62 protein-coding genes and 1 tRNA gene (2 of these 63 running past the window's edge) are annotated in these 56736 nt (G+C 58.4%); 33 read left to right on the forward strand and 30 right to left on the reverse strand.

The features are described 5' to 3' along the window. Positions 1–1143, reverse strand: partial view of a PAS domain-containing hybrid sensor histidine kinase/response regulator gene (locus ACZ47E_RS00800; RefSeq protein ID WP_278067491.1) — the start only. It extends 2367 nt beyond the left edge of the window; the window shows 1143 of its 3510 coding nt (coding positions 1–1143); its start codon is at positions 1141–1143; the stop codon falls past the left edge of the window. A gap of 217 nt (positions 1144–1360) precedes the next feature. Here ACZ47E_RS00800 and mscL point away from each other — a divergent pair, with 217 nt between their 5' ends. The 3 genes from mscL (at position 1361) to galE (ending at position 4470) form a co-directional block, all read left to right on the forward strand. Then, positions 1361–1789, forward strand: a complete 429-nt coding sequence (gene mscL, locus ACZ47E_RS00805; protein WP_004439896.1) for a large conductance mechanosensitive channel protein MscL — start codon at positions 1361–1363, stop codon at positions 1787–1789. 148 nt (positions 1790–1937) lie between these two features. Further along, positions 1938–3104, forward strand: a complete 1167-nt coding sequence (locus ACZ47E_RS00810; RefSeq protein ID WP_278067213.1) for a pyridoxal phosphate-dependent aminotransferase — start codon at positions 1938–1940, stop codon at positions 3102–3104. Between the two features lie 334 nt (positions 3105–3438). Beyond that, a complete protein-coding gene (galE, locus tag ACZ47E_RS00815) occupies positions 3439–4470 on the forward strand; it encodes a UDP-glucose 4-epimerase GalE (RefSeq protein WP_006697664.1) in 1032 nt (343 codons plus the stop codon). 12 nt (positions 4471–4482) lie between these two features. Here the strand turns inward: galE and ACZ47E_RS00820 are convergent, their stop codons facing one another. The 10 genes from ACZ47E_RS00820 to ACZ47E_RS00865 all read right to left on the reverse strand — a co-directional run bounded on the left by ACZ47E_RS00820 (position 4483) and on the right by ACZ47E_RS00865 (position 11310). Further along, positions 4483–5319, reverse strand: coding sequence for a DUF6030 family protein (locus tag ACZ47E_RS00820; RefSeq protein WP_278067492.1), 837 nt, complete (start codon positions 5317–5319; stop codon positions 4483–4485). A gap of 138 nt (positions 5320–5457) precedes the next feature. After that, entirely contained in the window at positions 5458–5685 is a 228-nt protein-coding gene (gene yacG / locus ACZ47E_RS00825) for a DNA gyrase inhibitor YacG (RefSeq protein ID WP_004439907.1), read from the reverse strand. Between the two features lie 3 nt (positions 5686–5688). Continuing rightward, entirely contained in the window at positions 5689–6312 is a 624-nt protein-coding gene (locus ACZ47E_RS00830) for a Maf-like protein (protein WP_331656012.1), read from the reverse strand. 31 nt (positions 6313–6343) lie between these two features. Then, positions 6344–6562 carry a translation initiation factor IF-1 gene (gene infA / locus ACZ47E_RS00835; RefSeq protein WP_003503453.1) on the reverse strand — a complete coding sequence of 73 codons (219 nt, stop codon included), beginning with the start codon at positions 6560–6562 and terminating at the stop codon, positions 6344–6346. A 144-nt stretch (positions 6563–6706) separates the two neighbouring features. Further along, the gene (locus tag ACZ47E_RS00840) at positions 6707–7195 is read right to left on the reverse strand and encodes an arsenate-mycothiol transferase ArsC (protein ID WP_077986634.1); all 489 of its coding nucleotides are present in this window, start codon (positions 7193–7195) and stop codon (positions 6707–6709) included. Between the two features lie 2 nt (positions 7196–7197). Continuing rightward, positions 7198–7671 (reverse strand): UPF0262 family protein, encoded by a 474-nt coding sequence (locus tag ACZ47E_RS00845; protein WP_004439916.1) that lies wholly within the window; start codon positions 7669–7671, stop codon positions 7198–7200. Positions 7672–7674: 3 nt separating this feature from the next. Beyond that, the gene (gene hisD, locus ACZ47E_RS00850; RefSeq protein ID WP_278067215.1) at positions 7675–8973 is read right to left on the reverse strand and encodes a histidinol dehydrogenase; all 1299 of its coding nucleotides are present in this window, start codon (positions 8971–8973) and stop codon (positions 7675–7677) included. 120 nt (positions 8974–9093) lie between these two features. Continuing rightward, the gene (locus ACZ47E_RS00855; RefSeq protein WP_004439923.1) at positions 9094–9534 is read right to left on the reverse strand and encodes a DUF2948 family protein; all 441 of its coding nucleotides are present in this window, start codon (positions 9532–9534) and stop codon (positions 9094–9096) included. A gap of 114 nt (positions 9535–9648) precedes the next feature. Next, complete coding sequence (gene murA / locus ACZ47E_RS00860) at positions 9649–10941, reverse strand: UDP-N-acetylglucosamine 1-carboxyvinyltransferase (protein ID WP_278067216.1); 1293 nt, start codon at positions 10939–10941, stop codon at positions 9649–9651. A gap of 102 nt (positions 10942–11043) precedes the next feature. Beyond that, positions 11044–11310, reverse strand: coding sequence for a hypothetical protein (locus ACZ47E_RS00865; RefSeq protein WP_045532828.1), 267 nt, complete (start codon positions 11308–11310; stop codon positions 11044–11046). Between the two features lie 155 nt (positions 11311–11465). Between ACZ47E_RS00865 and ACZ47E_RS00870 the strand changes: the two genes are divergently transcribed. Then, positions 11466–11540 (forward strand) — tRNA-Thr (locus ACZ47E_RS00870). Between the two features lie 201 nt (positions 11541–11741). On the opposite strand, the gene ACZ47E_RS00875 is transcribed toward ACZ47E_RS00870, so the two are convergent. From ACZ47E_RS00875 to ACZ47E_RS00965, 19 genes are all read right to left on the reverse strand, one after another. Further along, a complete protein-coding gene (locus tag ACZ47E_RS00875) occupies positions 11742–13079 on the reverse strand; it encodes a flagellin N-terminal helical domain-containing protein (protein ID WP_004439930.1) in 1338 nt (445 codons plus the stop codon). A gap of 257 nt (positions 13080–13336) precedes the next feature. Further along, complete coding sequence (locus ACZ47E_RS00880) at positions 13337–14686, reverse strand: flagellin N-terminal helical domain-containing protein (protein ID WP_464016883.1); 1350 nt, start codon at positions 14684–14686, stop codon at positions 13337–13339. Between the two features lie 344 nt (positions 14687–15030). Beyond that, a complete protein-coding gene (locus tag ACZ47E_RS00885; RefSeq protein WP_464016884.1) occupies positions 15031–16380 on the reverse strand; it encodes a flagellin N-terminal helical domain-containing protein in 1350 nt (449 codons plus the stop codon). A gap of 347 nt (positions 16381–16727) precedes the next feature. Next, complete coding sequence (locus tag ACZ47E_RS00890) at positions 16728–18071, reverse strand: flagellin N-terminal helical domain-containing protein (protein WP_037090919.1); 1344 nt, start codon at positions 18069–18071, stop codon at positions 16728–16730. A 586-nt stretch (positions 18072–18657) separates the two neighbouring features. Next, positions 18658–19668, reverse strand: coding sequence for a flagellin N-terminal helical domain-containing protein (locus ACZ47E_RS00895; RefSeq protein WP_006698203.1), 1011 nt, complete (start codon positions 19666–19668; stop codon positions 18658–18660). A gap of 372 nt (positions 19669–20040) precedes the next feature. Next, on the reverse strand, positions 20041–20778 hold the full coding sequence (gene fliP / locus ACZ47E_RS00900; protein ID WP_004439940.1) for a flagellar type III secretion system pore protein FliP: 738 nt from the start codon (positions 20776–20778) through the stop codon (positions 20041–20043). After that, positions 20775–21275, reverse strand: a complete 501-nt coding sequence (locus tag ACZ47E_RS00905; RefSeq protein ID WP_004439944.1) for a flagellar basal body-associated FliL family protein — start codon at positions 21273–21275, stop codon at positions 20775–20777. The genes fliP and ACZ47E_RS00905 overlap by 4 nt, the downstream gene beginning before the upstream one ends. Before the next feature lie 27 nt (positions 21276–21302). Then, positions 21303–22022, reverse strand: a complete 720-nt coding sequence (gene flgH, locus ACZ47E_RS00910) for a flagellar basal body L-ring protein FlgH (RefSeq protein ID WP_004439948.1) — start codon at positions 22020–22022, stop codon at positions 21303–21305. After that, positions 22019–22555, reverse strand: coding sequence for a MotE family protein (locus tag ACZ47E_RS00915; protein ID WP_004439951.1), 537 nt, complete (start codon positions 22553–22555; stop codon positions 22019–22021). Before ACZ47E_RS00915 ends, flgH begins: the two co-directional genes overlap by 4 nt. Beyond that, entirely contained in the window at positions 22552–23673 is a 1122-nt protein-coding gene (locus tag ACZ47E_RS00920) for a flagellar basal body P-ring protein FlgI (protein ID WP_022555612.1), read from the reverse strand. The genes ACZ47E_RS00915 and ACZ47E_RS00920 overlap by 4 nt, the downstream gene beginning before the upstream one ends. After that, positions 23670–24158, reverse strand: coding sequence for a flagellar basal body P-ring formation chaperone FlgA (flgA, locus tag ACZ47E_RS00925; RefSeq protein WP_004439958.1), 489 nt, complete (start codon positions 24156–24158; stop codon positions 23670–23672). The genes ACZ47E_RS00920 and flgA overlap by 4 nt, the downstream gene beginning before the upstream one ends. A 20-nt stretch (positions 24159–24178) precedes the next feature. Then, positions 24179–24967 carry a flagellar basal-body rod protein FlgG gene (gene flgG, locus ACZ47E_RS00930; RefSeq protein WP_003503427.1) on the reverse strand — a complete coding sequence of 263 codons (789 nt, stop codon included), beginning with the start codon at positions 24965–24967 and terminating at the stop codon, positions 24179–24181. An 18-nt stretch (positions 24968–24985) separates the two neighbouring features. Continuing rightward, the gene (locus ACZ47E_RS00935; RefSeq protein ID WP_278067218.1) at positions 24986–25321 is read right to left on the reverse strand and encodes a flagellar hook-basal body complex protein FliE; all 336 of its coding nucleotides are present in this window, start codon (positions 25319–25321) and stop codon (positions 24986–24988) included. After that, a complete protein-coding gene (gene flgC, locus ACZ47E_RS00940) occupies positions 25318–25737 on the reverse strand; it encodes a flagellar basal body rod protein FlgC (RefSeq protein WP_004439964.1) in 420 nt (139 codons plus the stop codon). The genes ACZ47E_RS00935 and flgC overlap by 4 nt, the downstream gene beginning before the upstream one ends. 3 nt (positions 25738–25740) lie before the next feature. Further along, positions 25741–26133, reverse strand: a complete 393-nt coding sequence (gene flgB, locus ACZ47E_RS00945; RefSeq protein ID WP_004439967.1) for a flagellar basal body rod protein FlgB — start codon at positions 26131–26133, stop codon at positions 25741–25743. 160 nt (positions 26134–26293) lie between these two features. Beyond that, positions 26294–26818 (reverse strand): hypothetical protein, encoded by a 525-nt coding sequence (locus tag ACZ47E_RS00950; RefSeq protein ID WP_373969202.1) that lies wholly within the window; start codon positions 26816–26818, stop codon positions 26294–26296. 41 nt (positions 26819–26859) lie between these two features. Continuing rightward, on the reverse strand, positions 26860–28266 hold the full coding sequence (fliI, locus tag ACZ47E_RS00955; protein WP_278067219.1) for a flagellar protein export ATPase FliI: 1407 nt from the start codon (positions 28264–28266) through the stop codon (positions 26860–26862). An 11-nt stretch (positions 28267–28277) separates the two neighbouring features. Beyond that, the gene (gene flgF, locus ACZ47E_RS00960; RefSeq protein ID WP_004439975.1) at positions 28278–29012 is read right to left on the reverse strand and encodes a flagellar basal-body rod protein FlgF; all 735 of its coding nucleotides are present in this window, start codon (positions 29010–29012) and stop codon (positions 28278–28280) included. Between the two features lies 1 nt (position 29013). After that, positions 29014–29793, reverse strand: a complete 780-nt coding sequence (locus ACZ47E_RS00965; protein ID WP_278067493.1) for a DUF1217 domain-containing protein — start codon at positions 29791–29793, stop codon at positions 29014–29016. A gap of 185 nt (positions 29794–29978) precedes the next feature. Between ACZ47E_RS00965 and motA the strand changes: the two genes are divergently transcribed. The 29 genes from motA to ACZ47E_RS01110 all read left to right on the forward strand — a co-directional run. After that, the gene (motA, locus tag ACZ47E_RS00970) at positions 29979–30851 is read left to right on the forward strand and encodes a flagellar motor stator protein MotA (protein WP_004439982.1); all 873 of its coding nucleotides are present in this window, start codon (positions 29979–29981) and stop codon (positions 30849–30851) included. Beyond that, entirely contained in the window at positions 30848–31807 is a 960-nt protein-coding gene (locus ACZ47E_RS00975; protein ID WP_464016885.1) for a FliM/FliN family flagellar motor switch protein, read from the forward strand. Before motA ends, ACZ47E_RS00975 begins: the two co-directional genes overlap by 4 nt. 64 nt (positions 31808–31871) lie before the next feature. Then, complete coding sequence (gene fliN / locus ACZ47E_RS00980) at positions 31872–32411, forward strand: flagellar motor switch protein FliN (RefSeq protein WP_022555619.1); 540 nt, start codon at positions 31872–31874, stop codon at positions 32409–32411. Between the two features lie 27 nt (positions 32412–32438). Then, positions 32439–33482 (forward strand): flagellar motor switch protein FliG, encoded by a 1044-nt coding sequence (fliG, locus tag ACZ47E_RS00985; RefSeq protein ID WP_004439994.1) that lies wholly within the window; start codon positions 32439–32441, stop codon positions 33480–33482. Between the two features lie 126 nt (positions 33483–33608). Beyond that, positions 33609–34691: a flagellar biosynthesis protein FlhB gene (flhB, locus tag ACZ47E_RS00990; RefSeq protein WP_004439997.1), complete on the forward strand. Its 1083-nt coding sequence runs from the start codon at positions 33609–33611 to the stop codon at positions 34689–34691. 5 nt (positions 34692–34696) lie between these two features. Continuing rightward, complete coding sequence (locus tag ACZ47E_RS00995) at positions 34697–35134, forward strand: hypothetical protein (RefSeq protein ID WP_004439999.1); 438 nt, start codon at positions 34697–34699, stop codon at positions 35132–35134. A gap of 305 nt (positions 35135–35439) precedes the next feature. Then, positions 35440–36756, forward strand: coding sequence for a flagellin N-terminal helical domain-containing protein (locus ACZ47E_RS01000; protein WP_037090909.1), 1317 nt, complete (start codon positions 35440–35442; stop codon positions 36754–36756). 302 nt (positions 36757–37058) lie between these two features. After that, positions 37059–37709 carry a hypothetical protein gene (locus tag ACZ47E_RS01005; protein ID WP_077986640.1) on the forward strand — a complete coding sequence of 217 codons (651 nt, stop codon included), beginning with the start codon at positions 37059–37061 and terminating at the stop codon, positions 37707–37709. Then, entirely contained in the window at positions 37706–39010 is a 1305-nt protein-coding gene (locus tag ACZ47E_RS01010; protein ID WP_278067221.1) for a MotB family protein, read from the forward strand. Before ACZ47E_RS01005 ends, ACZ47E_RS01010 begins: the two co-directional genes overlap by 4 nt. Continuing rightward, positions 39007–40278 carry a chemotaxis protein MotC gene (gene motC / locus ACZ47E_RS01015; protein WP_278067222.1) on the forward strand — a complete coding sequence of 424 codons (1272 nt, stop codon included), beginning with the start codon at positions 39007–39009 and terminating at the stop codon, positions 40276–40278. The genes ACZ47E_RS01010 and motC overlap by 4 nt, the downstream gene beginning before the upstream one ends. After that, entirely contained in the window at positions 40275–41633 is a 1359-nt protein-coding gene (gene fliK / locus ACZ47E_RS01020) for a flagellar hook-length control protein FliK (protein WP_112636817.1), read from the forward strand. The genes motC and fliK overlap by 4 nt, the downstream gene beginning before the upstream one ends. Beyond that, positions 41617–42147 carry a lytic transglycosylase domain-containing protein gene (locus ACZ47E_RS01025; RefSeq protein WP_244405497.1) on the forward strand — a complete coding sequence of 177 codons (531 nt, stop codon included), beginning with the start codon at positions 41617–41619 and terminating at the stop codon, positions 42145–42147. Before fliK ends, ACZ47E_RS01025 begins: the two co-directional genes overlap by 17 nt. A 282-nt stretch (positions 42148–42429) precedes the next feature. Beyond that, positions 42430–43101 carry a response regulator transcription factor gene (locus tag ACZ47E_RS01030; protein ID WP_006698188.1) on the forward strand — a complete coding sequence of 224 codons (672 nt, stop codon included), beginning with the start codon at positions 42430–42432 and terminating at the stop codon, positions 43099–43101. Between the two features lie 105 nt (positions 43102–43206). After that, positions 43207–44487, forward strand: coding sequence for a flagellar hook protein FlgE (locus ACZ47E_RS01035; protein ID WP_004440014.1), 1281 nt, complete (start codon positions 43207–43209; stop codon positions 44485–44487). Positions 44488–44509: 22 nt separating this feature from the next. Next, on the forward strand, positions 44510–46003 hold the full coding sequence (gene flgK / locus ACZ47E_RS01040) for a flagellar hook-associated protein FlgK (protein ID WP_278067224.1): 1494 nt from the start codon (positions 44510–44512) through the stop codon (positions 46001–46003). A 3-nt stretch (positions 46004–46006) separates the two neighbouring features. Beyond that, complete coding sequence (locus tag ACZ47E_RS01045) at positions 46007–47110, forward strand: flagellar hook-associated family protein (RefSeq protein ID WP_006698186.1); 1104 nt, start codon at positions 46007–46009, stop codon at positions 47108–47110. Positions 47111–47144: 34 nt separating this feature from the next. Further along, positions 47145–47489: a flagellar biosynthesis regulator FlaF gene (gene flaF / locus ACZ47E_RS01050; protein ID WP_004440020.1), complete on the forward strand. Its 345-nt coding sequence runs from the start codon at positions 47145–47147 to the stop codon at positions 47487–47489. Next, positions 47486–47935 (forward strand): flagellar biosynthesis repressor FlbT, encoded by a 450-nt coding sequence (gene flbT, locus ACZ47E_RS01055; RefSeq protein WP_004432543.1) that lies wholly within the window; start codon positions 47486–47488, stop codon positions 47933–47935. Before flaF ends, flbT begins: the two co-directional genes overlap by 4 nt. Beyond that, positions 47926–48396, forward strand: coding sequence for a flagellar hook assembly protein FlgD (gene flgD, locus ACZ47E_RS01060; protein ID WP_004440022.1), 471 nt, complete (start codon positions 47926–47928; stop codon positions 48394–48396). The genes flbT and flgD overlap by 10 nt, the downstream gene beginning before the upstream one ends. Positions 48397–48445: 49 nt before the next feature. Next, on the forward strand, positions 48446–48712 hold the full coding sequence (locus ACZ47E_RS01065) for a flagellar biosynthetic protein FliQ (RefSeq protein ID WP_003515115.1): 267 nt from the start codon (positions 48446–48448) through the stop codon (positions 48710–48712). Positions 48713–48871: 159 nt separating this feature from the next. Beyond that, positions 48872–50959 carry a flagellar biosynthesis protein FlhA gene (flhA, locus tag ACZ47E_RS01070; RefSeq protein ID WP_004440025.1) on the forward strand — a complete coding sequence of 696 codons (2088 nt, stop codon included), beginning with the start codon at positions 48872–48874 and terminating at the stop codon, positions 50957–50959. Further along, positions 50956–51711 carry a flagellar biosynthetic protein FliR gene (gene fliR, locus ACZ47E_RS01075; RefSeq protein WP_004440028.1) on the forward strand — a complete coding sequence of 252 codons (756 nt, stop codon included), beginning with the start codon at positions 50956–50958 and terminating at the stop codon, positions 51709–51711. The genes flhA and fliR overlap by 4 nt, the downstream gene beginning before the upstream one ends. A gap of 14 nt (positions 51712–51725) precedes the next feature. Next, positions 51726–52145, forward strand: coding sequence for a hypothetical protein (locus tag ACZ47E_RS01080; protein WP_004440029.1), 420 nt, complete (start codon positions 51726–51728; stop codon positions 52143–52145). A 115-nt stretch (positions 52146–52260) separates the two neighbouring features. Continuing rightward, complete coding sequence (locus ACZ47E_RS01085) at positions 52261–52818, forward strand: rod-binding protein (RefSeq protein ID WP_006698183.1); 558 nt, start codon at positions 52261–52263, stop codon at positions 52816–52818. A gap of 29 nt (positions 52819–52847) precedes the next feature. Then, a complete protein-coding gene (locus ACZ47E_RS01090) occupies positions 52848–53216 on the forward strand; it encodes a hypothetical protein (RefSeq protein ID WP_006698182.1) in 369 nt (122 codons plus the stop codon). Next, a complete protein-coding gene (locus tag ACZ47E_RS01095) occupies positions 53216–53755 on the forward strand; it encodes a hypothetical protein (protein ID WP_278067225.1) in 540 nt (179 codons plus the stop codon). Before ACZ47E_RS01090 ends, ACZ47E_RS01095 begins: the two co-directional genes overlap by 1 nt. A 208-nt stretch (positions 53756–53963) precedes the next feature. Then, positions 53964–54638, forward strand: coding sequence for a WecB/TagA/CpsF family glycosyltransferase (locus ACZ47E_RS01100; protein ID WP_278067226.1), 675 nt, complete (start codon positions 53964–53966; stop codon positions 54636–54638). Positions 54639–54752: 114 nt separating this feature from the next. Then, positions 54753–56525 (forward strand): GumC domain-containing protein, encoded by a 1773-nt coding sequence (locus ACZ47E_RS01105; protein WP_464016886.1) that lies wholly within the window; start codon positions 54753–54755, stop codon positions 56523–56525. A 77-nt stretch (positions 56526–56602) separates the two neighbouring features. After that, positions 56603–56736, forward strand: the beginning of a protein-coding gene (locus ACZ47E_RS01110) for a bifunctional methylenetetrahydrofolate dehydrogenase/methenyltetrahydrofolate cyclohydrolase (RefSeq protein WP_153776645.1). 766 nt of this gene lie beyond the right edge of the window; only the first 134 of its 900 coding nucleotides appear in the window; the start codon lies at positions 56603–56605; the stop codon falls past the right edge of the window.

Here is a 56736-nt window from a genome sequence, read left to right on the forward strand (position 1 = left end):
GTCCCGGTGCGGTGAGCGATTCAACAGCTTCTGTCGCAGGAAGATCGGCATGACAATGTCATTGGAAATCATGATCGACAGCGCGACCGACGCGACGATCACCATCGCGGTCGCGGCCGAAAAACCGCCGATGAAGGTGATCAGGGACACGACCGGCATCTGATGGTTGAGCGGCAGTTGCAGCACGTAGAGATCGGCGTCGCCATTGGCGCCGAGCGTCAGAATGCCGGCAAGAGCGATCGGCAGTACGAAGATGTTGATGGCGATGAGATAGAGCGGTAGCAGGAACCCCGCCATGCGCAACTCTTCCGGCGTCCGGTTTTCCACGACTGTGACATGGAACTGACGCGGCAGCAGGATGATGGCGAAGCCGGAAAGCAGGGTCATGACGATCCAGCGGCTGACGGGCGTGTGATAGGAGATGGCCTGCATCGCCTGTTCATTGGCGGAGGCGAGCTGCCATAGATGCGCGGGACCATCGAAGAGCACGAAGAGCACATAGAAGCCGACGGTGCACATGGCGACGAGCTTGACCAGCGATTCCATCGAGATCGCCAGTATGAGCCCGTCCTGATGTTCGGTTGCATCCGTGTGGCGGGTGCCGAACATGACGGCGAAGCCCGCCATGACAATGGTGACAACAAGCGGCAGATCGAGGAAATAGAGGTTGCCGCTGCCGATGCCGTAATCACCGGGGTCGACCATCGTCGCCACCGAGCTGGAAACCGCTTTCAGCTGCAGCGCGATATAGGGAATGGCGCCGACGAGCGCGATGATGGCGACAATCATCGCCACGGTGGAATTCTTGCCATAACGGGCGGCAATGAAGTCTGCAACCGAGGTCAGTTTTTCCGTTTTGGCAAGCTCAACGATGCGTCGGATGATTGGCATGCCAAGGGTGAAGGCAAGGATAGGCCCGGTATAGATGCCAAGAAATTCCAGTCCCTTGTCGGCTGCAAGCCCAACACCACCGAAATAGGTCCAGGAGGTGCAATAGATCGCAAGGCTGAGCGCATAGACGAACGGACGCCCCTTTTTCGGCGCGTTTCTCTTACGGCTCTTCCTGTCCCCGTAGCTCGCAACAGCAAACAGCAGAAGGATATAGGCGAAAGCCGAACCGAATATGATCCACCCAGGAAGCACGCATCCTCCCATGCAAGAGTTTCCTGATATCAAGCATAGGCGAAATCCGCGCCATTGAGAATGAGCGTGGTCTGATCATAAAGTTCAAGATCAGCGCGCAAAAAACCCGATAAATGCAATCTTGACGAATTCCAAAAGTGTAAGGGAATCTGTATGGTTGAAGGTGTAGGGACAGTCACATAGCTTCAGCTCGCAAAGCACGAGAGGGACAATCTGAATGCTTAACGAATTTAAAACCTTCATTGCCCGCGGCAATGTCATGGACCTTGCCGTGGGTGTTATTATCGGTGCCGCTTTCAGCAAGATCGTCGACTCCGTCGTCAACGATCTTATCATGCCTATCGTCGGCGCAATCTTCGGCGGGTTCGACTTCTCGAACTACTTCCTGCCACTGAGCTCTAACGTCAATGCCACCTCGCTCGCCGCAGCCCGCGAGCAGGGCGCCGTTTTCGCTTACGGTAACTTTCTGACCGTTCTCATCAACTTCCTCATCCTCGCCTGGATCATTTTCTTGATGGTGAAGGGCGTCAATAAGCTTCGCGATTCCGTCGAACGCAAGAAGGTCGAGGAAAAGCCGGCAGCTGCCCCGCCGCCGGAGGACGTGAGGCTGCTTACCGAAATTCGCGATCTGCTGAAGACGCGCTGAGCCAGATATATCTGGTTTAACCGCCGGCCCATGCGGCCGGCGATCTCCTGCCGGGATGATCCATAAAGAAAATCCATGGCCGCCTCACGGATTATCATGCACATGGCGGGTGCGATGCGATAAGAAGGCACCAAACGGAGTGTCTTTAATGTCCATTTTGAACAGTCTGAGTGCGCGCTCTCTGGCGGCTCCCGAGAGCGGTATTGTCGAAGTCGTGAATTATGCCCGGGGGCGGGACAACCTCCTGCCGCTGTGGGTCGGCGAAGGCGATCTGCCAAGCCCCGACTTCATCAATCAGGCCGCCATCGATGGTCTGAACAATGGCGAGACCTTCTATACCTGGCAGCGCGGTATTCCAGAACTGCGCCAGGCGCTGAGCCGTTATTACGAACGCCATTTCGCGGCATCGCTGCCGCCGGAGCATTTTTATGCGACCGGTTCAGGTATGCAGGCGATTGTGCTTGCTGTTCAGGCATTGACGTCACCGGGCGACGAGATGGTGTATCTTTCACCCACATGGCCGAATATCGTTGCCGCCATCGGTGTGGCAGGGGCGAAGGCGGTTCCGGTCGGCATCGATTTTCGTGATGGCCGCTGGGATATCGATATCGACAGGCTGGAAAGCGCGATTACCCGCAAGACGAAGGCGCTTTTCATCAATACGCCTTCCAACCCGACTGGATGGACAGCGACGGCAGACAATCTCCGTGATGTTCTGGCGCTTGCCCGCAAACATGATCTTTGGATCGTCGCCGACGAGATTTATGCGCTTTATCATTATTCCGGCAGCCGTGCGCCGTCCTTCCTCGATGTGATGGAGCCGGACGACAAGATCGTCTTCGCCAATTCCTTCTCGAAGAACTGGTCGATGACCGGCTGGCGGGTCGGCTGGCTTGTCGCTCCGCCAGTCATCGGCCAGGTGATCGAAAACCTTATCCAATATTCCACGTCAGGCGTGGCGCAATTCATGCAGCGCGGCGCGGTCGCGGCCCTCGACAAGGGCGATGGTTTCATTCGCGAGAATTACGAGCGCGCTTTGACCTCACGCGATATTCTCTGTGACGCCTTGATTGCAACGAACCGTGTCGAAACTCTGAAACCGGATGGCGCTCTTTATGCCTTCCTCAAGATCGATGGAGTGACGGACAGCCGCGCAACCGCGATTGATATCGTCGATAAGACCGGCGTCGGCCTTGCGCCCGGAACTGCCTTCGGCCCAGGGGGAGAATTGTTCCTCCGCGCCTGCTTCCTGCGCAACCCCAGGCAGATAGAAGACGCGGCCGACAGGCTGGCCTCTTACATCCTTAGTCGGTAAGCCTCGCTCGCCGGCATCTCTGCCCTTTCGCGGCGCCTACATAGCATCGGCACGCCTCTGTCCGGCTCGCCTTTGGGCATCACGCCGAAGCGCGAAAATTACAACCCCACGGCGTAGCCATCGACGTGCGGGTTTTTTTGTGCTAATGCGCCCTCGTTCCGTCTATGAGAACATTTTCATACAATAAATAAAATGCCTTGCATCGCACTAACCAATCGTAAGCCACCTTTTCACAGAGGCGGAAGATTGGCTGGGTATTCGCTGTGCAAGTAATCAATGATGAAGAATTATTGGCTTTGATGAGCTCAAGAAAAGCAAACAGGGAAGTAGTGTCATGGCTGTTCTGGTCACGGGTGGGGCCGGTTATATAGGAAGCCACATGGTGTGGGCTTTGCTCGATGCCGGGGAAGAAGTCGTCGTTGTCGATCGGCTTTCGACCGGATCGCGCTGGGCCGTCGCGCCAGCGGCGCGTTTTTATCTCGGCGATGCGGCGGATCCCGCGTTGCTCGACCAGATTTTCGAAGAAAATCAGATCGAGACCATTTTCCATTTCGCCGGCTCCGTCAGCGTTCCCGAATCCATCAGCCGGCCGCTCGAATATTACGAAAACAACACCGGCACCACCCGCGCGCTTGTCGCTGCCGCGGTGCGGAATGATATCCGCAATTTCATCTTCTCCTCCACAGCCGCTGTGTATGGAAACCAGCCTTTCGAAGGCCCGGTGCCGGAAACGGCGGTCCTCAGCCCCGAAAATCCCTACGGTCTGTCGAAACTCGCTTCTGAAATCATGCTGCGCGATGTCGTGCGCGCACATGACTTCAACTACGTGGCGTTGCGTTACTTCAATGTGGCCGGAGCCGACCCCCAGGGTCGCGCCGGACCTTCGCCAACAGGCGTCGCTAATCTCATAAAGGTGGCATGCGAAGCTGCAACCGGGCGCCGGGATCACGTGGAGGTTTACGGGACGGATTATCCGACAGCCGATGGCACCGGCGTTCGCGACTATATCCATGTCAGCGACCTCATCGAAGCGCACATGCTGGCCATGGCCCATTTGCGCGCCGGCGGCGGCACAAGAACGCTCAACTGCGGTTATGGCGTCGGTTATTCGGTGCTTGACGTCCTGCATGCCGTGCAGCGGGAATCCGGACATGATTTTCCGATCATCCACTGTCCGCGCCGGGCCGGCGACATCGCCACCATGGTGGCGGATTCGGGACGCATCCAGTCAGAATTTGGTTGGCGTCCGCGCTTCAACGATCTTTCGACCATCGTCCGCACCGCGTTGCAATGGGAGGCCAAGCGCCAGGCCCAGAAAAACGAGATGATTCCTCCAATACGGCGTAAACTGGCGGCGATAGGATGAACCGGCTGCGCATCACCTTGCCCTGTTTTTCTTGACTGAACGATAGTCAGTCGGGCGGTCTGACGCGCTGGCGGGGCGAAGCCATCGATCACGATCGAAGAAGCTGCGTGTCAGCTTCAGTCCGGCCGAAGTTTCGGTCGCGAGCAAAATCACATTCACGCGGTGCGGCGCGGTGGGTTCCGGCTTCACGGAAGCCGAAATGCCGAAGTGTCGCGCCTGATACTGTTGCATCTTCTGCGCCGGTTCAAGCACCGAGCCAATATCTCTCCAACGGGTCTGCTCGATAATCATGGCAAGTGCTGCCGCAAGCTTCGCGTTGACAGCGCGTCCGGCCGATGTCTGCGGTGCAACTGCCTTCAGCCTGACGGACCGGATTTCCCCGGAAACCTCGCCGCGGATTTCCAGGAAAAGCGATGCCGCGTCAGCCGGGTCTGCCGTCGTTGCCTCGCCCAGATCGGCCATACATTCGAAGCTGCGGTTATTCACCGGACTAGGGTGCCAGCCTCGCGGGCTGATGAAGCCTTCGGCCGTGAACCGGTCGCAAAGGTCTTTGCCGGAGATGATGAAATCGCGGGCGAAAGACCCTCTGGCGCCATTGCGCTCGAATTTCAGCAGGTGAGGTGGCAGATAAATGGTTCTCGCGGCAGGCTTCTGCCGTTTGACGGGTTTTGCCCTGGCAGATGGTACGGCGGAAAGAGGAGCGGGCGCCAGATTGAGATAGGTGAGCAGGCTTCTCAGATGCTTTTTGTCATTGGCGAGCAGAACCGTGGCCGATATGGCGAAACAGACGACGAGCACCGCAACAAGCAGCGCGCGGAGACTGACTCTCTTTTGCGGGCCTGCGTCCATCATGGGACCTTGCTGGCTGTCTGTTATAGGCATCAGCCGGTTTGGAGCGAATTATCGGACCATTGGCGGTCCGGCGAATATCAATTGCGAGTAAAAGTTCTAAAATATCTGGTCCGCCGGAATGTCCGGCGGATGTCCTCAGTCGGAGGAATTCTTGTCACCATCCCGTCCGCCGGCGCTGCTCTCATCATCCGCTACGGGAATGGCGTAGGACCCGTTCAGCCAGCGGGCGAGATCGAGCGAGCGGCAGCGATCCGAGCAGAACGGGTAGTCTTCCCGCGTCGATGGTCGGCCGCATTCCGGGCACGGTTGGGATTTGCGGAGCGGCGTTACGTTTCCAGCGCCTTCGGTGGAGGATTTTGCCATAGCCTATCCCTCCAGCCAGCCAGACGTCACCTCGAACCCTTCACCGGCAAGAAGCGACATGGTCTCATAGAGCGGCAGACCGACGACATTGGTGTAAGAGCCCGTCAATTTCTGCACGAACGCACCGGCGATGCCCTGAATGCCATAAGCGCCCGCTTTGCCGCGCCATTGCCCGGAAGCGATATAGGCATTGATCTCACGGGTCGACAGGCGTTTGAAGCGTACCTTGGTCTCCGCCACCTTCTGCCGGATCTTGCCGCCCGGGGTTACGAGGCAGATGCCGGTATAGACCCAATGGCTGCGCCCGGAAAGAAGATGCAGCGCCGCTGAAGCCTCTTCCGTATATTCCGCCTTGCCCACGATACGTCGACCGACAGCAACGACCGTGTCGGACCCCAGAACATAGGCGTCCTTCCAGGCCTGCTCGTTTTTCAGCGCCGCCTGTGCCGCTTCCGCTTTCTGCAAGGAAAGACGGCGGCAGAGCGTTCGCGGATGCTCGAGCTTGACGGGCGTCTCGTCAATATCCATCGGCATCAGGCGAGCCGGCTCGATGCCGATCTGATGCAGCAGCTCCAGACGCCGCGGCGATCCAGAAGCCAGAACGAGCTTTTGTTTTGAATTCGTCATTGCGCTGCCGGGCGTAGGATGCGGAAACGGATTACTTGAAGCGATAGGTGATGCGGCCCTTGGTCAGGTCGTAAGGCGTCATTTCGACCAGAACCTTGTCGCCTGCGAGAACGCGGATGCGGTTCTTGCGCATGCGGCCCGCCGTATGGGCGATGATTTCATGGTCGTTCTCAAGCTTCACGCGGAATGTTGCGTTCGGCAGCAATTCGGTTACGATGCCCGGGAATTCAAGGACTTCTTCTTTTGTCATGTAAGGGTTTTCTTCCTGTTGATAGTGCCGGACCGTGTCCTGTCCGGGAAAATTGCGCGGAAACTACACAATCCCGGCACATTTGTGAACCTCTAAAGCATCGGCTTGAAAATCGCGATCGATTTTAACAGGCCGAGGCAGTTTTCAGTCTTTTGAAAGCGTATCCGCCACCGGCTGTTGCCGCTTCGGCAGGCGTTCGGCAATCAGTTTTGCAAGATGGTCCCGCACCTCACGATAGGCGTCGAGTATCTGCTCCCGCGTGCCAGTGACCACCGTCGGATCCATGGTGGGCCAATAGACCACATCGAGAGAGTTCGAGCGCGTCAGTTCCAGTGCGGCGTGATGAGCTTCTGGTGTTAATGTAATGATCAGATCGAAAAAATCATCCTCGATCTCTTCCAGAGTACGCGGTTTGTGCTTGCCGAGCGAAAAACCCTGCTCCTCCAGCACCGCATCCACGAAGGGGTCGCGCTCGCCCGCCCGCACACCTGCCGACTGGATGTAGATGCCGGGCGCGACCAATCGTTTGGCGATCACCTCGGCCATGGGGGATCGGATGGAATTCATGCCGCACATGAAGAGAACCGATTTCGGCGCTCGTCCTTCATTCGGCGCTGCGGCAGGATCGCTCATCTCTAACCCCGCCAATAAAGCACACAGACAAGGGTGAAGAGCCGGCGCGCCGTATCGAAATCCACCTTTATCTTACCGGAGAGCCGGTCCATCAGTGTCTGCGAGCCGTCATTGTGAATACCGCGCCTGCCCATGTCGATCGCCTCGATCTGGCTCGGCGTAGACGAGCGGATCGCCTCGTAATAGCTTTCGCAGATCAGGAAATAATCCTTGATGATGCGGCGGAACGGCGTCAGCGACAGGATATGGGTGGAGACATCCCTGTCGTCCTCGGTCTTGATGGAGAAAACCAGTTTGGAATCGACGAGCGATATATAAAGCCGGTACGGCCCGCCGTCATGTCCGGCAGGCTCAAAGGTATTTTCTTCGATCAGGTCGAAAATAGCGACGGCGCGTTCATGCTCCACGTCGGGCGTGGACCGGCCGATGCTGTCGTCCAGTACCACGTCGCAGAGCCGGAAGTCGCCTGACGCCATCGTTTAACTTTCCGGGTTGAGGCGGATGGACACGGAGCGCGCATGCGCGTCCAGCCCCTCGGAACGGGCAAGGGTGATGGCTGCCGGCGCAAGCTGGCGCAGCTGCTCGGGACCAAGCCGCAGGATGGACGTGCGCTTGACGAAGTCCAGCACCGAAAGGCCTGAGGAAAAACGGGCCGAGCGCGCCGTCGGCAGAACATGGTTGGAACCGCCCACATAATCGCCGATCACTTCGGGGGTGTGGCGCCCGACAAAAATCGCCCCGGCATTGCGGATGTGGGCCATTAGCGCATCCGGGTCATCGATGGCAAGTTCCAGGTGTTCGGCGGCGATCCGATTGGCCAACGGAATGGCATCGGTGAGCTTTTCGACCAGAATGATCGCGCCGAAATCCGCCCAGCTCGCCGCTGCTGTTTCGGAACGCGAGAGACGCTTCAGCTGCCGCTCGACGGCTGCTTCCACCGCCTTGCCGAGCTCGGCATCATCGGTGATCAGGATGGATTGTGCACCACGATCATGCTCCGCCTGCGCAAGAAGATCGGCAGCAAGCCAGTCGGGGTCGTTGTCCCTGTCGGCGATGACAAGCACTTCGGAAGGGCCGGCGATCATGTCGATGCCGACAGTGCCGAAGACCTGACGCTTGGCGGCCGCCACATAAGCATTGCCCGGGCCGACGATCTTGGCGACCGGCGCGATGGTTTCAGTGCCATAAGCCAGTGCCGCCACGGCCTGCGCGCCACCGATGCGATAGATTTCCTCGACGCCCGCAATACGCGCGGCAGCCAGAACGGCCGGATTGACCGCGCCGCCATTCGCGGGCACGACCATGACGATGCGCTCCACACCGGCAACCTTGGCGGGCACGGCATTCATCAGCACTGAGCTTGGATAGCTGGCCGTGCCGCCTGGCACATAAAGGCCCACGGCCTCGATTGCGGTCCAGCGCGAGCCGAGGCCGACGCCGATATCGTCTTCGTAAATATCGTCCTTCGGCATCTGTCGCGCATGGTGTTTTTCGATACGCCGGGCTGCGAATTCAAGCGCTTCGATCACGCTCGTGTCGACGGCGGCAATCGCCGCATCGATTTCATCAGTCGTTACCCGCATCGGCACCGCGGCAAAATCGATGCCGTCGAATTTCCGGGAGTAATGGGCTAGGGCCGCATCGCCGCGATGTCGGACATCATTGATGATGTCGCGAACGGTCGCATTGACGTCTTCGGAAACTTCTCTCTTGGTTGTCAGGAAGGCAGCGAATTTCTGTTCGAAATCAGCCGATGCCTGCTCCAGCCGGATTGCCACGCCATTACCCTTTCATTGTCCCCACGGGGTGCACGACTTACCGCAGAACGATTGCGGCTCTGGTATGTGGCATAAATCGAAACGGGACGGAAAGGCAACCGTCCCGACAGTCCGGAAAGCTTATTCGCTGTCGGGATGATGCGGTTTGGTGGCGGTTTCCCACGCACCGCTCACATCAGTCAACTGCGCCTCGATGCATTCGACATCAAGCGCGATGGTGCCGCCGCCGGAAAGGGCCAGTTCTACAAGGCCATCCGGGCCTTCGCCATTCGGTGTGAAACGTATCGCCAGAAGCGAAAGAACCTGCTCCCTGTCGGCCAGGTTGATGGACTGCGAACGAACGGCGGAGACACGCTTCAGGAAAACAACTGTGCGGCAGCGTTCCGGCGGCAGGTGCTTTTTATCGGCGCTTTCCCAGACGAAACGGTTGGCGGAAAAGGTGAACTGGCCGTGTTTCGGCTCGAAGGCAACATCCTTCAGCTTGAAGACACTGTCCTGCATATGGGTCGAGATGACGGAGAGATCTTCAGTATCCAGCGCGAGCAATTTCAGGCCGCTCATCTTTTTCTTCCTTCTTGTGCGGTGCGGACCGCTATTTCCATGACTTACAATGGAAATAGGCAGTCCCGGCCCGCTGTGCAACGGGTAGAAAACGGATGAGCGGCGATGAATGGATCAATCGCTGACGCGCTCGACCAACGCGCCGCAGCGGGTGAGCTTTTCCTCGAGGCGTTCGAAGCCGCGGTCTAGATGATAGACGCGCGACACCATGGTCTCGCCCTCGGCCACGAGGCCGGCAATGACCAGCGACACGGAAGCGCGCAGATCGGTCGCCATCACAGGCGCACCCTTGAGGCGGGAAACGCCTTCGATGCGAGCCATCTGACCGGAAAGCGAAATCTTCGCACCGAGCCGGGCAAGCTCCTGCACATGCATGAAGCGGTTTTCGAAGATCGTTTCGGTAATGTGGGAAACGCCCTGGGAACGGGTCATCAGCGCCATGAACTGCGCCTGCAGGTCTGTCGGGAATCCGGGGAACGGTTCAGTGACGACATCGACCGGCTGAATGCCATTGCCGTTGCGCACCACGCGCAGACCGGTTTCCGTCTCGCTGATCGTGGCGCCCGCGAGCCTGAGCGTATCAAGTGCATTGTCGAGCAGCGATGCGTGCGTGCCTTCCAGCACCACATCACCGCCGGTCATGGCCACTGCCATGGCATAGGTGCCGGTTTCAATACGATCGGGCAAAACCCGGTGGCGCGCGCCGGAAAGCGAGGTGACGCCTTCGATGGTGATGGTGGAGGTGCCGGCGCCTTCGATCTTCGCGCCCATTGCGATCAGGCAGTGCGCCAGATCGACAACCTCGGGCTCGCGGGCGGCGTTGTGGATGACGGTTGTGCCACGGGCAAGGCTTGCAGCCATCAGCATCACATGCGTCGCGCCAACCGAAACCTTGGGGAAGGTATAGACCGCGCCGATGAGGCCGCCCTTGGGGGCCGAGGCGTTGATATAGCCGCCATCGATCTCCATCGTTGCGCCGAGCGCCTGTAGGCCCTCGATGAACAGGTCAACGGGACGCGTGCCGATGGCGCAGCCGCCAGGCAGGGAGACGCGGGCGCGGCCCTCACGTGCCAGAAGCGGGCCGATGACCCAGAAGCTTGCACGCATCTTGGAGACCAGCTCGTACGGAGCGGTGGTATCGACAATGGTGCGGCAGGTGAAATGCACGGTACGGGAATAAGCTTCGCCCTGGCTTTCGCGGCGGCCATTCACGGAAATATCCACGCCATGATTGCCGAGGATACGGATCAGCTGCTCCACGTCAGCCAGATGCGGCACGTTTTCGAGCGTCAGCGTATCGCTGGTCAGCAGCGATGCGATCATCAGCGGCAAGGCGGCGTTTTTGGCGCCGGAGATGGGGATGATGCCGTTGAGCTTGTTGCCACCCGTAATTCTGATGCGATCCATGCGTCCCTACGGGCCTGTGCCCGCCTTTCTTTATCGTGCCTTGCGGAAAGGCGCGTCCTTAGACGAATTTCCGCGGCGTTTCAATTTTATGCTGTGAATTCTCTATGAGGATGATTCGTCCGTTTTTGCGGCAGGCAGGCCAATGGTGTCGTCTGCGTCGCCAGCACGGCGCGCGCGAACCTGTTGTTTGCGCTTCAAAAGATTTTCGCGAAGTTTCTTCGCGGCACGCGCCTTCCGTTCCGCCTCGCGCTGGCGCGCCTTTTCGCCGGGCCCCGCCTGCGGCTTGCCGCTGGGCGCCGCGTCGGATGCGCCCGCGGAAAAGTCCCCGCAGAACGCTGTCTTCACCTGTTTGTCGTGATGTTCGGTCATAGATTCAGCAATATCTGAAAAATGCTGTTTTCAACAGGGGGGGCGCTTTTTTGCGCCGCTTGATGAAGAATATCGTTTTGCGACTTGCGCTCGTCAAAAACCTGTGGCAATAGGCCGCCACGCTTGATGCTGAAGCGATCGCTTCGGCACCGGATGCTGCTATAGCTCAGGGGTAGAGCACTCCCTTGGTAAGGGAGAGGCCGAGAGTTCAAATCTCTCTAGCAGCACCATTTTACCTCAACAATTCAAGAAGTTGCGCGCTTACTCAAGCCCTACACCCTGCATGTTGCTCACCGCATTCCGGAGTGTTGTCGCTTCGTGAAAGCTTCGCAAACGGGAAAACCGCGCCCCTTGCGAAGCGCGGTTTCCACATCCGAATATTCTGTTGCTGCCAGAGCGGGACGAAACCGCCCGTAGCCAACGGGCGCCGCTTACTGACGGAATAGCGACAGGATATTTTCGGAACTGGTATTGGCGATGGAGAGCGACTGGATCGCCAGCTGCTGCTGCGTCTGGAGAGCCTTGAGCTTCGTGGATTCCTCGTTCATGTCCGCATCGACGAGGCGGCCGATGCCCTTGTCGATGGAGTCTGTCAGCTTGGAGACGAAGTCTTCCTGCAGATCGAGGCGCATCTTGATCGAGCCGAGATCGGCGCTTGCGCTGATGAGCGATTCCAGCTGGGTGTTGACGAACTGGATCATGTTATCGAGACCTTCGTTTTCGGTCAGCGGCTGTCCCTTTGAATTGGTCAGGCCGGCCAGGTCCTTCGTGATGTCGAGGTCGATCAGCGAGTAGTCGAGCTTCTGCGCCATCTGCGAATCCGCTGCGGCGGTTTCCAGATAGATATTGTTGCCGGACGTTCCGCCGGTGCCGATCGCGGTTACCGTGGTGCCGGCAGGTGTCGGCGCCGTGTTGTTGGCCTTCACGTAAAGCGCTTCGCCGGCGGCGTTTTCACCGATCTTGAAGTAGGTGCCGTTGTTTCGTGCAGTGGTGGCGGCAGCGACTGTAACGAGGCCGGTTACCGGGTCTGCGGCGGAAACCGTGGTTGTCGTGCCCGAGGGGAAACCGAGAAGCTGCGCTTCGGTAAACACCTTTGCGGTATAGGGTGTTGTTGTGGGGACACCTGCGGGCGTCGTTGTCGTGATCTCGAAATCGCGAAGAGCGCCGGTATCGGAGTAATAGGCGGCGCTGTCGAGAATGCCGTTTTTCGTCGCGCCGGTGGTCGTATCGAAAAGCGCGGTCTTGTTGTCGACCTGGATGTTGATGGTCTTGACGGCGACATTACCTGCACCGTCACGGATGAAGGAGCCGACGACCTGCTTGGTGATGGGCGTCAGATTGCCGGAGGCGTCGCTGATCTTGCCCTTCAGCCAGTTTTCACCGGAGAAGGAGGCGGATTCGCCAATGCTCTTCAACTGGTCCTGAAGCTGGCGGATTTCTTCCTGGATCTTGGCCTTGTCAACGCCTGCTTCGCGGGCGGCAACCAGCTTCTTGCTGATTTCCTTGACGACATCGACGGTGGTTTCCATGGCGGAGTAGGCGGTATCAACCTTTGCGGCGCCGAGGCCGAGAGCGTCCTGTACGGCGGAGAGGGCGCCATTATCAGAGCGCATGGTGGTCGCGATCGACCAGTAGGCGGCATTGTCGGATGCGGTCTTGACGCGCATGCCGGAGGAAACGCGCGACTGGGTTTCTTCCATGTTGCTGCCGATGGCGCGAAGAGTCTGGAGGGCGGCCATGGCCGCAACGTTGGTCAAAATGCTGGTCATAATGATTTGCCCCTTGATTGGCTGAAATGAAAAGGGACATTCCGGATTGCCGCCGGGAACGATCGAGCGGCTTGATGCCTGTTAACCTCTTTTTCGTCTTGGTTAACCAATCGTTTCGATGACCAGTTTTTAGGGCGCGAATGGTTAACAAAGCCTAAACCTGTATTAATAAAATTAGGAAATAATAATTTCTATTAACGATAACGAAAAACCGCGCCGTTTCGGGCGCGGTTTGCATTTGGCGATCGGTGTCGGAATTAACGGAAGAGCGAGAGAATGCTCTGGGAGTCGTTGTTGGCGATCGACAGGGCCTGCACAGCAAGCTGCTGCTGGGTCTGAAGGGCCTTCAGCTTGGTGGATTCTTCGTTCATTTCCGCGTCGACGAGGCGGCCGATGCCCTTGTCGAGAGAGTCAGTCAGCTTGTTGACGAAGTTTTCCTGCAATTCGATGCGCATCTTGACCGAGCCGAGGTCGGCGGCGGCGGATGTCATGCTCTGGAGCTGCTTGTCGACGAAGGAAACCATGGCGTCGAGCGCCTGCTCGGGCGTCAGGGTCACGGTGGCGGGACCAACGAGATCCTTGGTGATGTCCAGCGAGGTCAGGGAGTAGGACAGTGACTTTGCGAGCTGATTGTTGGCGCCGGTTTGAAGGTAGACGTTTTGGCCATCTTTCGTGGTGCCGATTGCGGAGGTGCCGAGCACTTTCTGAGCTGTGTCGATGGCGGCGGTACCCGTCGAGGCAGTCGCTGCGGTGCCGTCGCCCATGACCTTAACATACTGATCGTCACCGATTTTCAGGTATGCGCCGTTCTCTGCGGCCGAAGCGTTGGCGACAACGACCAAGCCGGTAGTCGCATCCGCAATCGCAGTGACCGGGGTTGCAGCCGCGGCAGGGGTCAGGCCCTTAAGCTGTGCTTCGGTGAAGACCGCCGCTGCCTTAACCGTGGTGGCCTTTGCGGCGCCGACGCCTGTCGTGATTTCGAAGTTCTTGTATGAACCCGTCGAGGAATAGACGGCGTAGGCATCGAGAATACCCTGCTTGTCTTTTGCCGCGCCGGACGAGGTGTCGAACAGAACCGTCTCGTTGCTCAATGCGACATTGATGGTCTTGACGGAAACGTTGCCGCTGTTATCGCGGATGAAGGAGCCGACGACCGCCTTGGTGATGTCGGAGAGGTTGCCCGTGCCATCGCTGATCTTGGCCTGCAGCCAGTTCTCACCGGAGAAGGAGGAGGAGCTGGAGATGGACTTCAGCTGGTCCTGCAGCTGGGAGATCTCTTCCTGGATCTTGGTCCGGTCGACGCCTGCTTCGCGGGCGGCCACCAGCTTGTTCTTGATCTGCTTGACGACCTCGATCGAGGATTCCATGCCGGCATAGGCGGTGTCGACCTTGGCGGCGCCGAGGCCGAGGGCGTCCTGGACGGCGGAAAGGGCGCCATTATCCGAACGCATCGTGGTCGCGATGGACCAGTAAGCGGCATTGTCGGAAGCTTCCCGGACGCGCTGGCCGGAGGATACGCGGTCCTGCGTGGCTTCCATGTTCTGGCCGATGGAGCGCAGGGTCTGGAGTGCAGTCATCGCTGCGATGTTTGTCAAAATACTCGTCATGTAAATTGCCCCTGTAATGGCTGATTAGAAAAGGGACATTCCGGCTCACCGGGAGCGGCGTACAGCATCATGCCTGCTGACCGGCTACTTTCTTGAAGGTCAGCCCGCCGCTTCGATGGCTTCAGCTAAACGCTGTCGAATTAAAAAATACTTAAAGTAGAAAATAGTTGAGAATAAAATTTATACGTGCATACCATCTAAAAAACTGAAACGTAATATTTGCCATCGGTGTCCGGACGGGCTGCCTTGAGCGGCCTTCACGATCATCGCTTTGAAACGAGGGCGATAAAACGAAAAACCGCGCCCTTTCGGGCGCGGTTCGTATTTGACGATCGGTGTCGGAATTAACGGAAGAGCGAGAGAATGCTCTGGGAGTCGTTGTTGGCGATCGACAGGGCCTGCACAGCGAGCTGCTGCTGGGTCTGAAGGGCCTTCAGCTTGGTGGATTCTTCGTTCATTTCCGCGTCGACGAGGCGGCCGATGCCCTTGTCGAGAGAGTCAGTCAGCTTGTTGACGAAGTTTTCCTGCAATTCGATGCGCATCTTGACCGAGCCGAGGTCGGCGGCGGCGGATGTCATGCTCTGGAGCTGCTTGTCGACGAAGGAAACCATGGCGTCGAGCGCCTGCTCGGGCGTCAGGGTCACGGTGGCGGGACCAACGAGATCCTTGGTGATGTCCAGCGAGGTCAGGGAGTAGGACAGTGACTTTGCGAGCTGATTGTTGGCGCCGGTTTGAAGGTAGACGTTTTGGCCATCTTTCGTGGTGCCGATTGCGGAGGTGCCGAGCGCTTTCTGAGCTGTGTCGATGGCGGCGGTACCCGTCGAGGCAGTCGCTGCGGTGCCGTCGCCCATGACCTTAACATACTGATCGTCACCGATTTTCAGGTATGCGCCGTTCTCTGCGGCCGAAGCGTTGGCGACAACGACCAAGCCGGTAGTCGCATCCGCAATCGCAGTGACCGGGGTTGCAGCCGCGGCAGGGGTCAAGCCCTTAAGCTGTGCTTCGGTGAAGACGACGGCTGCCTTAACCGTGGTGGCCTTTGCGGCGCCGACGCCTGTCGTGATTTCGAAGTTCTTGTATGAACCCGTCGAGGAATAGACGGCGTAGGCATCGAGAATACCCTGCTTGTCTTTTGCCGCGCCGGACGAGGTGTCGAACAGAACCGTCTCGTTGCTCAATGCGACATTGATGGTCTTGACGGAAACGTTGCCGCTGTTATCGCGGATGAAGGAGCCGACGACCGCCTTGGTGATGTCGGAGAGGTTGCCCGTGCCATCGCTGATCTTGGCCTGCAGCCAGTTCTCACCGGAGAAGGAGGAGGAGCTGGAGATGGACTTCAGCTGATCCTGCAGCTGGGAGATTTCTTCCTGGATCTTGGTCCGGTCGACGCCTGCTTCGCGGGCGGCCACCAGCTTGTTCTTGATCTGCTTGACGACCTCGATCGAGGATTCCATGCCGGAATAGGCGGTGTCGACCTTGGCGGCGCCGAGGCCGAGGGCGTCCTGGACGGCGGAAAGGGCGCCATTATCCGAACGCATCGTGGTCGCGATGGACCAGTAAGCGGCATTGTTGGAAGCTTCCCGGACGCGCTGGCCGGAGGACACGCGGTCCTGCGTGGCTTCCATGCTTTGGCCGATGGAGCGCAGGGTCTGGAGTGCAGACATGGCTGCGACGTTTGTCAAAATGCTCGTCATAATAAATTGCCCCTTGAATGGCTGATTAGAAAAGGGACATTCCGGCTCACCGGGAGCGGCGCACAGCATCATGCCTGCTAACTGGCTGATTTTAAAAGGTTAGCTCACCGCTTCGATGGCTCTAGCTAACTGCCTTATGGTTAACAAATACTTAAAGTAGTAAAAATCTCGAGATAAAATTTATACGTGCATACCATCTAAAAAACTGAAACGTAATATTTGCCATCGGTGTCCGGACGGGCTGCCTTGAGCGGCCTTCACGATCATCGCTTTGAAACGAGGGCGATAAAACGAAAAAAACCGCGCCCTTTCGGGCGCGGTTCGCATTTGACGATCGAGTGTCGGAATTAACGGAAGAGCGAGAGAATGCTCTGGGAGTCGTTGTTGGCGATCGACAGGGCCTGCACAGCGAGCTGCTGCTGGGTCTGAAGAGCCTTGAGGCGAGTCGATTCTTCGTTCATTTCCGCGTCCACCAGACGGCCAACGCCCTTGTCGAGCGAGTCGGTCAGCTTGTTGACGAAGTTTTCCTGCAGTTCGATGCGCATCTTGACCGAGCCGAGGTCGGCGGCGGCGGATGTCATGCTCTGGAGCTGCTTGTCGACGAAGGAAACCATCGCGTCGAGATACTGGTTTTCCGAGACTGCCGAGCCGTCACTGTTCTTGAACGTGCCGGTCAGGTCCTTGGTGATGTCCAGCGACGTCAGCGAGTAGGTGAGCTGCGTTGCGAGCTGGGCGTCAGCGCCTTCTTCCAGGTAGATCTTGGTGGTGCCGTCGAGGCCCACGGCAATGCTGGTCTTGGTTGCCGGAGCTGTCGGCGCAGTCGTGTTGATTTTCACGTACTGGTCGTTGCCAAGATTGAAGTAGGTGCCGTTGACGTTGGGGACCGTCGTGTCGGCGTTAGCGATCGTGACGATACCCGTTGCGGCGGCGGTGGTGAAGGTGACGGCGGTACCGGCAGTTGCTTCCTTCAGGCCCTTCAGCTGAGCTTCGGTGTAAACCTTGGCTGCGGCAACCTTGGTTACCGGCTGTGCGGCGCCTGCGCCGTCCGAGTCATTGGTGATTTCGAACAGCTTGTAGCTGCCGGTGGAAGAAAAGTAGGCAAAGGAGTCGAGAACGCCCTGCTTGTCTTTTGCAGCGCCCGAAGACGTGTCGAACAGTACCGTGTTGCGGCTCAGGTCAACGTTAACGGTCTTTACGGAGACGTTACCGGCGGCATCGCGAATGAAGGAACCAACGATCTGCTTGGTGACGTTCTTCAGTTCGCCGGCACCGTTGCTGATGGTTGCCTGCAACCAGTTTTCACCGGAGAAGGAAGAGGAGCTGGAGATCGACTTCAGCTGATCCTGAAGCTGCGAGATTTCTTCCTGGATCTTCGACTTGTCTACGCCGGGTTCGCGAGCAGCGACCAGCTTGTTCTTGATTTCCTTAACGACGTCAATGGACGATTCCATACCGGAATAGGCGGTATCAACCTTGGCAGCGCCGAGGCCGAGGGCATCCTGCACGGCAGAAAGGGCGCCGTTGTCGGAACGCATCGTGGTCGCGATCGACCAGTAAGCAGCGTTATCGGAAGCTTCGCCGACGCGCTGGCCGGAGGAAACGCGGTCCTGCGTCGTTTCCATGTTCTGGCCGATAGAACGCAGGGTCTGGAGTGCAGACATAGCTGCGACGTTAGTAAGAATGCTCGTCATGGTAGATTTGCCCCTTGAATGGCTGATTAGAAAAGGGACATTCCGGACTCACCGGGAACGGCGCACAGCATCATGCCTGCTAACCGGCTGATTTTTAAAGGTTAGCTCACCGTTTCGATGGCTTTAGCTAACCTTTATATAGTTAATGAACACCTAAGGATTTTCTAAAAAATGCATTCCGAAGATTTGTTTTGCAACCCTTACGCGTGCGCGCGCGTATTCTGAAATGTTTAAAAAAAAATGAAGCCGCACCCGTTGCCGGATGCGGCTTTGTCGACAGGTGATGTGCTCGGGTCAGCCTCCCTTGCACTCGCCCCACTCACGCGATCGCGAGACGGTCAGCCCCGCTTGCAATCGCGTCATTCATGTCATTCTGGTCGCGGCTATCCGCTGTCCATGGGTAAAATCTGACAGCCGGTGCTTTCCAAATCACTAATTTAGACGAGTACCAAAGCCCTTGCTGGGATCGTGGTAAATCCTTCGAAAATAAGGATGGTAAACAAATTCTGCCGGGGATTTGGCAGTATGCAACAAACAAAACCGCGCCCTTTCGGGCGCGGCTTGCATTTCGTCATTTACGATCCGATTAACGGAAGAGCGACAGGATGTTCTGCGAGTCGCTGTTGGCGATCGAGAGAGCCTGGATTGCCAGCTGCTGCTGTGTCTGCAGAGCCTTGAGGCGGGTGGACTCTTCGTTCATGTCGGCGTCGACCAGGCGGCCGATACCCTTTTCCATCGTGTCGGACAGCTTGGTAACGAAGTCTTCCTGCATGGAGATGCGGTTGGAGACTGCACCCAGATCAGCAGCGGCGCTGTTGAGGGTTTCAAGCTGCTTGTCGACGTGGCTGATGAGCTTGTCGAGGATGTCGTTGTCCGTGGCAGCGGCGGTGCCGAGCATCGTGGCGCCAGCGCCCTTGTAGATCGACAGGTCCGAAATATCGAGGTTCGAAATGGACTGCTTTACACCGTCTGCGACTGCAGCCTTGTCGAGGATGCCCGTGCCCTTGCCGTCCGTTACAGCGCCGGTGTCGAAAAGAACGTTCGAGCCGCTGAGCTGCACGTCAACGCGCTGAACCTTAACGGCGCCAGCGGAGTCACGGGTGAAGGATGCGACAACCTGCTTCTTCAGGTTTGCGATAGCCGCGTCGTCGGTGCCGGCAGCGAACGCTACGCCATCGTTGGACGCCTTGGTCTTCAGCCAGTTTTCGCCGTTGAAGGTTGCGGAGTCGGCGATGGAGGTCAGCTGCTTCTGGAGCTGGCCGATTTCCTTCTGGATCTTTTTCTTGTCGGCGGTCGGGTCCTGGGCAAGGATGAGCTTGTCCTTGATTTCCTGAACGACCTTGATGGTGGCTTCCATGCCCGCATAGGCAGTGTCGACCTTGGCGGCGCCAATGCCGAGAGCGTCGGAAACGGTGGAAAGGGCGGAATTGTCCGAACGCATGGTCGTTGCGATGGACCAGTAAGCAGCGTTGTCGGCGGCGGAGCTTACCTTCTGGCCGGTCGAGATGCGGCCCTGCGTCGTTTCCATGTTCTGGCCGATGGAGCGCAGGGTCTGGAGTGCAGCCATAGAGGAGGCGTTGGTGAGAATGCTTGCCATAGTATTTGTCCCTTGTGTTTACGAGATACTGGAGTTGGGGACATTCCGGACTGTGTATTACCGGTCACAACGTTTCGGCTTCATGCCACTCGGTTCAGAATTACTTGCTTCTGGAAACCAAACCCGCTGTGTGTGAGGCGAATTTCGCAGTCAAAACTTGCATAATTATTAATTTACGAATGAAGAAATATTAGAAAATACATATGGTTACTGGTTTGTTTCTATAAAAGGTAAGTTTTTAATTTAAAATTATAGTTATTCATCCGCTAGCGAAGCTGGTAACCAAAGTCTTAAAACGCCAAAACCCCGCGGCCTTGGGCACGCGGGGTTAAGAAACAGGGTTAATGGGTGTCAGTTCGGCACGAATGCCCGTCAGTTGAACGATCTGACGAGGCTGCCGACAAGCAGGTTCCAGCCGTCGATCAGCACGAAAAACAGGATCTTGAAGGGCAGGGAGATGGAAGTCGGCGGCAGCATCATCATGCCCATGGCCATGGTGATGGTGGCGACGATCAGATCAATGACCAGGAACGGCAGGATGATAAGGAAACCGATCTCGAAACCGCGCCGGATTTCCGACAGCATGAAGGCCGGAACCAGCACTCGATAATCGACGACGTTGTCGGTCATCACTTCCTGGCCGCGTTCGCGGGCAATATCCACGAACAGCTTCAGATCCTTGTCACGCGTATTGGCGTTCATGAAGGTGCGAAAGGGCTCGGCGATGCGCTGCACGGCCTGCTGCTCGTTGATCTGGTTCTGCAACAGCGGTTGCACGCCGTCGGTCCAGGCTTTGTCGAAGGTGGGCGACATGACGTAGAAGGTCATGAACATCGCCATCGACAGAAGGATCATGTTCGACGGCGTGGAAGCGAGCCCCATGCCGGAGCGCAGGATAGAGAAAGCGATCACGAAGCGTGGAAAGCTCGTGACCATGATCAGGATGCCGGGCGCGACGGAAAGAACCGTCAAAAGGCCGAAGGTGCGGATGATCCATGCCGCGACAGACCCGTCTATCTGCGTGTTGAACAGATCGGACGGAAATTGCTGGGCATTGGCAAGGCCCGGCAAAGCGAGGAGGACGGCGATGGTTACAAGAAATCGAATCATTCGATGACAAAGGTCCGGAACATGACCTTGGATACGCGCCCTTGAGAGCGCAGGTCAACTCGTTCCTGAATGTCATCCTTAAGATATTGAAAGCCGCGCGGCCCTTCCAGCTGCTGAAGGGAAACGGTGCGGACATAGGCCATGATATCCTGATGGATATCCTCGGCCAGTCCGACTTCCACCGGCCCCTTGAACATCAGCGCCACCTCCAGCCGCACCCAGTTCGTCGAGGGGTAGGCGAGATTGGTGGTGATGGGATCGAGCTGGACGATGCCGTTCGGTTCGGCCGCGATTTTCTCGACACCCTCTTCCTTCTTCTCGCCATGACCACCGGCCGCAGCGGTGGCATGGGCCTCCGTTGCGGCAATCTTCGGTGCGATCATGCCGCCGACGAGCCAGCCTCCGCCCGCGCCGAGCAAGGTGAGGATCACAACACCTGCGATGGTCATGATCAGAGGGGAGGATTTCTTCTTGCCCTCTGCCTGTTCGTTTTCCATGGATCAGTCCGTTCCCCGTGTGCGGCGTCAGAGCGGCGAGAACAGGTCGACGACCTGCTGCCCGACCGGAGGCTGCTGCACTTCCGTCAGACGGCCGCGACCGCCGTAGGAGATGCGCGCTTCGGCAATGCGCTCGTAGGAGATCATGTTCTGAGCATCCACATCCTGCGGCCGGACAATACCGCCGACGTTGAGGATGCGGATTTCATGGTTCACGCGCACTTCCTGCGAGCCGCTGATGATGAGGTTGCCGTTTTCGAGAATACCCGTCACGACGGCGGCCACGAGCAGCGTCAGCTTTTCAGACCGCTTGGTCTTGCCCTTGGCCTGGGTATCGGTGTCGGAGCCGTATTTGATGTTGGAATCCGCGTCCGGCGTCCAGCCAAGTATCTGGGCTTTGGCCTTCCAGTTCAAGCCGCTGGAGTTGGTGCGGTTACGCTCGGTTTCGTTGTCGAAATCGGCCTTGTCGTTGATCTGGATGTTGACGGTCAGGATGTCGCCGATGTTCAGCGCGCGCAGGTCTTTGAAAAGTGCGCCCTGGCTGTCGCTCCACAGTGAATAGCCGCTTGCCATGTGTTTCGGCTGCTTGGGATACATGCCCATCTGCGGTGTCTGGCTGAATTGCAGACCGCTGCCGATCGGGCTCATCGCCGGTGCGTTACCGATTTCCTTCAGGGTCTGGTTGTTCTGGCAGCCTGCCAGGAGAGCGAGCGGCAGGAGGAGGGCCGGAAGACGACGCGTGCTCATGAAGGATCCTTCGAAGTGTTTTTGTCGATTGCCTGCGACATGATGCCGGCGACGGTGGCAGCTTTCTGCGCGTCCATCTCGCTGAGGATGAGGCCGGATTGACGCGGCGGCAGCTGCATGATGATGGCAGCAGCAATCTCCACATGCATCTTCTCGAGCTGCGGTGCGGCGGCATCCGCCTTCATCGTCTTGTAGATGTCGACGAGGTTGCTTTTGGCCTGGTTGAGGAAATGTTCGCGGCGCGCCAGCCAGTCTTCATATTCAGCCTTGCGGTTTTCCAGCACGGAAATGCGCTCGTTTACGTCGGACTGGAGCTTCTCGAGCTCCTGCTTCTGCATCAGGTAACGCTGATCCCGGGCCGCATCGGCAATGTTGGTGCAGAATTTCTGGATTTCATCCTGCGTGCTGAGTTCTGAAACCACGTTCTGCTGGCTCTCCGCGCCGGCGGCCGGCAGCAGGAACAGCAGCGACGCGACCGCCGCGAAGCGGACGAGGCCATTCGAAAGCGGATTTTTGGTCTGACGTTCCATCATTGCAGCACAAGCTCCGCCTGAAGGGCGCCGGCGGATTTGATGCCTTGCAGGATGGCGATGATACCATCCGCCTTGAGCCCGATGCTGTTGAGACCGGCAACCAGCGTGCGAAGGTCAGGCCCTTCGACGATGGCGACCTTGCTGCCTTCCTGCATGGCCATGATATCCGTCTGCGGCTGTACCGCCGTTTGGCCACGCGAGAAGGGTGCCGGCTGAATGACCTGCGGTGATTCGGTCACCTGCACGGTCAGCGTGCCGTAGCTGACGGCGACGCGCGAAATCCGCACATCCGCACCGATGACGATCGTGCCGGTGCGTTCGTTGATGACGACCTTGGCCGGGGTATCCGTCTCGACGGTCAGGTTTTCGATTTCCGCCATCAGCCGGGTGAGATCCGCGACGCGAGGCTTTTGCACCGCGATTTCCTGCGAATCGCGCGGTTCGGCGATCGGATCGCCATAGCGGGCGCGGGCAAAGGCGTTGACGACGTCTGCGACGCGCACGGCCGTCGAAAAGTCGGGGTTGCGCAGCTGAAGGACCAGATTGACCGAATCCTTGAACTTCGACGGCAGCTCCCGTTCGATGATCGCGCCGTTTGGCACGCGCGCCGACGTGGTGACACCCTGGGTCAGCGTTGCCGCATCGCCCTGCGCCGAAAAGCCGTTGACGATCAGTGCGCCCTGCGCGACCGCGTAAATCTGCCCGTCGGCGCCGGAGAGCGACGTCATGATGAGGTTGCCGCCGCGCAGCGAAGAGGCATCGCCGAGCGAGCTCACCGTCACGTCGACGCGGCTGCCGGGGCTCGCGAAGGGCGGCAGATTGGCCGTCACCATCACGGCGGCGATGTTCTTGGCATTCGACTGGCCGCCCTGCGTGGTGATGCCGAGATTCTGCAACATCGCGCGCATGGATTGCTCGGTAAACGGCGAAGAACGCAGGCTGTCGCCCGTGCCCTGCAGGCCGACCACGAGACCGTAACCGATGAGCTGGTTGTCACGTCCTGCCTGCAGCGATGCGATATCCTTGATGCGGGACGTATCCGCATGGGCTGCCGGAACGGAAAGGAAGGGCTGGGCCGAAAACAGGATGGCCGCGGCCAGGATACGAAGCACTCTCATTTCGCCATCACCTGAATGGTTCCGTCCTTCATGACCGTGCCGTTGACGATGACGCCGGAATCGATGTTGCGTACCCGTACGACTTCGCCGAGCGAGCCATCAGTCATCGGTGTTCCCGAAGCCATCAGCGTCATATTGCCGATGGTGAAGACGAGCTTGACGCTGGTGCCGCGCGTGACGAGCGAGGGTTCGCGTAGGGCGGCAACGGGGATCGTGCGGCCGGGAAGCAGGGTCTGCTTGGAGATCATGCCTTCCACTTCGCTGATGTCGCTCGCGTAACCCGCGGAAATATTGGGATTGGTCACCTCCACCGGCTTCACCTGTTCGGACGTGATCGTCTCGCCCGGATAGATGGTACGCACGGGAACCAGCGCCATTGGCGCCTGGGAGAAGGCAGGCGCGAAAGCGCCGATTGAAAAGGCAGACGCCAGGCACATACGGGCGAGTGCCCTTTTGCAGCTGTTATTTTTCCGGCCAAACCTCATGTTCGCCTGCCTTTCCGTTCTTACTTCAGGTTCTTGCTGACAATCGAAGCCATTTCGTCAGCGGTGGTGATGACTTTGGAATTCATCTCATAGGCGCGCTGCGCCGTGATGAGGTCGGTGATTTCCTTGACGGCGTCGACGTTCGAGCCTTCGAGGTAGGATTGCTTGATATAGCCGTAGCTCGGATCGTCGGGCACGCCGATGACGGCGTCGCCGGAAGCCGGTGTCTGGGCGAAGAGGTTGTCGCCGAGCGGCTTCAGGCCGGCTTCGTTGGCGAAGTTGGCGATGGTCAGCTGGCCAAGCTCGGTGAAGTCGGCGGCGTTGCCGATACGGGCCGTCACCTGACCCGTGCGGGTAACGGTGATGTCCTGCGCGTCGGTCGGGATATTGATATTCGGAATGACGTTATAGCCATCCACCGTCACGAGATTACCATCGGCGTTCTTGTTAAAGGCGCCGGCGCGGCTGTAGAGCGTCGAACCATCGGCCGCCTCGATCTGGAACCAGCCCTGACCGATGATCGCGACGTCGAGCTTGTTGCCGGTCTCGATCAGGTTGCCCTGGGTGTGGATGTTGCGCACGGCCGAGGTCTGCACGCCGAGGCCAATATTGGCGCCCTCGGGCACGATCGCCTGGTTGGCGCGGTTTGGCACACCCTGCATGCGCTCGGTCTGATAGAGAAGATCGGTGAACTCCGCCCGCGCGCGCTTGTAACCGGTGGTGTTGATGTTGGCGATGTTGTTGGCGATGACTTCCAGATTGGTCTGCTGGGCGTCCATACCGGTGGCAGCGATGGCAAGAGCTCTCATGTCAATATTCCTGCTGGGCTAGATCTGCATCTTGGTAATGTCGAGATAGGCCGACACGATCTTGTCTCGGAGCGCGATGGCGGTTTGCAGCGACTGCTCGGCCGAAAGCATGGCATCGACGACTTCACGCGTATTCGCCTTGCCCTGAATGCCTTCAAAAGAAGCGACTTCGGCCATCTTGAGGTTGTTCATCGCGTCAACGGAAACATTGCCGAGAACGCTTGCGAAGCTCTGGCCGGTCTGCTGCGCTGGTGTCGTCTTCTCGCTGCCGAAAATATTGTCGGTGAGCGAGGAAACGCTGCCGGCGCCGCGCGTCAGCGAGAGGGAGCCGAGTTGTTTGATGCCGTCGATCATTGCGATGCCTTCAGAAGGTCGATGGTGGAGGCGACGAGGTCGCGTGTCTGGCGGATGACCTGAAGATTGGCGTCGTAGCTGCGGTTTGCTTCGCGCATGTCTGCCATTTCGATCAGGATGTTGACGTTCGGCATCTTCACCATGCCGTTTGCGTCGGCGGCCGGATTGCCGGGGTCGTATTCGTTGATGAAGTCGCCGCGATCGACGCCGAGCTTTTTCACCGTCACGCGCTCGACGCCGCTGACACGGTCGAGTTCCGAACCGAAGGTGACTGTCTTGCGGCGATAAGGGTCCGCGCCGGGTGTGTCACCCGTCGATCTGGCATTGGCGATGTTTTCAGACACGATGCGCAGTCGGGTGGACTGCACTTCCAGGCCGCTGCCGGCGATCTTGCTCGCCGCACTCAAGGGATCCATGGCTTACCTCTTAACCGTCATCAGCATCATGCGATGGAAGGATTTGACGAGATTGGCATTCAGCTCGTACTGCCGCTTGATCTCGCCGGTCTTGGTCATTTCTTCCGCAAGCGCGACCGAATTGCCCGATTCCTGCATGCCGATCTCGTTGTTGACCGGGTTGTCGCGCACCGCGATATTGTCGCTGAGTGTGCTCTCGCCGAAGTGGGCAGGGTTTGTCCTCGCCATTCCGACCTGCTGGCTGGTGGCCTGCATGACCGCTTCGAATGGGCTGACATCCTTGGCGTGGAACTTGGGTGTGTTGGCGTTGGCGATGTTGGTCGCCACGACTTCCTGCCGCACGCTCAGCCATTCCGCTTGGCGGGATGCCAGTTCGAACAGTTGAATCGGTTGCATAGACTTCTCCATCTCGTATGCCCCGAACCTACGGGGCTAATCTTGCGTCAGACTTGCGGAGAAGACGAAGGGGTGCGACGGCGCATGGATGCGCGGCCTGCACAAAGAAAAAAGGCGCGCCAGCAGATGCCGCGCGCCTTTTGATCGGAAGAAATTTCTTTTATTTTTCGGGGTGATAGGTTTTTCCAGAGGATGTCTCTATCAACCACTCGCCGTTGCGTTGCTCGATCTTCGTCAGCAGCGCATTATCAGGCAGGGTCGAGCCGACCCTCACCATATACATGCCCGAACCGTCTTCGATCAGGGCGCGGCCGTTGGAGACATGCAGCAGACGGAAGGCGGTCTGGCCGGGGAAGGGCTGGTCCTCGACCCCGGCTGCGAGATTGTTCTGTTTTTCCTTGCCGCCTGCGTTCACGGTCGCCGTCGTCAGCATGTCGGGCAGTTCGGCCGGCGGTGGGGTGTCTTCCTTGTTGCGATTGGTCATCGCCATCGGAGAAACACTGAAGACTTCCCGCGGGCCGGTATGGGGCAGATCGCGGGTGCGGTCGCCGCCCGCCACCTTCATGCCGAATTTTTCCTCGTTGAAGAACACGTACCAGGGGAAGAAGGCCGCTGCAGCGGCAAGCGTGATGCCCGTCCATGCCAGAATACGGTCGGGTGTGAAGAAAACGGGCTTGGGCAGCACGTCTTCATCGTAGCTATCGTTATTCCGCTTTTTCTTCACGGTCAGCCTCTCATTCTCGGGGTTACCTGCGGCTGGCCGTTCTGCGCGCCGCCGCGCAATGCGGTCGCAAGGTCAGCATAGGCATCCTGTGCCGCCGGTTCGTTCGGCAGCTGTTTCAGCGTTTCATAGATGATCGGAACCTGCTTCACCGCCATGTCGAGGTCTGGGTCGGTGCCCGGCCGGTAACCGCCGATGAGGCGAAGATCCCGCGTTTCCTCGAAGCGATGCACCAGCGCCTTGAGGCGTGACACCAGCTTTTCCTGATCCGGCGTCCATGCTTTCTTGGCGAGACGCGAGATCGAGGCGAGCGGATTGATCGGCGGGTAGCGGCCTTCTTCTGCAAGGCTGCGGTCGAGCACAATGTGACCATCGAGAATACCGCGGGTCGAATCGGCGATCGGATCGTTATGATTGTCTCCATCCACCAGAATGGAAACGATGGCGGTGATGGTGCCCGTGCCTTCGGCGCCCGGTCCCGCCCGCTCCAGAAGACGCGGCAGCTCGGTGAAGACGGAGGCGGGGTAACCGCGCGCCACCGGCGGTTCACCCGAAGCAACGGCCACTTCGCGGATCGCATGGGCAAATCGCGTCACGCTGTCAATGATGAGGAGGACATTGTCGCCCTGATCGCGGAAATGCTCTGCAATGGTGACAGCGGAAAGTGGCGCCATCTTGCGCAGCATCGGGCTTTCATCGCTCGTCGCGACAACGGCGATGGACTTGTTCATGTTCTCGCCCATCGTATCTTCAATGAATTCGCGCACTTCACGTCCGCGCTCGCCGACCAGTGCAATCACCACCTTGTCGAAGGCGTCAGCCTTTGCAAGCATGGACAGCAGCGTGGATTTGCCGACGCCCGAGCCGGCGAAAATGCCAAGGCGCTGGCCGAGACACAGCGGCGAAAAAATATCGATTGCCCGCACCCCGGTCTTGAACGGGGTCTCCACCCTCTTGCGGGTCATTGAGGGTGGCGCATTGTTGGAAATCGAACGGCGTTCAAGGCCCGCGGCAAGCGGTCCATGGCCGTCGATAGGTTCACCAAGCGCATTGATGGTGCGTCCGCACCAGCTATCATCAGGCGCGACACGGAAGGCGCCCTTGCGGATGACGGTATCGTGAATGCCGATCGGTTCGCCCGGCTCGATAGGGCACACGTAGCAGATATCCGGCTCAACGCGCACCACTTCGCCGAGATGGATGCCGGTCGGGCTGCGATGGGCGACAAACTCGCCAAGCCGCACATGCCGGGACAGGCCGGACACGGTATAGTGCCCGGCTGCGATGGTGCGAACGTGGCCGCCCGGCGCCACCGAAAATTCCGGATCGGCATAATGTCCGGCAAGGCCGGCCAGTTGGGCGAGCTTCGGTGAAATGGCTTCAGCCGAAAGCATGGATACCGGCATTGTCATTGGTCAGTTCCTCAGCGCGCGCCACCAAGCGTCTTGATGCCCTCGCCGAAGGTCGATTCGGTATCGCGCATCAGAGAGGAGATGCTTTCGAAGGCACGGTTGACCTGGATGAGCTGCGTCATCTGGGAAATCCCGTTTACGTTCGACTGTTCGAGATAACCCTGAACGACGCCGACCTCGTGATTGTTGACGACGGGGACCGGCTGAGCCACGGGCTTCACGCCGCTATTGGGGTGGCGCAGGAAACCTTGCGAAAAATCCGCCTGGAAGATGCCAAGCGTGGCGACGATGTTTTCGTTCTGCCTGATGGCTCCGTCAAGACCCACGGTAATCGGGCCGCCATTCGGATTGAGCTGGATCGGGCCGCCGCCGGCGTCGAGGACCGGGTAACCGCTGGAGGAAATGAGCGCGCCGTCCGGCCGCATGGTGAAGCGGCCGTCACGGGTCAGAATCTGACCGTCGGGCGTATCCAGCGAGAACCAGGCATCGCCCTTGATGGCGAAATCGAAGGAATTGCCGGTCTGCTCGAAAGCGCCCTGGCGCGTGGAGAGATAGTCGTTGCCCTGGGACACGAAGGCGATCTTGGCATTCATGTCATTATGGTTCTTGGCGACCATTTCGTCGAATTTCACTTCGGAACCGCGGAAGCCGACCGTGTTCACATTCGCCATATTGTCGGAAATGGTGGTAAGACGACGCTCCAGCGCGATCTGCGAGGACAGGGCGACGTATAGTCCGGATTGCATATCATTTGCCTCCGAGTTTCAGGGAGTTGATGGATATCAGCAGATCGGCCGAGATACCGTAGCCGCTGGAGGAGCCGAAGACGGCGAGGGGATCGTAGGTCGTCGAGGGGTTTTGCATTTCCCACATGATGGTGAAACGCTCCAGCAGCTTGCCGACCTTTTCAGGATCCTGCAGGTCCTTGACATCTATGGTTTTTTCGATGAGGGTGGCCTGTTTCTCGACATCTGCCCCGGCGAATTCGTCGGGCAGGTTGTAGGCCGTGCGAAACACCTGCGCGAGCGCATCGTCGGCCAGAAAGTCGAGGCCGGATTTGATCGTCGGCGCCTTGCGCTCGAAATAAAGGGCGAGACGAACACCGTTATTGTCGTCGCCCGCTTCCTGTTCCAGCGTCTGCCGGGTGTATTTGGTAATGACGCCCGACTGGGCTGCATCGACCGAAGTCGCCGCCGCACCCAGATCCGCGAAATTCAGCGATTTCGCGAAATCCGCGTAACGGCTGTCAGAAAGCTTGTTGGCGAAGGCATTCTTGTCGGTCGTGCCTTCTGTCAGGACCTTGCGGATGAAGGCTTTCGCATAGGCCATATCCTCAAGCCCGTGCGCCTTGAGCGCGTAATTGTAAAGGCGGGTATCCGCCATGAAATCGTCTATGGATTTCACGTCGCCGATCTTTGCGCGGTAATATTCGGTCTCACGCGCCACGTCCGGCTGCTTCGACACCCGCTCAAGCGACTTGCCGATATCCTGACTGATCAGTCTGTAGCTGGTGTAGGTGGAAGTCACTGAACCGCCGCTCTCGTTTGATCCCGATCTCAAGGCGCACGTCCGCCCTTGCCGGCATAGTGCCGCGGCTTGCTTGTGCGAAACTGGCTGGAGGCTGAAGCGCGGAGAGGCTTTGCGGACAGGTTCACGCAAGCCACATTTTTTAGACATGGCGGCATGGAACACTGTTCGGGCGTGGTCGATCAATGAATATTGTAATTGGACTTATAATCACCTTCGGCTGCATCATCGGCGGCTACATGGCGATGGGCGGTCATCTGGACGTGCTGATTCAGCCGTTCGAATTGATGATCATCGGCGGCGCCGGTCTCGGCGGCTTCATCATGGCGAACCCGATGAAGGTCGTGAAGGATTCGGGCAAGGCGCTCGGCGAGGCCTTCAAGCACTCGGTTCCGAAGGAGCGCAACTATCTCGACGTGCTCGGCGTGCTTTATTCGCTGATGCGCGACCTGCGCACGAAATCGCGCAACGAGATCGAGGCTCATATCGACAATCCCGAGGAATCCTCGATCTTCCAGAGCGCGCCATCGGTTCTGAAGAACAAGGAACTGACCTCGTTCATTTGTGACTATGTCCGCCTCATCATCATCGGCAATGCCCGCAGCCACGAAATCGAGGCGCTGATGGATGAAGAAATCGAGACCATCCTCCACGACAAGCTGAAGCCTTACCACGCGATCACCACCATGGGCGATTCCTTCCCTGCCATCGGTATCGTCGCAGCGGTTCTCGGCGTCATCAAGGCGATGGGCAAGATCAATGAATCGCCTGAAGTGCTGGGCGGCCTCATCGGCGCCGCCCTGGTCGGCACCATGCTCGGTATCATCCTGTCCTATTCGATCTGCAATCCGCTCGCCTCGCAGGTCAAGATCGTCCGCACCAAGCAGCATCGCCTCTACATCATCGTCAAGCAGACGCTGATCGCCTACATGAACGGTTCGGTGCCGCAGGTTGCGCTTGAATATGGCCGCAAGACCATCTCCAACTACGAGCGGCCGTCCATCGACGCCGTCGAGCAGGAGATGATGAATCCCGGCGGCGAGAACAAGGCGGCATGACCATGGCAAAAGCTGCAGCGCAAAAAGCTCCCGCCATCGACACCGCCTTGCTCGCGAAACTCACCGGCGGGCTTTCCGACCGCAGGACGATCGCGAAGATCGGTTCCGATATCGGCCACCTCTACAGCGAATTCCTGCCGGATATTTTTCACAGCGAGACCGGCATTGCGATAGACGTCGAATATATCGGCTCCGAATCGGGGCTCATGACCGACCTGATCGCCAATGTCGGGCAGAATGTCGCGGTGGCCGATTGTTCCCTGCGCAACTGGTGCCCGAACTTCATGATGACGGTCGGTAATGGCTTCGTCATCGCGCTCATGGAGCGCATGCTCGGTGCAGCACCGGACAGCATCGGCGAACCCGATGAGCGCAGTCTTTCCCATATCGAGCTCGATCTGGCTGCCATGGTCCTTGGACGTATCGGTGGCGTGCTCCGTTCCGGAGTCAATGCGCCGGGCGGTTTTGAAGCGGCTATCGAGCCGCCGTTCAATTCCAATGGCAAAAGTGCCTTCGACGAGATGATTGCGGGCCTCTACGGCGTTAACATCCACATGAAAATCGACATTGGCAAAGTGTCGTCGGAATTCTCGCTGATCATACCGCAGCGTCCGTTGCTCAAGACATCCATCGTCGCTCCCAAGGCATCAGCTCAGGCGCTGAAGAAGCAGGAAGAGTGGATGGAGATGATCTCGGAACAGGTGAAGAGATCGCAGGTCACGCTTGAGGCGCGCATCAAGCTCGAAACGCTGACACTCCGTACGATTTCGAAGCTGGTGGCCGGCGATGTCATTCCGTTTCAGGCCCTCAACCAGGACGATATCGGCGTTGAGGTCAGTGCTAACGGCTCCAAGCTCTATAATTGCGAATTCGGCAAGTCAGGCGACCGCTATATGGTTCGGGTAAAGAGCAATGTCAGCACGGACGACGAGATCTTACGACATTTGATGGGTTAAAATCCTGCCCGACCTTTTTGGGTTTGGGCAGGCTGACGCAAGTTTCAAAGGGAATAATCAGCGCATGGCTACGAAGAAAACACCTGTGACCGATGATGCGGCGTTGCCGTCGTTTGAAGACGGCGGCGACCTCGACCAGGCTATCGGCGATCTGCGTGGCGTCCTCAAGACGGATGCGGAAGGCTCGCTCTCCGATTTTGGCGACTTCGGCGATTTCGGAAGTACGGACGAGGTTTCTACGGATACCGACCTTTCCGCCTTCGGTGGCGGAGCGGCCGATTTTGCGATGGACGATTTTGCCGCCGCCCCGCAGGTTGCGGGCGTAAAGGCACCGCTGGGCAGCGGCCTGTCCGAAAACATCGACCTGATCATGGATATCCCGATCGATGTCCAGATCGTTCTCGGCACCAGCCGAATGCTCGTCTCGGGGCTGATGAGCCTGGAGGAGGGCGCGACGATAGCACTCGACCGCAAGATCGGCGAGCCGGTCGAGATCATGGTGAATGGCCGCCGTATTGCGCGCGGTGAAATAACGGTTCTGGAAGACGACGATACGCGCTTCGGCGTAAAATTGATTGAAGTACTGAGTACGAAGAAAGCCTGATCCCTGTGGGGACGGAGAGGAAAGACCATGATGGACTTTGAAGATTTCGGTAACCCAATTGCGGGCAAGCCGTTGTCTCAGGCCGACAAGGCGGCCGCGGTGCTTCTTGCCATGGGTAAGGGCGTCGCCGGCAAGCTGCTGAAGTTTTTCACGCAGCACGAATTGCAGATGATCATTTCCTCGGCCCAGACCCTTCGCGTCATTCCTCCCGATGAACTTGCGCAGATCGTGGCCGAGTTCGAGGACCTGTTCACCGAAGGAACGGGTCTGATGGACAATGCCAAGGCAATCGAGAGCATTCTCGAAGAAGGTCTGACCCCTGAAGAAGTGGACAGCCTTCTCGGCCGCCGCGCAGCGTTCCAGGCCTATGAAGCATCGATCTGGGACCGCCTGCAGGAAGCAGAGCCGGAATTCGTCGGCAAGTTCCTGCTGCGCGAACATCCGCAGACCATTGCCTATATTCTCTCCATGCTGCCCTCGTCCTTCGGTGCCAAGGTCCTTTTGACCATTCCGGAAGAGCAGCGCGCCGATATCATGAACCGCACGGTGAACATGAAGGAGGTGAGCCCGACGGCCGCCCAGATCATCGAGAAGCGTGTGGTCAACCTCATCAACGAAATCGAAGCCGAGCGCAATGCCGGCGGTTCCACGAAGGTTGCCGACCTGATGAACGAACTGGACAAGCCGCAGGTGGATACGTTGCTCAGCTCGCTCGAGACGCTCAGCAAGGAAGCCGCAAACAAGGTCAAGCCGAAGATCTTCCTCTTCGACGACCTCATGTTCATGCCGCAGCGCAGCCGCGTCATGCTGCTGAACGATGTGTCGGCCGATGTTCTGACGATGGCGCTGCGCGGCGCCACGATGGAAATCAAGGAATGTGTGCTTTCCAGCATCAGTCCGCGCCAGCGCCGCATGATCGAATCGGACCTTGCGGTGCCGCAGGCCTCGATCAACACCCGCGAAGTGGCGATTGCCCGCCGTGCCGTTGCGCAGGAGGCGATCCGGCTGGCCAATTCCGGCCAGATCCAGCTGAAGGACGCTGCCGCGGAAGAACAATCGGCTGCGGCCTGAGTGGAAGCCGGTTGATAACCGGCCCATCTGCTGCAGGCGGCCATTGCGGTGGCCAGCCGCCGGCGCTAGTTTCGGGACGACGGCCTGCCGGGATCGGCGGGCCTTTTTTTATCCCGGGAACGTGCCTTGGCAGACGATCAGGACAAGGACAGTAAAACAGAAGCCCCAACGGAGAAAAAACTCCGTGATGCGGCGGAAAAGGGCAATCTGCCCTTTTCCCGTGAAGTGCCGATCTTTGCGTCGTCACTGGCCTTTTACTGTTATCTCGTTTTCTTTCTGCCCGACGGTGCCAGCCGCATCGGCGAGACGCTGAAGGACCTGTTCGGCCAGCCCGAACAATGGGACCTGAGCACCAGGCCAGACGCCCTGTCGCTTTTGTACTTCCTCGGCACGTCCATGGCCTATCTGCTCATGCCGGCCATGATCATGTTCATCGTCTTCGGCCTCGCCTCTTCGTTTTTCCAGAACCTGCCGTCGCCGGTGCTGGAACGGGTGCGCCCGCAATGGTCCCGCGTATCGCCCGCCAAGGGTTTCACGCGCATCTATAGCAAGCAGGGTTTCGTGGAATTCGGAAAGTCCGTTTTCAAGATCATGATCGTCTCGACCATCATGTTCTTCGCTCTGCGCGGCGAGTTCTACAGCCTCATCGATCTGATGTTTTCCGATCCGCAGGTTATTTTTGTCCGGGTCGTCGAGATCGTCAAAAAGATGATGATCGTAATCCTGCTTTCGACCGCATTGCTCGCCGCCGTGGACGTTTTATGGACGCGCCATCACTGGTTCACCCAGCTGAAAATGACGAAGCATGAGGTGAAGGAAGAATACAAGCAGTCGCAGGGCGACCCGGTTGTCAAATCCCGTCAGCGATCGATTGCCCGCGACCGTGCCCGCCGCCGCATGATCAACAACGTGCCTCGCGCGACCCTCGTCATCGCCAACCCGACACACTTTGCGGTGGCGTTGCGTTACGTGCGTGAAGAAAGCGACGCGCCTGTTGTCGTTGCCAAGGGCCAGGACCTTATCGCATTGAAAATCCGCGAGATTGCGGAAGAAAATAATATCCCCGTTTTTGAGGACCCGCCGCTTGCGCGCTCCATGTTTGCGCAAGTCTCGATCGATAGTGTGATTCCACCAGCCTTTTACAAGGCTGTGGCTGAGCTTGTTCATCGGGTTTACGCCATGAAGTCATCGAAAATACGGGTTCAATAAGACCAATGAAAAAATCCGCCTATTCTGAACAGCGGGAAATGATCGTCGCAGAGGCGATCAACCCGATCGCTACAGAACTACGATTGCTAGACCCGGCCGACCTGATTTCGCTGCTCAGATTCGAGTGCTACGGCAGCATTGCCGATCTCGTGTCATCGGCTGCGGAGCTTTATTATCATCCCGGTACGATCAATTTCGGCGCCGGCGGCGAATATAAACTCGAATGGGAAGGCGCGCCGGAGATCGTTCTCGATCTCGAAATCAAACCGATCGGCGCCACGGTCTATGCACAATTGATCTTGGCCAATGAACATGCGGCGGTCGAAATCAATCATGTGTCGTTTCAGAACCCTTCGGAAAATCCGGACGAAAACACCGAGTTCCTCCGCCATAGCCTGATGGCCGCCCGATTCGTTTCGACCCACCAGGGCGAAGCGGCCTGAACCATCCGCCGAATATCCAGCCGATGACCGGTTGCGACTGCCGAAACGGCGGTCGCGACGGTTTTGCCTGATCGCTTTTTCACCCGACCTTGCCCGAAGCCTGCCACCGCGCGCAAAACCGTTATGGGAAAGCGAGGAACGCCTTGCAAATCAGCGTTGTTGTTTGGTACCTATCGAATTAACGATTTGTTAACGAACGGCAGGTCGCGGTGGATCATTTCAACCACCGCCGATGCGCATGATGCCTCTGCTCGTTTCCGGCGCAGCGCCGGATTATTTCTTACATTTTGAATTGGGTGGAACCCATGACCAGCATTATGACCAATGCGGCGGCAATGGCCGCGCTGCAAACCTTGCGCATGATCGACAAGAACCTCGAGACCACGCAGGCGCGCGTCTCCTCCGGTTACCGCGTCGAGACGGCAGCGGATAACGCGGCCTATTGGTCTATCTCCACGACCATGCGCTCGGACAATGCGGCGCTTTCGGCCGTTCAGGACGCACTTGGTCTCGGCGCCGCCAAGGTGGACACCGCCTTCGAAGCCGTGGAAAGTGCTATTGAGACGGTCAAATCGCTGAAGGCGAAGCTGGTTGCCGCTTATGGTGTGGGCAGCAACCGCACGAAGATCCAGGAAGAAATCAAGCAGCTTCAGGATCAGCTGAAGAGCATCTCCGAATCGGCGTCTTTCTCCGGCGAAAACTGGCTCCAGGCGAAGATCGGCGACGGCAAGACGCCGCCCGCGGAAGAGCCGGTCATCAAGAAGATCGTCGCTTCATTTACCCGCACCGCCGCAGGCGCAGTCGGGGTGACGACGGTCGATTATTCACTCGATTCGAGCACGGTGCTTTTCGATCTGAGCGGCGGCAAGTTCGGCATTCTCGACACCGAAGCGCGATTCCTGCGCAAGAACGAGACGATCGTGACGATGCGCACGACCGATACGCCCGCGGCACCCGCCGCTCCCACCGTCACCGACAAGGATTATGTGGTTCCGACGCTAAAGGATAGCGAAGTGGCGGCACTGGCAGGTTTTTCCGTCAAGGCGACCGGCATCTATACCAATGCCGCCAATACGGAGGGTTATTTGAAGATCGGTGATGGTGTGTGGGTAAAGCTCACCTCCACCGATCCGGCAGCGGCAGGCGCTCCGGCGACCGACAGCACGACCCCCGTCGCGACCACGACATCGCCGAGCACCAACTGGTATTACGATGTCACTGCGGCAATTGACCCCGACAATCGTAAACTCGGAATCTCCGTCTCCACGCTCGACATCAACAAGCTCACCGATCTCGCCCAGAAAATGGGAACGATGACGGGAGAGCAATATACCGAAGCCGACGTGCTGGATGCGATGATGTCCTTTGTCGACGGTCAGCTCGAAGCGATGACCAGCGCGGCGTCCAGCCTGGGCTCGCTGCAGAGCCGTATCGACATGCAGGAGAACTTCGTGTCGAGCCTGATGGACGTGATCGACAAGGGCATCGGTCGTCTTGTCGATGCTGACATGAACGAGGAATCGACCAAGCTGAAGGCGCTCCAGACACAGCAGCAGCTCGGTATCCAGTCACTCTCCATCGCCAACGCCAACGCGGAAAATATTCTCCAGCTCTTCAAGTAATGGAGCTTCCTCGCATGGGCATGCGCGGAAACGTGGCGCAGACGTGCTGAACAGTTCCGCCTTCATCCTCGCACAAGTTTGAACACCTAACGTCGGGGCAATATGGGGCGGATCGCATGGCGCGGTCCTCCGGCAATCATGGAAGAGACGGGCAGGGTAGCAAGGATGACGGTGGTGCCGCCAAACGGCTTAGAGCATTTCCAGGAAAAGCGGACTCCGGTTTTCCGCCCGGAAATGCGACGGAACGTTCCAGATCGCAGGCAGCGAAACATGTCTCGTCCGCTGTTTCGCCGGGGGCGTGCATGACCACCTCCATCGCAAGATATCTGAAGGACTTCGGTGACGCTCAGCCGGCAGGACTGGCCTTCGGCGATCCCCTGGCGGATACCGATGGCGTTTCGCCATTTGCCGACGCTGCATCCGGTTTCGATGAATTCGAAACCGTCGACGTGGAGAGTGAAAGGCAGGCCGCTTACGCCCGTGGCCATGAGGATGCGACACGCGAAATCACCGAAAAGATGCAGGCGGAACGCGACGAGCTGCTGGCCGCCCATTCGGCTGAGCTGGAGGCGCTGCGATCCGCCTATCTCGAGGAAATCGCGGTCTTTCTGTCGCGCGGGCTGCGAGAGGGCATTGATGCGATTGCCGCCACCCTCAGCGAACAGACCGCCGCAATCCTTGCTCCGATTTTGACGGAAGAACTGTCGCTTAAAGCAGTCTCGGCGCTGGCGGATGTGGTGCGCGCTTCCATGCCGGATGGTGACGCCGTCACGCTTGTCGTGAAAGGTCCGAAGGATTTGTTCGAGCAGTTGAAGACCCAGCCCGGCTTTGAAGAAGAGACGATGAAGTTTACCGAGACCGCCGATATCGATCTTTCAGTCGAGCTGGGTGAGAGCGTCTTCGTGACGCGCATGTCCGCCTGGGCCTCCAGTCTTCGCAAGGTGATGAAATGAGTGAAGGCGAAAACCATCACCACGGCAAAAACGAGATCATCATCGTCAAACGCCATAAAGGTGGCCATGACGGTGCGCATGGTGGTGCGTGGAAGATCGCCTACGCCGACTTCATGACGGCGATGATGGCGTTCTTCCTCGTCATGTGGCTGGTCAATGCCGCCAATGAGGAAACCAAGGCCTCGGTCGCGAGCTATTTCAATCCGATAAAACTGTCCGATGAGAAACCCTCGTCCAAGGGGCTGGAAAAGCCCGTGGACAAGGAAGAGGGCGTCCAGAAAAAGGACCAGTCCAACATTCAGGCAGAGAAAGTGACCAAGGGATCCGCCGCGGCGACGGGCGAAGACCTGACGTCCCAGACAGGTGAGCAGTCGAATTTCTCCGAAGCGGACTTTTTCGAAAATCCCTATTCCGTGCTAGCGGAAATCGCCCAGCAGGTCGGGCAGCAGGCCAATGTCAGCGCCAAGGGCGAGGGCGGTGCTGCCGATTCCGGTCCTGCAACCGGCGCAAGCGGCGGCGAGGCCTATCGCGATCCCTTCGATCCTGATTTCTGGACGCAGCAGGTGAAAATCACCCGCGCCGATCAGCAACAAAAACCGGTTGAGCAGCAGGCCGCCGAAAACAAGCAGGAGAATGCTGCCGAAAGCGCTCAGGCCGTTGCGGTTAAATCGTCTCAGACGCCGGAAGACAAGGCGCAAGACGGCAAGCCCATGGACGTCGCCGCAGTTGTGCCGCAGCAACGGCCGGATGCCGCCGAGCAGGCAGCGCTTGTACGGCCCAGGCCCGAGCAGCAGCAAGAGGCGAAGGATGTTCAGCAAAAGGCGAGCGATGCTGAATGGGAAAAGGCCGATACGCTGCGCGAAGAAATCGAGAAACAGATATCCGGCATAACCGGCAGGCTCTCGGAAGGGCTGGTCGTGACGCCTGCGGAAGGCGGATTGCTGCTGACCATTTCCGACCAGACGGAAACACCGATGTTCAATATCGGATCGGCCGTTCCCCGGCGCGAAATGGTTCTCGCCATGGAAAAGATCGGCAAACTGCTTCAGGAGCGCGGTGGCAGCGTGGTAATTCGCGGCCATACGGATGGGCGGCAGTTCAAGGGCGAGGCCAACGACAATTGGCGGCTCTCCATGGACCGCGCGCACAGCGCCTATTACATGCTGGTGCGCGGCGGCCTGTCTGAAGAGCGGGTAAAGCAGGTTTCTGGGTTTGCGGACCGCAGATTGCAGGTCCCGGCAGATCCCCTGGCGGATGCCAACCGCCGTATCGAAATCCTGCTTGAGGCTGATCGGGGGTGAGTGTGACGAAAGCCTCGAAACGCTGGCTTCTTCTTGCGGCGACGCTTTGTGGTCTCGGTGCCGGACCATTCAAGGCGTTTTCGCAGTCGCAAGACAATCTCATGCCCTATGCCATGCTGCGCTCCCTGCAATTCGTGCAGGATTCGGTTGCCACGGGAGACCATTCGGCAACGGAAATGCAGCGGTTCCTGCTCCAGACCATAGACGAGCGGCTGAAGAGCGCGCCCTCGGCGATCTTCAAAGACCCACGCAATGTCGATGCGGCGCTGATCTATGCGATGAGCGGCGGCAATCCCGCCACGCTTGAATTGCTGGTCGCGCGCGATGTGGACGGCAATTTCGACAGCCGCGTCGCCGATATCCTGCGCAAGTATCTGTCAGGCAAGGGGACGCTGGTGGCGCAGAGCATCGCGGCGATGGTGCCTGAATATCGCGGCACGCGGATAGGCGCTTATCTGGCGCTGATCGGTGGCAATGTCACGATCCCGCGCGATCCTCTGGCCGCGCTCGGCTTTTACGACATTGCCCGGCTTGAAGCGCCAGGGACAATCGTTGAGGAGGCGGCATTGCGCCGCTCGCTCGCCATTGCGGTTGAAGACGGCGATGCAAAACGCGGCGTCGAATACGCACAGCGTTACGCGCGGCGGTTCCTGCATTCGCCCTATGCAAGCCAGTTCGCGGATCTTCTGGTCTCGCTGGTGGTCAAACGCTCTGATTCCCTCGGCGAAGACGCGATAGTGGAGACCTTCGCGATGATGGATGCGGAAAGGCAGAAGGAAGCCTATCTGCGTCTTTCGCGTCTTGCGGCGATCAGCGGCAAGGATTCGCTGGCCCGCATGGCGGCGCTTAAAGCGAAGACGCTGTCGTCCGCCGCGCCGGATCAACCGGAAGCGCAGGCCAATCTCTACGAAAGCCTTTCCAACATTGGAACACCCGATGTGGTGAGCGCGATCGAGACGATCGGACAAATTCCCGAAACGCAGCTTTCGGACCGGGACAGGGCCCTCAGAGATGCCGCAAGGGCGATCGCCGAACAGGTGGTTCGTCCTCCCTCGCTATCAGGTGCTGATGTCGACGCGGCGGCGCAGGGCGCCAGACAGAACGCAGCCAAAAATGATGCGGTGGCTGGCGGGGAAAAAAGCATATGGCGGGTTGAAACCCACAAGGCCGACGATGGCGGTGAGAATGTCCGGCAGCTCGTGACAAGCGGCCGCAGCAAGCTCGATGAAATCGACAGCCTGTTGAAGAAAGGCGAGGGGGCACCATGATCGACGCAACCATCAATGCGCTAACGAATGCGCCACCGTCCGATCCGCGCGCAGGCAGTGCTGCCGCACGTGACGAGGCGAGAGGCGGCAGCTTTGGCGATGCCCTTTCCACGGTTCGTGACGAGCGACCGCCGCAGGCGCCGCATTCGCGGTCGGACGATTCTGGTTCAGCCGGGCAACAGCACGGACAGGCCGACGGCGAGGGGGAAAAGATGGACGTTCCGGTCAAACGGCCTGCAGCCTTCCTGAATGTCATCGTCAACGAGCATGCCGGGGACGGTCGAGTTCACGACACAGCTGCCGAGTTCCAGAACGCGGTCAAATCCTCGCGGGCACAATTGGGGGACGGCAAGCCTGGCAAGAAGCTCAAGGATGAGGCGGATAAGGATGCCGAGGCGATAACGGATACTCTCGATCCGAAGCTCGCCGAACTGCAGCTGGTTACGGCCAGCGCCGGGGCAATGGCCACGGCCAAGACGCCGCTGGAAGAAATTGCGCAGGCAATTGCCGGCAAGACCGACACGGTCAAGTCCGACAGGGCTGAACCTGTCCGCAGCAAGGCTGAACATCCGGCCAAGGACATGCCGACTGGGGTTGCAGCTGCCAATGATGCGGCGGGTTCGGCTTCGGAAAACGAAGGCGATGCCTCATCGTTCCGCTTCGCGTCTCCGCGTTCGGGTGCAGCCCGCGCTCTCGATATGAGCACGGTTCAGCGCGAAGGCCGCGTGGAGTTCGACACGCGGGAAAGCAGCGGTAAGGCGGCCGATACCGTAACGGTTCTCGATTCCCGGCGCTTCATCGGTCTGGCGCCCTCCTCCAATGCCTCGGCTCTGACCGGCCTGATCGCCAATGATCCGGAATGGGTCAGCGCCATGCAGCCCGGTTCGGCGCTGTCCAACGCAGCCGCCCAGAGCAGCACCGGCAAGGTCGTGCATACGCTGAAGCTGCATATGACGCCGATCGAGCTTGGATCGGTGACGATGTCACTGCGTCTTGCCGGTGACGAACTCGCCGTGCACATGACTGTGGAGAGCGTCGCGGCCTATAAAAAGCTCCAGGAAGACAGCAAGAGCATCCTTGATGGCCTCAAGGCGCAGGGTCTGACGGTCGATAACATCACGATCAGCATCGCTTCTTCCGATAAGAGTGACCAAACGGGCACACAAGCCAACAATCAGCAAAATCAGCAGGCGCAGCAGCAGGGCCAGCAGGCGGCTGCGGGCCGCAACCGTGACGAGTCCGGTGCACGAGGCGGCCGGCAAGGCAATGGCGATAATTTGGGGGTGCATAATGAAGGCATGGACGGCGCTCTTGGCTCTGCCCGTACTTCTGCTGACAATGGCGTCTATCTCTGAAAACGCATCGGCCTCGGCAACGTCAGGCGTGTGTGAAAGAGAGATCCAGTCTGCGGCACGCAAGTACGGCGTGCCGGAGGGAATTCTCTATTCAGTGGGCCTGACGGAGACTGGCCGCAAGGGGCGGCTCGACCCCAACGCCATGAATATCGAAGGAAAACCGGTATTTGCGGCCTCTACCGAAGAGGCCTTGATGACTTTTGAGGCTGCCAAACGCAATGGCGCCAAGCTGATCGACCTCGGATGCATGCAGATAAATCATTATTTCCACGGCGAGAATTTCACATCTGCGCGCGAAATGTTCGATCCGCGTCGCAATGTCGAATATGCTGCCATGTTCCTGCGTAACCTCCACAACAGGCACGAGACCTGGACGATGGCAGTTGCCCGCTATCACGCAGGGCCCAATAATGACCCGGCCCAGAAGAAATATGTCTGCCGGGTCATCGCCAATCTGGTGGCGACGGGCTACGGGAAATGGACGCCCAACGCTAAAAATTTCTGCGACGGATAACAACCTGAAATTGCTTTATCAGGGTTTGGGACTCGCTATCGGAAATGTGGCGAGACAAAGCCCGAAAAAAGGCGTTTCAAGCGTTTTTTAGCGATTTCGGAAATTTTTACACAAAAATTTTGTGTCATATATGGTTAATACCCACTATATATAGATCAAATCGGCACAAAATGGTTAATCAATTATTAATAACTATCGATGATTTCCTACAGTTGTCGCTGAATCCCCCGATTCGTACCAATGCCTCATTGGAAAACACCACACTGATTCGGAGGCGGACGAATGATCGTAGTGGTTGATGAGCGCGAGCTCGTTAAAGACGGCTATACATCTCTATTTGGGCGTGAGGGCATTCCCTCGACCGGGTTCGATCCGGTCGAATTCGGGGAATGGGTCTCGACGGCGGCGGAAAGCGATCTTGCGGCTGTGGAAGCCTTCCTGATCGGCCAGGGCGACCGGAGCTTCTCCTTGCCAAAGGCGATCAGGGATCGCACGACGGCGCCTGTCATCGCGGTGAGCGACCAGCCCTCGCTGGAAGCGACACTCGCGCTGTTCGACAGTGGCGTCGATGATGTCGTGCGCAAGCCCGTTCACCCTCGGGAAATCCTCGCACGTGCGGCGGCTATTCGCCGCCGGCTGCAGGTCATCTCGAATTTCACCGACGCCGGTCCGATCCGGGTCTTCTCCGATGGACGCGACCCGGAAGTGGGCGGCGAGGTATTTCCCCTGCCGCGCCGCGAGCGCCGCATTCTTGAATATTTGATCGCCAATCGCGGACGCCGCGTTTCCAAGGCGCAGATTTTCAATGCCATCTACGGCATCTTCGATGATGACGTCGAAGAAAACGTCGTCGAAAGCCACATCAGCAAGCTGCGCAAGAAGCTGCGCAAGAAACTTGGCTACGACCCGGTCGATTCCAAGCGGTTCCTCGGCTACAGCATTGATTGGCAATGATTTTCATTGACCCGCGTGGTCTTTTTCAAACGCGGTATTTCAGACAGCTTCACGCAAGCCAAACGCTTTACCTTCTCCTTGAAAGATGACCACGAGGGTTTTTGAATGAGTATTTTCGGCACTATGCGAACCGGCGTGTCCGGCATGAATGCACAGGCGAACAAGCTGGGTACCGTCGGCGACAACATCGCCAACGCAAGCACCACCGGTTACAAGCGTGCATCGACGTCGTTCTCGTCGCTCGTTCTGCCCTCCTCGTCGGGCAGCTACGCTTCCGGCGGTGTGCAGTCCAACGTTCGCTACAGCATTTCGGAGCAGGGCAACCTCTCCTACACCACCTCGGGTACTGACCTTGCCATTCAGGGCAACGGTTTCTTCGTTGTCCAGGATGGTGCAGGCACGCCTTATCTCACCCGTGCCGGCTCTTTCGTGAAAAACTCGGAAGGCTATCTGGAAAACGCCGCTGGCTTCCAGCTGATGGGTTACCCCTACGGTTCCAACCCGCCGGCTGCCGTCGTTAACGGCTTCACAGGTCTTGAAGCCATTAACGTCAACAATTTCGGCCTGACGGCATCGCCCTCCACGCAGGGAAGCTTCCCGGCCAACCTCAATCGCGACGATACGGCCGTAGCGGCGGCGTCGCTCCCCAGCACCAACTCCGCAACGGCGAAGTTCGGCAACAAGACTTCGCTGACCGCATTCGATAGCGGCGGCGCGAAGGTGCTCTACGACTTCTATTATACCAAGACTGGTGACAACACCTGGGAAGTGGCGGTCTACCGTCAGGATCAGTCGACCAATGGTGGCTTCCCCTATACGGCGACTGCGCCGGCATCCCTTGTGCAGGAAAGCGTCACGCTGACCTTCGATCCTGCGACCAACAAGCTGACGACTACGTCTCCCAAATCCATCACCATCGACGACAACAACAGCGGCGTGGCGCAGGCGATCAACATCGACCTGTCCGACATGACCCAGTTTTCGTCGAAGTTCACGCCCGGCACGGCGATCCTGAACGGTAACGGTCCGAGCCAGATCAAGGATGTCGAAATCGGCAAGGATGGCGTAGTGACGGCAGTTTACCAGGATGGCGGCCGCCGCAACATTTACCAGCTGGCGCTGGCCACCGTGCCGAGCGTCGACAACCTGAGCCCGCAGAACGGCAACGTTTATCTTCCGAGCAACGAGTCCGGTGTCGTTACCATCGGCTTCCCGCAATCGGGCAGCTTTGGTTACGTCCAGAAGGGCGCGCTGGAAGGCTCGAACGTCGATATCGCCAGCGAACTCACCGACATGATTGAATCCCAGCGCATCTATACCGCGAATTCGAAGGTCTTCCAGACTGGATCGGATTTGATGGACGTCCTGATCAATCTGAAGAGATAGTAATTCCTACGGGGACAGATGAATGTCGCTCACGTCAGCAATGAATACTGCGCAGTCGATTTTCAATAATACAGGTAAGCAGACGGACGTTACCTCGAAAAACATTGCCAATGTCGGCAATGCGAACTACGTCAAGCGAACCGCCATTCTCGGCACGACCATGGCCGGAGCGAGTATCGTCTCCAATGGCCGTGCCCAGAATGAAAGTCTTCTCAGGCAGACGATTTCCAGCGCCTCGCTGGCCACCGGGCAGAACACTGTTCTGACCGGTCTCGAGGAGATGAAGAGCATTTTCGGCGGCAACGACTACGAGCGCGCGCCGTCCACCTACATGAAGGAACTGCTCAAGAGCCTTAGCGGCTATGCCGCCAAGCCGAGCAATGCTGCTCTTGCCGCAACGGCCGTGACTTCCGCCGCGGATGTCGCCAGCTCATTGAACAAGGCGTCTGCCGAATTGCAGGCGATGCGTCTGCGTGCCGACAAAGAAATCTCCCTTCAGGTCGACAAGCTGAACGGCCTGCTCGCGAAATTCGAGGAAGCCAATAACGAGGTCAAGGCGCAGACAGCGATCGGCGGCGATCCGAGTGACGCACTCGATCAGCGCGAGACCTTGCTGAAGGACATCTCGTCCATCATCGGCATCAATGTCGTCAACCGCCCGAATAATGACGTCGCGCTTTACACGACCGACGGCGCCACGCTGTTCGAGATCGTACCGCGTCCGGTAACCTTCAAGGCGCAGCCGGGCTACGACGCGACGACCACCGGCAACGCGATTTATGTGGACGGTGTGGCGCTCAAGGCCGGCAGCGGCAGCAACACGACGGCGGAAGGATCGCTTCAGGGTTTGATGCAGGTTCGCGATGAACTTGCGCCGACCATGCAGAGCCAGCTCGACGAAATCGCGCGCGGCCTGATCACGATGTTTGCGGAAAAGCCGATTACCCAGCCGGCGCCGCCTGCGCCGCCTCTGACGGCGAAGCCCGGCCTTTTCACCTGGTCGACGGCAACCGCAACGAGCGAGATTCCTCCCGCCGGCGTCGTCGTCCCGGGGCTCGCTGCGACCATTACCGTCAACTCCGCGTTAATTATTTCGCAAGGTGGCAATCCGGAATTGTTGCGCGACGGCGGCATCAACGGTACCGCTTATATAGTCAATCCCGCAGCTACGGGCGGAACCGGGTTTTCCGCTCTGATCGACAGCTATGTGACCGCATTCGACGCGCCCATGAATTTCGCCGCGTCGACACGTATCGATACGAATACCAGCATCCTGAAATACGGCACCAACTCGATGGGTTGGCTCGAACAGGAACGGTCCGGTGCGACTTCGGCAAACGAAGCGAAAAGCGCGCTTTATGAGCGCTCTGCGACATCCTATTCGAACAATACGGCGGTTAGCCTGGACGAGGAGCTGTCGCTGCTCATGGATATCGAGCAGTCTTACAAGGCGGCCACGAAACTGGTGACGACCGTTGATGAAATGCTCAAGTCCTTGATGGACATGGTGAGGTAAAGGATGAAAACGTCATTCATTTCATCGCTGGCGATGCAGAACAGCATGCGCAGCACCATCCTCAAGGCTCAGCTTGAGATGACGAATCTCAATACCGAGTTGACAACGGGCAAGCACGCGGATCTTGGTGTGACGCTGGGTGCCAACACGGCCCGCAGCCTCGATCTCAACAGGGACGTGGAGCGGATTTCCTCGCTCGTTACGGTCAACTCCTTCGCCACACAGCGTCTTGAATCGTCGCAGACCGCATTGGACGGTATGGCAAAGGCCGCCCAGGAAATCCTCAATGTTCTGGTGCCCAATACGAGCAGCGAGCAGCCCACGCTTGCCACCGTCAACCAGAAAATCACGATCGCCTTCAACAATTTCACCAGCTTTGCCAATACGGCCGTAGATGGTGAGTATCTGTTTTCCGGTACGAATACGGATGTGAAGCCGGTCCAGGACTATTTCGCCGACGGTTCGCCGTTGAAAGCCGCCTATGACGCCGAACTGAACCATTTCATGGCGACACAGACGCCGGCCGTGGGGAGTATCTCGGACCTGTCCAAAGATCAGGTCAACGCCTTCATGACGCATATGGAAGGCGTATTCAACGGTACGACGACCGTAACCAACCCGCCACACAGCAGTCTCGCTGTGGGACAGAATGTCGATTTCTGGACGAGGTTCGGTTCCAACGCCAGCGATACCAACATGACGAGCCGGATCAGCCAGAACGAAGTGGTCGAAACGTCGACCAACAGCAATTCGCAGGGCATGCGTTACTTCGCGATGACGGCAATCACGGCGATGACCTTCCTCAAGGACAATGTTTCGAGCACGGTCCGCGAGGCGGTCGCCACCCAGTCGGTGACGACTATCGGCAAGGCGATCAGTGGGCTGAACCAGCAGGCAAGCAGTCTTGGCCTTTCGCAGGAGCGCGTCAAAAAGTCGAATGACTCTCTGGCTGCCCAGAAGAAGATCATCGAAACACATCTGTTGGATATCGAGGGGATCGATACCTACGAGGCGAAGACCCGTCTCGATCTGCTGCAGCAGCAGATTGAGATCGCATACAGCCTCACGTCGCGTCTGCAAAAAATGAGTCTGGTGAACTACCTCTGATGAACAGGGGTGGCGGCAGATAAAGGATACATGAATGTACCAGTTTTCCTACGCCGAAATCATGGAGGATGGTGTCGCCAACGCGAAAGACCGCGAGCGACAGGCGTTGACCAAATCGATCGAACTGCTTGCGGAGGCGAAGGACTCCTCTTCTCAGCGGCACACGATCGAAGCACTTTTTTACACTCGACGGGTCTGGATCCGCTTCATTGAGGATCTCAAGCAGCCGGATAATCAACTGGCCATGGAACTGAGGGCCAATCTGATTTCGATCGCGATCTGGATACTGAAAGAGTGCGAACTGATCCGGAAACGTCAGTCGACGAATTTCCAGGGCATAATTGACGTGACAACCATCATCAGGGATGGACTGAAATGAAAAGTACACTTCGAATTTCGCTGAAGTCGGGCGAAAAGATTTTCATCAACGGCGCAGTTCTGCGTGTGGATCGCAAGGTGGCGCTGGAATTCCTGAACGATGTCACGTTCCTGCTCGAGAACCACGTATTGCAGCCCGACCAGGCTACCACCCCGCTGAGACAGCTTTATTTCATCGCGCAGATGATTCTCATCAATCCGGAGGGGCGGGAACAGTCCACCAACATGTTCCGCAAGTCCGTGAGCATGCTCTTGAATTGCTTCCAGCATGACGAGGTCCTGGCGGAGCTCAAGCGCATCGACGGGCTGGTTGCCTCCGGCAAGGCTTTCGAAGCGCTGAAGGCCATCCGCGGCCTTTACCCGATCGAGGAGAAAATCCTCAACAATCAGGAAATGACCCCTGCAACGATCGAACAGATTCGCAAGGAGATCGCACCATGGCGGTAGATGCAGTCAATGCGGCGGCGGCAAACCCCTGGGCGAATGCCGGGGCGAGCAGCAACGACAAGAACGCGGCCTCGCTGAACTATGACAGCTTCCTGAAGCTCCTCATCGCCCAGATGAAGAACCAGGATCCGACCAGCCCGATGGATGCTGGTCAGCAGATGTCGCAGCTTGCAAGCTTTTCGCAGGTCGAGCAGACCATCAAGACGAACACCCATCTGAAGAGCATGCTGCAGGCCGAAGCACTGACCCGTGCGTCGGATCTGGTCGGCAAGACGGTAAAGAGCGCCGACGATACCGTCACGGGCGTGGTGAAGGAAGTCGAAGTCTATTCAGACGGCGTCGTTGCCATCACCGAAGCTGGTGACAAGGTGCTGCTGCAGGCCGGTGTGACCTTCTCCAACGGTCCGATCACGGATAAATCTGATAGCGGAACCGATTCGGATACGCCAGCTGGTTCCTGATATTGATAAGGCGGTATAATGCCGCCTTTCCGGAACGAGGGATGCGACGATGAACGAGGCCGATGCGCTTGATATCATGCAGGCGGCAGTGTGGACGGTTCTCGTCGCGGCCGGTCCTGCGGTTCTCGCCGCGATGATCGTCGGTGTCGCCATCGCCTTCATTCAGGCCCTGACGCAGGTTCAGGAAATGACGCTGACCTTTGTTCCCAAGATCGTCACGATCATGATTGTCCTCGGCGTTGCCGCCCCCTTTGTGGGCGCGCAGATAGCGCTTTTTTCCAATCTCGTCTTTTCACGCGTGCAATCGGGCTTCTGATATCGATCCGGCCAGGATGCCATCCTCGCGCAAGCTTCGGCGGCTAGGGATAGGTTGAAGCATCGGGCCGAATTGCGTGAGCGATTTCGCGAAACGATGCCGCGGAACCGTGCGGCGGCTTTTCCGTCGCCCTTCTCATGAAGAGACAGGACGAAATTTATGGCGCAACCACCAGTCATTTCCTTGCCCAAGGTCAGTCCGAGCACGCGTGACATCGGTTTCGCACTGGGCATCGTGGCGATCCTCTGCGTTCTGTTCCTGCCCATTCCGGTCGTTCTGGTGGATATCGGCCTGGCGTTTTCCATCGCGCTTTCGGTCCTCATCCTAATGGTGGCGCTCTGGATCCAACGGCCGCTGGATTTCTCGTCATTCCCGACGGTGCTGCTGATCGCGACCATGATCCGCCTGTCTTTGAACATCGCGACGACGCGCGTCATCCTCTCGCACGGCAATGAGGGTCCGACGGCGGCCGGCGGTGTAATCGCCGGCTTCTCCAGTCTCGTCATGTCAGGCGATTTCGTTATCGGTCTGATCGTCTTCCTGATCCTGATCACCGTCAACTTCATCGTCATCACCAAGGGTGCGACGCGTATCGCTGAAGTTGGCGCACGCTTTACCCTCGACGCCATTCCCGGCAAGCAGATGTCGATCGATGCGGACTTGTCCGCCGGCATCATCGATGAGAAGGAGGCGCAGCGCCGCCGCCGCGAGCTGGAAGAGGAAAGCTCTTTCTTCGGCTCGATGGACGGCGCCTCGAAATTCGTCCGCGGCGATGCGATTGCGGGCCTCATCATCACCGCCATCAATATTTTCGGCGGCATCATCATCGGTTATTTCCGGCACGGCATGCCGATCGGCGAAGCGGCCGATGTTTTCGTCAAGCTTTCCGTCGGTGACGGTATCGTCTCGCAGATTCCGGCCCTCATCGTATCGCTGGCAGCCGGCCTCCTCGTGTCGCGTGGCGGCACGGCGGGGTCGACGGATCAGGCGGTCGTCAATCAGCTCAGCGGTTATCCGCGTGCATTGATGGTTTCTGCCATGTTGATGGGCCTGCTTGCCATTATTCCGGGCCTGCCCTTCCTGCCTTTCATGTTCCTCGGTGGCATCATGGCGTTCGGCAGCTGGTATATTCCGCGCCAGGCTGAAGCCGAAAGCGCGCTTCGTCGCCAGGAGGAGGAAAGCAAGATTCTCCAGACGACAGAGGCGGAAAAAGACTCGGTCAAGCAGGTTCTGAAAACCGCCGAGATCGAACTGGCGCTCGGCAAACAGGTTTCGACCCGCCTTCTCGGTGCGCATCAGGAACTGGCTTTCCGCGTCGGCAAGATGCGCAAGAAATTCGCAACGCAATACGGTTTCGTCGTGCCGGAGATCAAGGTTTCCGACGACATCATGATCCCGGAGAAGGCCTATCAGATCCGCGTTCACGGCACGACCATCGCATCGAGCAATCTGCGCGTCGGAGATGTTCTCGTCGTGACAGGGGCAGGGCGCAAGCCGAGCATCCCGGGCGATGAAATCCGCGAACCCGCTTTCGGCATGCCGGCCGTATCGATCCTCGAAACCTTCACCGAGGATCTCAAGCGCGAAGGCTTCCATCCGATCGATAACGTCTCCGTGGTGCTGACGCATCTGAGCGAAGTCATTCGCAACAATCTGCCGCAGCTTCTGTCCTACAAGGACGTCAAGATACTAATCGACAGGCTGGATCCCGAATACAAGAAGCTCGCCGACGAGATTTGTTCGTCGCACATGTCCTATTCCGGCCTGCAGGCCGTGCTGAAACTGCTGCTTGCCGAACGTGTGTCGATCCGCAACCTGCACCTCATTCTCGAAGCCGTCGCCGAACTTGCGCCGCATGTGCGCAAGACGGAACAGATCGTCGAACATGTGCGGGTGCGCATGTCGCAGCAGCTCTGCGGTGATCTGGCCGACAATGGTGTACTCCGCGTCCTGCGTCTCGGCAACAAGTGGGACATGGTCTTCCATCAGGCGCTCAAGCGCGACCAGAAGGGCGAAATCGTCGAATTCGATATCGATCCCCGCCATCTCGAGGAGTTTTCCGAACAGGCGTCGAAAGTTATCCGTGAATTCATGGATCGCGGCCTGCCCTTTGTGCTTGTAACCTCACCGGAAACGCGGTCCTATGTGCGCATGATTATCGAGCGACTCTTCGCGACCCTGCCGGTTCTCTCGCATGTGGAACTTGCCAAGGGGCTGGAGATCAAGATCCTGGGCGCCATTTCATGATAACCGACCCGCAGGGAACCATTATCGCGTTGTTCCTTGCCATCTGCCGTATCGGCGCCTGTTTCATGACCATGCCGGGCTTTTCCAGCTCGCGCATTTCGCCGCAGATTCGCATGTTGCTGTGTGTGGCTGTGTCCATGGCCCTGTTGCCGGTGTTATGGGATACGATCTATCCGAAAATTTCCGGCGCGAATCAGGGCACTGTCGTCGGCCTCATCGCCACGGAGATCGCGATCGGTGCGATGTACGGGCTGATCGCGCGCTTTTACACGCTTGGTTTTCAGTTCACCGGCGCCCTTATCGGCGCATCGGTCGGCCTCAGTGCGCCCGGCGGCGCCGATGTCATCGAAGACGCCCAGGAAAACCAGATATCCAACTTCATCACCTTCGGCGGACTGCTGGTGCTGTTCATGCTGGATTTTCACCACATCGTCCTAAAGGCCCTTGTGGATTCCTATACCGCCACGCCGGTCGGCGCGCTCATCAGCGGCCAGAAGATGCTGATTACGCTGACTGACACGCTGAGGGCGTCGTTTTCGATCATGCTTCGGCTTGCTAGCCCCTTCGTGATCTATGGTCTGATGTTCAACGTCGCGGTCGGCCTCATCAACAAGCTTGCACCGCAAATCCCCGTCTACTTCATATCGACGCCCTTTGTTCTCGCCGGCGGCATCTTCATGCTCTATCTGTCGGTCGCGGCCCTCATCCGCCAGTTCGTGGATGGCTTCGGCCCGGTCTTCATCGGCTTTTGATCGGGAGAAACGCGGTGGCCTCAGACAAGCGGTCGGAGAAACTCAAGCGTCTGGTCACGGTCCAGCGCCACATGGAAAAAATGGCCGAGGTCGAACTGGCCGACACCACCCGCACGCGAAGCGAGGTGGCGCAATCGATGGACAGCGTGCTGGAAGCCATGAGTTCGATGGAGCCGGTGCATCAGACATTCTCGAGGCATTATTCGGATCGCTACGGCCGTCTGGTCGTCAAGGACCGTCAGCTCTCCGGCGTGCAGCAATTGCAGGAAAACAGGGTGCTCAAAGAAAAAACCAAGGCCGACAGGCTGGAGGACAGGATGCACCTGGCCCGTGATCTCGAGGATCGTGAGGCCGACGACAATGCAATCTATGATTTGTTAGAAATTACGAATGCTTCCCGGACACCAGCCTCCAGCAAGGTTGGCGATTCATAGTCTGCTCCATTGTTGCATCGCGGGCGTTTTTTTTGAGGACGCCTAAAGCGATGTTTCTTGATTGGGTGAACGTGCCGGTTCGTGCCGCGCGTTCGTCAGCTCGGGAGATCGGGACGTGGCGATATCGGTTATAAGTGATCTGGTGATGGATGTGGTGCGTGCTGCGGACCCCCAGGAAGTCCAGGTTGCCCAGGAGAAACTCAAGGCCAATAAGGCGGCTTTTGCCGCAACCAGCCTTGCAGATGCCGGCAAGGGCTTTGGCGCCGCGGTGGATATGCTGGATGGCGCCTCCTCGAAGGCGGGCCTTGGCAATACGAATATTCGCGCGGCTCGCACCGAAATTCCTGAAACATATCGCAAATATGAGGCCTCTGTCCTCCAGACCTTCGTAGCCAACATGCTGCCGAAAGACAGCGAGGAAGTTTACGGCAAAGGTAATGCCGGCGAAATCTGGAAGAGCATGATGGCCGAACAGTTTGCCGACACGATCTCCAGAAATGGCGGTGTCGGCATTGCAGAGCAGGCATACAAGGATGCGCTTCGGAAGGCCGAAAGCAAAGGCATAACCGACGTATCGATGAATGAAAAAGACCATAATGCTGCAATTCGGATGGTGGCGGAGTTCGAGCGGCAGGTCCTCGGCGTTTCCAATGAGAAAACGGACGAGGCTTGAGAATGAAAAACCCTAACGAGGAGACAAGCATGGACCTTATGTCGAACGACCACCGTATCCAATCCGTTCTCGGCCGCCTTGAAATGATCATCGACCATGAGAACGACAATATCGGTAAGGACCCGCGGTTCGACTTCAAGGTCTCCAATGCCCATAAGAGCCGGTGCCTTTATGAGCTGACGATGCTGTTCCGGGATACCCCGCGCGAGGAAATCGCTGCCGGTTACATGGAGCAGGTCAAGGGCATCAAGTCCAAGCTCGCCACCAATGCCAGCCGCGTCGAGGCACATCTGAATGCAGTTCGTGCGGTCGCCGACCTCCTGAAGAACGCAATCCAGGAAGCCGACACGGATGGTACCTACTCCCAGGAACAGTTCATGTACGGCGCAGCCTCCTGATGTTGAAGCTTCTTCTCACCGGCGTCTGGGTTTGCGCCGTCACGCTCGGCGCGGTGTATTTCTCCGTCCAGATGGCGACGGCGCCAGCGCCGGATGAGGCGGGCGCAAAAAAGGCCAGCTTGCAACTGGTCAAGGGCGAAAGCATCACCATTCCCGTCATCAATGATGGCGGGGTAAACGGTTATTTCCTAAGCCGCATTTCGCTGCGCGTCGACAAGGACAAGATGGCGAAAATCGAGTTGCCGGCAACCCAGTTGATGACCGATGAGCTGTTCACGCTCCTGGCGGGTTCTTCCATGGTCAACATCGCCAATATCTCTACCTTCGATCCCTACGCCTTCAAGCAGCGCATCCGCGAGGGGCTGAACAAGAGGCTCGATGACGAGGTGGTCGAGGACGTGCTGATCGAGCAACTCGATTATCTGTCCAAAGCCGACATTCGTGAGCAGAATGGGAATGGAACACCCCGTTCCATCAAGATCGTCGAAGGTGAAAAAGCCGACGCCGGCAAGGAAGCAGCCGCCGCGCCAGGCCACTGATAGCGCCGCCCCGCTTCGTGCCTTCGGCATGGCCAGAGGCAAGGGACGGTCGCGTGATCCACGTGGTTAATCATTCCTTCGCGTGGGCCTTGGAATTCTATTGATTGCTTTCAGCGTAAATTCAACCAGCACATGTATAAACGGTCCATGAACCGCGAACCCGCAGAAACCTGCGCGTGACGGGCGGGGCTTGCATCGGGGGCTGGGTATGAACGTAACGACGGGTTTTGCACGACCGGGACAGCAGCGGGACATTTACGGGCTGCACTTCTGCGACCTCGACTGGAACGCAGCGCTGGAACATGTGAGCGACAGGGCTTCCGCCTCTGAGGGCCACACGTCGCTCTCATTTCTCACCCTTGAAAAGGCAAAGCTTTCACTCAAGGACATCAGCTATCGGCAGGTCCTCGAAAGCTGCCTGCTTTTCCCGCAGGGCAAGGCGTTGAACGCTGCCGCGCGGCGCGCACATGGTGAGCCTCTGCCGGTCGTGATCGATGGCGTTGCCTTTGTCATGGCGCTCCTCACCTATATGGCAGTACCGAAACGGATCGGCGTTGCGGGTGACGATGCAGCCCAGCTGGGTGTCGTTCTTGCCAAGCTGCGTAGCCATGCGCCCTGGCACGACTTCGTCATGCTGAGCGGCGAGACGTCCGGCGTGAAAGTGGATATGCTGCTGGCGGGAATGACGAAGGAAAATCAGGAGATGTGGCTGCATCGCACCGTCAACCGCGAGGACGCGCGAGTCGCCATCGCAGTCGGGCCGCTTTTCAAGATATTATCGTCCGAAGTGGCAGGCATGCCTGAAATCTTCCGCAGGCTGCATATGAGCTGGCTTTACAGCCTTTGCGCCGAACCCTGGCATATCGCTCTCGGCAAGGGCTGAGGCGAGTTCGGCGAAGGTCCGTTAACCATTTGTTTGCCACGATCCTTTAACCTCTCGTAAGGTTTTGACAGCTGTCCGTCCGCGGGCGGCGGCGAAGGTGGCAGACGGCTTCAGATGGTTGATCACAGTCCAGATATGACGGCGACCCGCCCGGAAGGGGATGAGATTGCCGCGCCCGCGTCGCAGTGGCGCAGGCATTGTCTTCGGCTTTTGACCGCCGGATGCGTCGCGGCCGCCACGGTAACCGGCGCAGCCCTGCCGCTGCTGCTGTTTGATTCCGGTTTTCGCGGCTATGTTTCGCAGGCGCAGATCGAGGTATCACAGACCGCTTATGATGCACCAGATGCGACCCGCTTTCTGGCGATGGCGCGGCGCACCCTGCTTTCACCTGGCGGGCTGGACCGGATCAGCAGCGATCTCAAGCTGAAGCCTGCCGATCTGGTCGGCGTTCGCAAGCAGGGTGAATTTCACCTGCTTGTCGATCTTCTGACCGGCGCGGATGCGCGTCCGCTCTCCCCGCGTGAGGCGCTTAACAGCGCGGTCGGAGATGGGATAGGGCTTGAACTGTCGCCCGACGAGACGACGCTGATCGTGACTTCAAGGGCTGCGACGCCAGAAGCGGCCATGCGGCTTACCGACTATCTTTCGATGCGTATCATGGCGGACGGCAAGGCCGGTACCATGACGCCCGCCATGCCGGAGATGGAGCGGGCGCGGACAAGGATGGACGAGGCCGAGGCGGCGCTAAGCGGTTTCCAGATGCGCCATGGCGATGCGGTGACCGAGGTGCAGCAGCTCGAGCAGCAATTGCGTGACGTGAACGACAGAATCACCGCGGCGACCCGACAACAGCAGTCGCTGCAGGCGGATCTGGCGGCGGCTTCGGCCCTGAAACCCAACGATCTGTTCTCCAAACCGCTTCCCTCCGGCATCGCCTTTTCTGCACTCGAGGATATCAGGCAGAAACATGCCGCCGCCAGTATGGCGCTTTCCAGCATCTCGGTCGATTACGGCCCGAAACATCCCCGACACATCGCCGCGCGGAACGCGGTGGATGCCGTACAGGCACTCGCTGCTCCAGCATTGCGCCAACTGCTCGACGCACTGCGAGCGGACGAGAAGCGCCTCGCTGAGGAGATCGCCGATGCTGAAGCCGAGCAGAAAAAGAACCTTGATCGCCTGAATGGTCTCGGTGTTGCTCCGGGAGAGTTCTCCAGACTGCAGGGGGAGCTCGAAACGGCGAGAAACATCTATCTGGAGGCGAGCGAACGCCGCGATCTCTCCTCTGCTGCGACGCCTGCCCTTGAGACCCGCCTCGCGAAAAAGGCAGGTCCGGGAGAACTATCGCGTGATCTCGCCCAGGCCGCCATGATGGCGGGCGGCGGCGGCCTGATCGGATTGCTGGGCAGTCTCTATCTTCTGACGTACCGTCGCCATGACGAGGAAGAGCAGGATGCCTCCGCCTTCGAACCGGAAGCGGCAATCCGGCTCCCCGAGGAGGAACCCGCGCAATTTTCGGAATTCGAGCCAATCGAACCGGCTGTGTTCGAAGATCTGCAATCTCCTGATGCCGAAACGGCCGGCTTGGATGCTGGCCACGACGAGGAGAGCTTCGCCGATTATTACGCCGGTGCGGTTAACGACGATGAGCGCATGCCGCTCGACGAGCGTGTAAGGCAGGTTCTGATGGGCAACCGCACGGTTGGGATCGCCGGTCAGGCACCGTCCGCGCTGCCGCCGCTGCTGGCTGATGCGCTTGCCGGCCACGCCGATCATGCCCAGGCGGAAGCGGAGGAGCTGATGGAATTGCGACGGGAATTGGCGCTCCTGAGGGAGCGTCTCGTCGATTATGCCGACCACCAAGAAGACTACCGCAAAACCGCCTGAAAACGCCGCATTTTAGCTTGCATTCCTGCGACGGGGGCACCATACGGAGCCTACGTAACCCATGAGGAGCAGGACGCATGGCAGTTGTGATTGACGGGAAGGCGAAGGCGGCCTCGGTAACGGAGGCGGTCCGCGCATCGGCAGAAGCGCTTGAGGCGAAAAAGGGCGTCAAGCCCGGTCTCGCGGTCGTCATCGTCGGTAATGATCCGGC

The organism is Agrobacterium sp. 5Ca39 (assembly GCF_055382365.1).

Coding starts and splice junctions, on each gene's coding strand:
- ACZ47E_RS00920 (WP_022555612.1), bottom strand. CDS start 23,673: ATGAGAGTGCTTCGTATCCTGGCCGCGGCCATCCTGTTTTCGGCCCAG.
- flbT (WP_004432543.1), top strand. CDS start 47,486: ATGAAAAGTACACTTCGAATTTCGCTGAAGTCGGGCGAAAAGATTTTC.
- flaF (WP_004440020.1), top strand. CDS start 47,145: ATGTACCAGTTTTCCTACGCCGAAATCATGGAGGATGGTGTCGCCAAC.
- ACZ47E_RS00845 (WP_004439916.1), bottom strand. CDS start 7,671: ATGGCGTCAGGCGACTTCCGGCTCTGCGACGTGGTACTGGACGACAGC.
- ACZ47E_RS00880 (WP_464016883.1), bottom strand. CDS start 14,686: ATGACGAGTATTTTGACAAACATCGCAGCGATGACTGCACTCCAGACC.
- ACZ47E_RS01025 (WP_244405497.1), top strand. CDS start 41,617: ATGGCGTCTATCTCTGAAAACGCATCGGCCTCGGCAACGTCAGGCGTG.
- fliP (WP_004439940.1), bottom strand. CDS start 20,778: ATGATTCGATTTCTTGTAACCATCGCCGTCCTCCTCGCTTTGCCGGGC.
- ACZ47E_RS00830 (WP_331656012.1), bottom strand. CDS start 6,312: ATGACGAATTCAAAACAAAAGCTCGTTCTGGCTTCTGGATCGCCGCGG.
- ACZ47E_RS01105 (WP_464016886.1), top strand. CDS start 54,753: ATGGTTGATCACAGTCCAGATATGACGGCGACCCGCCCGGAAGGGGAT.
- ACZ47E_RS01065 (WP_003515115.1), top strand. CDS start 48,446: ATGAACGAGGCCGATGCGCTTGATATCATGCAGGCGGCAGTGTGGACG.
- ACZ47E_RS00840 (WP_077986634.1), bottom strand. CDS start 7,195: ATGAGCGATCCTGCCGCAGCGCCGAATGAAGGACGAGCGCCGAAATCG.
- ACZ47E_RS01000 (WP_037090909.1), top strand. CDS start 35,440: ATGACCAGCATTATGACCAATGCGGCGGCAATGGCCGCGCTGCAAACC.
- motA (WP_004439982.1), top strand. CDS start 29,979: ATGAATATTGTAATTGGACTTATAATCACCTTCGGCTGCATCATCGGC.
- ACZ47E_RS01095 (WP_278067225.1), top strand. CDS start 53,216: ATGTTGAAGCTTCTTCTCACCGGCGTCTGGGTTTGCGCCGTCACGCTC.
- ACZ47E_RS00885 (WP_464016884.1), bottom strand. CDS start 16,380: ATGACGAGCATTTTGACAAACGTCGCAGCCATGTCTGCACTCCAGACC.
- ACZ47E_RS00875 (WP_004439930.1), bottom strand. CDS start 13,079: ATGACCAGCATTTTGACCAACGTTGCGGCCATGGCCGCCCTCCAGACT.
- ACZ47E_RS00915 (WP_004439951.1), bottom strand. CDS start 22,555: ATGATGGAACGTCAGACCAAAAATCCGCTTTCGAATGGCCTCGTCCGC.
- fliN (WP_022555619.1), top strand. CDS start 31,872: ATGGCTACGAAGAAAACACCTGTGACCGATGATGCGGCGTTGCCGTCG.
- mscL (WP_004439896.1), top strand. CDS start 1,361: ATGCTTAACGAATTTAAAACCTTCATTGCCCGCGGCAATGTCATGGAC.
- infA (WP_003503453.1), bottom strand. CDS start 6,562: ATGACAAAAGAAGAAGTCCTTGAATTCCCGGGCATCGTAACCGAATTG.
- flgB (WP_004439967.1), bottom strand. CDS start 26,133: ATGCAACCGATTCAACTGTTCGAACTGGCATCCCGCCAAGCGGAATGG.
- ACZ47E_RS01090 (WP_006698182.1), top strand. CDS start 52,848: ATGGACCTTATGTCGAACGACCACCGTATCCAATCCGTTCTCGGCCGC.
- flhA (WP_004440025.1), top strand. CDS start 48,872: ATGGCGCAACCACCAGTCATTTCCTTGCCCAAGGTCAGTCCGAGCACG.
- flgD (WP_004440022.1), top strand. CDS start 47,926: ATGGCGGTAGATGCAGTCAATGCGGCGGCGGCAAACCCCTGGGCGAAT.
- flgH (WP_004439948.1), bottom strand. CDS start 22,022: ATGAGCACGCGTCGTCTTCCGGCCCTCCTCCTGCCGCTCGCTCTCCTG.
- fliR (WP_004440028.1), top strand. CDS start 50,956: ATGATAACCGACCCGCAGGGAACCATTATCGCGTTGTTCCTTGCCATC.
- ACZ47E_RS00935 (WP_278067218.1), bottom strand. CDS start 25,321: ATGATCGACGGCATCAAACAACTCGGCTCCCTCTCGCTGACGCGCGGC.
- murA (WP_278067216.1), bottom strand. CDS start 10,941: ATGGATCGCATCAGAATTACGGGTGGCAACAAGCTCAACGGCATCATC.
- ACZ47E_RS00855 (WP_004439923.1), bottom strand. CDS start 9,534: ATGAGCGGCCTGAAATTGCTCGCGCTGGATACTGAAGATCTCTCCGTC.
- ACZ47E_RS01100 (WP_278067226.1), top strand. CDS start 53,964: ATGAACGTAACGACGGGTTTTGCACGACCGGGACAGCAGCGGGACATT.
- ACZ47E_RS00905 (WP_004439944.1), bottom strand. CDS start 21,275: ATGGAAAACGAACAGGCAGAGGGCAAGAAGAAATCCTCCCCTCTGATC.
- galE (WP_006697664.1), top strand. CDS start 3,439: ATGGCTGTTCTGGTCACGGGTGGGGCCGGTTATATAGGAAGCCACATG.
- ACZ47E_RS01005 (WP_077986640.1), top strand. CDS start 37,059: ATGACCACCTCCATCGCAAGATATCTGAAGGACTTCGGTGACGCTCAG.
- ACZ47E_RS00890 (WP_037090919.1), bottom strand. CDS start 18,071: ATGACGAGCATTCTTACTAACGTCGCAGCTATGTCTGCACTCCAGACC.
- flgK (WP_278067224.1), top strand. CDS start 44,510: ATGTCGCTCACGTCAGCAATGAATACTGCGCAGTCGATTTTCAATAAT.
- ACZ47E_RS00810 (WP_278067213.1), top strand. CDS start 1,938: ATGTCCATTTTGAACAGTCTGAGTGCGCGCTCTCTGGCGGCTCCCGAG.
- ACZ47E_RS00995 (WP_004439999.1), top strand. CDS start 34,697: ATGAAAAAATCCGCCTATTCTGAACAGCGGGAAATGATCGTCGCAGAG.
- fliG (WP_004439994.1), top strand. CDS start 32,439: ATGATGGACTTTGAAGATTTCGGTAACCCAATTGCGGGCAAGCCGTTG.
- yacG (WP_004439907.1), bottom strand. CDS start 5,685: ATGGCAAAATCCTCCACCGAAGGCGCTGGAAACGTAACGCCGCTCCGC.
- ACZ47E_RS01045 (WP_006698186.1), top strand. CDS start 46,007: ATGAAAACGTCATTCATTTCATCGCTGGCGATGCAGAACAGCATGCGC.
- ACZ47E_RS00820 (WP_278067492.1), bottom strand. CDS start 5,319: ATGGACGCAGGCCCGCAAAAGAGAGTCAGTCTCCGCGCGCTGCTTGTT.
- fliI (WP_278067219.1), bottom strand. CDS start 28,266: ATGACAATGCCGGTATCCATGCTTTCGGCTGAAGCCATTTCACCGAAG.
- flgG (WP_003503427.1), bottom strand. CDS start 24,967: ATGAGAGCTCTTGCCATCGCTGCCACCGGTATGGACGCCCAGCAGACC.
- ACZ47E_RS00895 (WP_006698203.1), bottom strand. CDS start 19,668: ATGGCAAGCATTCTCACCAACGCCTCCTCTATGGCTGCACTCCAGACC.
- ACZ47E_RS01035 (WP_004440014.1), top strand. CDS start 43,207: ATGAGTATTTTCGGCACTATGCGAACCGGCGTGTCCGGCATGAATGCA.
- flgC (WP_004439964.1), bottom strand. CDS start 25,737: ATGGATCCCTTGAGTGCGGCGAGCAAGATCGCCGGCAGCGGCCTGGAA.
- flgF (WP_004439975.1), bottom strand. CDS start 29,012: ATGCAATCCGGACTATACGTCGCCCTGTCCTCGCAGATCGCGCTGGAG.
- flgA (WP_004439958.1), bottom strand. CDS start 24,158: ATGAGGTTTGGCCGGAAAAATAACAGCTGCAAAAGGGCACTCGCCCGT.
- ACZ47E_RS00975 (WP_464016885.1), top strand. CDS start 30,848: ATGACCATGGCAAAAGCTGCAGCGCAAAAAGCTCCCGCCATCGACACC.
- ACZ47E_RS00865 (WP_045532828.1), bottom strand. CDS start 11,310: ATGACCGAACATCACGACAAACAGGTGAAGACAGCGTTCTGCGGGGAC.
- ACZ47E_RS01030 (WP_006698188.1), top strand. CDS start 42,430: ATGATCGTAGTGGTTGATGAGCGCGAGCTCGTTAAAGACGGCTATACA.
- fliK (WP_112636817.1), top strand. CDS start 40,275: ATGATCGACGCAACCATCAATGCGCTAACGAATGCGCCACCGTCCGAT.
- ACZ47E_RS01010 (WP_278067221.1), top strand. CDS start 37,706: ATGAGTGAAGGCGAAAACCATCACCACGGCAAAAACGAGATCATCATC.